43 protein-coding genes, 1 tRNA gene and 2 pseudogenes are annotated in these 50559 nt (G+C 47.5%); 34 read left to right on the forward strand and 12 right to left on the reverse strand.

The window, feature by feature from the left end; all coding sequences use genetic code 11:
• The 22 genes and pseudogenes from QVO99_RS00210 to QVO99_RS00315 all read left to right on the forward strand — a co-directional run.
• A pseudogene (locus QVO99_RS00210) lies at positions 1–408 on the forward strand (hypothetical protein); the annotation flags it as partial.
• A complete protein-coding gene (locus QVO99_RS00215; RefSeq protein WP_022315565.1) occupies positions 405–1511 on the forward strand; it encodes a polysaccharide pyruvyl transferase family protein in 1107 nt (368 codons plus the stop codon). The pseudogene QVO99_RS00210 and the gene QVO99_RS00215, both read left to right, overlap by 4 nt.
• Positions 1511–2443: a glycosyltransferase family 8 protein gene (locus QVO99_RS00220; protein ID WP_288176826.1), complete on the forward strand. Its 933-nt coding sequence runs from the start codon at positions 1511–1513 to the stop codon at positions 2441–2443. The genes QVO99_RS00215 and QVO99_RS00220 overlap by 1 nt, the downstream gene beginning before the upstream one ends.
• Before the next feature lie 4 nt (positions 2444–2447).
• Positions 2448–4280: an asparagine synthase (glutamine-hydrolyzing) gene (gene asnB, locus QVO99_RS00225; RefSeq protein WP_022315567.1), complete on the forward strand. Its 1833-nt coding sequence runs from the start codon at positions 2448–2450 to the stop codon at positions 4278–4280.
• An 11-nt stretch (positions 4281–4291) separates the two neighbouring features.
• Positions 4292–5275 carry a hypothetical protein gene (locus QVO99_RS00230; protein WP_022315568.1) on the forward strand — a complete coding sequence of 328 codons (984 nt, stop codon included), beginning with the start codon at positions 4292–4294 and terminating at the stop codon, positions 5273–5275.
• Complete coding sequence (locus QVO99_RS00235) at positions 5272–6321, forward strand: glycosyltransferase family 2 protein (protein ID WP_022315569.1); 1050 nt, start codon at positions 5272–5274, stop codon at positions 6319–6321. Before QVO99_RS00230 ends, QVO99_RS00235 begins: the two co-directional genes overlap by 4 nt.
• Before the next feature lie 30 nt (positions 6322–6351).
• Positions 6352–7167 carry a glycosyltransferase family 2 protein gene (locus QVO99_RS00240; RefSeq protein WP_022315570.1) on the forward strand — a complete coding sequence of 272 codons (816 nt, stop codon included), beginning with the start codon at positions 6352–6354 and terminating at the stop codon, positions 7165–7167.
• 1 nt (position 7168) lies between these two features.
• A complete protein-coding gene (locus tag QVO99_RS00245; RefSeq protein WP_022315571.1) occupies positions 7169–7885 on the forward strand; it encodes a CatB-related O-acetyltransferase in 717 nt (238 codons plus the stop codon).
• A gap of 93 nt (positions 7886–7978) precedes the next feature.
• Positions 7979–8191: an acyltransferase family protein gene (locus tag QVO99_RS00250; RefSeq protein WP_288176829.1), complete on the forward strand. Its 213-nt coding sequence runs from the start codon at positions 7979–7981 to the stop codon at positions 8189–8191.
• A gap of 89 nt (positions 8192–8280) precedes the next feature.
• Positions 8281–9270 (forward strand): glycosyltransferase family 2 protein, encoded by a 990-nt coding sequence (locus QVO99_RS00255; protein ID WP_288176827.1) that lies wholly within the window; start codon positions 8281–8283, stop codon positions 9268–9270.
• Positions 9271–9320: 50 nt separating this feature from the next.
• A complete protein-coding gene (locus QVO99_RS00260; RefSeq protein ID WP_022315573.1) occupies positions 9321–10253 on the forward strand; it encodes a hypothetical protein in 933 nt (310 codons plus the stop codon).
• Between the two features lie 12 nt (positions 10254–10265).
• A complete protein-coding gene (locus QVO99_RS00265) occupies positions 10266–11246 on the forward strand; it encodes an acyltransferase family protein (protein WP_022315574.1) in 981 nt (326 codons plus the stop codon).
• A complete protein-coding gene (locus tag QVO99_RS00270; RefSeq protein ID WP_022315575.1) occupies positions 11239–12150 on the forward strand; it encodes a glycosyltransferase family 2 protein in 912 nt (303 codons plus the stop codon). Before QVO99_RS00265 ends, QVO99_RS00270 begins: the two co-directional genes overlap by 8 nt.
• A gap of 25 nt (positions 12151–12175) precedes the next feature.
• On the forward strand, positions 12176–13297 hold the full coding sequence (gene glf, locus QVO99_RS00275; RefSeq protein WP_022315576.1) for a UDP-galactopyranose mutase: 1122 nt from the start codon (positions 12176–12178) through the stop codon (positions 13295–13297).
• A 19-nt stretch (positions 13298–13316) separates the two neighbouring features.
• Positions 13317–14069: a glycosyltransferase family 32 protein gene (locus tag QVO99_RS00280; protein WP_022315577.1), complete on the forward strand. Its 753-nt coding sequence runs from the start codon at positions 13317–13319 to the stop codon at positions 14067–14069.
• Positions 14070–14071: 2 nt separating this feature from the next.
• Positions 14072–15277 (forward strand): hypothetical protein, encoded by a 1206-nt coding sequence (locus QVO99_RS00285; RefSeq protein WP_022315578.1) that lies wholly within the window; start codon positions 14072–14074, stop codon positions 15275–15277.
• A complete protein-coding gene (locus QVO99_RS00290; protein ID WP_022315579.1) occupies positions 15274–16317 on the forward strand; it encodes a glycosyltransferase family 4 protein in 1044 nt (347 codons plus the stop codon). The genes QVO99_RS00285 and QVO99_RS00290 overlap by 4 nt, the downstream gene beginning before the upstream one ends.
• Positions 16318–16335: 18 nt before the next feature.
• Positions 16336–16899, forward strand: coding sequence for an acyltransferase (locus QVO99_RS00295; RefSeq protein WP_022315580.1), 564 nt, complete (start codon positions 16336–16338; stop codon positions 16897–16899).
• Positions 16883–17785 carry a glycosyltransferase gene (locus tag QVO99_RS00300; protein WP_022315581.1) on the forward strand — a complete coding sequence of 301 codons (903 nt, stop codon included), beginning with the start codon at positions 16883–16885 and terminating at the stop codon, positions 17783–17785. The genes QVO99_RS00295 and QVO99_RS00300 overlap by 17 nt, the downstream gene beginning before the upstream one ends.
• Positions 17786–17805: 20 nt before the next feature.
• Positions 17806–18258 (forward strand): acyltransferase family protein, encoded by a 453-nt coding sequence (locus tag QVO99_RS00305; RefSeq protein WP_288176828.1) that lies wholly within the window; start codon positions 17806–17808, stop codon positions 18256–18258.
• A 579-nt stretch (positions 18259–18837) separates the two neighbouring features.
• Complete coding sequence (locus QVO99_RS00310) at positions 18838–20070, forward strand: glycosyltransferase family 4 protein (protein WP_022315584.1); 1233 nt, start codon at positions 18838–18840, stop codon at positions 20068–20070.
• A gap of 4 nt (positions 20071–20074) precedes the next feature.
• On the forward strand, positions 20075–20854 hold the full coding sequence (locus QVO99_RS00315) for a WecB/TagA/CpsF family glycosyltransferase (protein ID WP_022315585.1): 780 nt from the start codon (positions 20075–20077) through the stop codon (positions 20852–20854).
• Positions 20855–20984: 130 nt separating this feature from the next.
• Here QVO99_RS00315 and QVO99_RS00320 read toward each other — a convergent pair.
• Both QVO99_RS00320 and QVO99_RS00325 read right to left on the reverse strand, forming a co-directional pair.
• A pseudogene (locus tag QVO99_RS00320) lies at positions 20985–22918 on the reverse strand (polysaccharide biosynthesis protein).
• Between the two features lie 340 nt (positions 22919–23258).
• A tRNA-Met gene (locus QVO99_RS00325) sits at positions 23259–23331 on the reverse strand.
• Between the two features lie 738 nt (positions 23332–24069).
• Here QVO99_RS00325 and QVO99_RS00330 point away from each other — a divergent pair.
• The 6 genes from QVO99_RS00330 to QVO99_RS00355 all read left to right on the forward strand — a co-directional run bounded on the left by QVO99_RS00330 (position 24070) and on the right by QVO99_RS00355 (position 31069).
• Positions 24070–24687, forward strand: a complete 618-nt coding sequence (locus tag QVO99_RS00330; RefSeq protein WP_042518781.1) for a TetR/AcrR family transcriptional regulator — start codon at positions 24070–24072, stop codon at positions 24685–24687.
• A gap of 103 nt (positions 24688–24790) precedes the next feature.
• Entirely contained in the window at positions 24791–25549 is a 759-nt protein-coding gene (gene fabG, locus QVO99_RS00335) for a 3-oxoacyl-[acyl-carrier-protein] reductase (RefSeq protein ID WP_022315590.1), read from the forward strand.
• Positions 25550–25653: 104 nt separating this feature from the next.
• Positions 25654–26322, forward strand: a complete 669-nt coding sequence (locus QVO99_RS00340) for an RluA family pseudouridine synthase (RefSeq protein WP_022315591.1) — start codon at positions 25654–25656, stop codon at positions 26320–26322.
• 165 nt (positions 26323–26487) lie between these two features.
• Positions 26488–29808, forward strand: a complete 3321-nt coding sequence (locus QVO99_RS00345; RefSeq protein ID WP_022315592.1) for a glycosyltransferase family 117 protein — start codon at positions 26488–26490, stop codon at positions 29806–29808.
• Positions 29809–29935: 127 nt separating this feature from the next.
• A complete protein-coding gene (locus QVO99_RS00350; RefSeq protein ID WP_022315593.1) occupies positions 29936–30547 on the forward strand; it encodes a polysaccharide deacetylase family protein in 612 nt (203 codons plus the stop codon).
• A 6-nt stretch (positions 30548–30553) separates the two neighbouring features.
• Positions 30554–31069: a hypothetical protein gene (locus QVO99_RS00355; RefSeq protein ID WP_022315594.1), complete on the forward strand. Its 516-nt coding sequence runs from the start codon at positions 30554–30556 to the stop codon at positions 31067–31069.
• A gap of 628 nt (positions 31070–31697) precedes the next feature.
• Here QVO99_RS00355 and glmM read toward each other — a convergent pair.
• The 10 genes from glmM to QVO99_RS00405 form a co-directional block, all read right to left on the reverse strand.
• Entirely contained in the window at positions 31698–33095 is a 1398-nt protein-coding gene (glmM, locus tag QVO99_RS00360; RefSeq protein ID WP_022315596.1) for a phosphoglucosamine mutase, read from the reverse strand.
• Between the two features lie 101 nt (positions 33096–33196).
• Positions 33197–33838: a DUF4827 domain-containing protein gene (locus QVO99_RS00365; RefSeq protein WP_022315597.1), complete on the reverse strand. Its 642-nt coding sequence runs from the start codon at positions 33836–33838 to the stop codon at positions 33197–33199.
• Positions 33839–33961: 123 nt separating this feature from the next.
• Positions 33962–34990 carry a DHH family phosphoesterase gene (locus QVO99_RS00370; RefSeq protein ID WP_022315598.1) on the reverse strand — a complete coding sequence of 343 codons (1029 nt, stop codon included), beginning with the start codon at positions 34988–34990 and terminating at the stop codon, positions 33962–33964.
• A 130-nt stretch (positions 34991–35120) separates the two neighbouring features.
• The gene (locus tag QVO99_RS00375) at positions 35121–36032 is read right to left on the reverse strand and encodes a nucleotidyltransferase (protein ID WP_022315599.1); all 912 of its coding nucleotides are present in this window, start codon (positions 36030–36032) and stop codon (positions 35121–35123) included.
• Positions 36033–36125: 93 nt separating this feature from the next.
• Positions 36126–36569, reverse strand: coding sequence for a YqaA family protein (locus tag QVO99_RS00380; protein WP_022315600.1), 444 nt, complete (start codon positions 36567–36569; stop codon positions 36126–36128).
• Entirely contained in the window at positions 36566–37489 is a 924-nt protein-coding gene (locus QVO99_RS00385; RefSeq protein ID WP_022315601.1) for a hypothetical protein, read from the reverse strand. Before QVO99_RS00385 ends, QVO99_RS00380 begins: the two co-directional genes overlap by 4 nt.
• Before the next feature lie 17 nt (positions 37490–37506).
• Entirely contained in the window at positions 37507–38775 is a 1269-nt protein-coding gene (purD, locus tag QVO99_RS00390; protein WP_022315602.1) for a phosphoribosylamine--glycine ligase, read from the reverse strand.
• A gap of 130 nt (positions 38776–38905) precedes the next feature.
• Entirely contained in the window at positions 38906–39595 is a 690-nt protein-coding gene (locus tag QVO99_RS00395; protein WP_022315603.1) for a hypothetical protein, read from the reverse strand.
• Positions 39596–39883: 288 nt separating this feature from the next.
• Complete coding sequence (locus tag QVO99_RS00400; RefSeq protein WP_022315604.1) at positions 39884–42103, reverse strand: S9 family peptidase; 2220 nt, start codon at positions 42101–42103, stop codon at positions 39884–39886.
• Positions 42104–42111: 8 nt separating this feature from the next.
• A complete protein-coding gene (locus QVO99_RS00405) occupies positions 42112–43608 on the reverse strand; it encodes a THUMP domain-containing class I SAM-dependent RNA methyltransferase (protein WP_022315605.1) in 1497 nt (498 codons plus the stop codon).
• Between the two features lie 655 nt (positions 43609–44263).
• Here QVO99_RS00405 and QVO99_RS00410 point away from each other — a divergent pair.
• From QVO99_RS00410 to nqrF, 6 genes are read left to right on the forward strand one after another with little or no spacing between them, the layout of a single operon-like run.
• Entirely contained in the window at positions 44264–45628 is a 1365-nt protein-coding gene (locus QVO99_RS00410; RefSeq protein ID WP_022315606.1) for a Na(+)-translocating NADH-quinone reductase subunit A, read from the forward strand.
• 18 nt (positions 45629–45646) lie between these two features.
• A complete protein-coding gene (locus QVO99_RS00415) occupies positions 45647–46798 on the forward strand; it encodes an NADH:ubiquinone reductase (Na(+)-transporting) subunit B (protein ID WP_022315607.1) in 1152 nt (383 codons plus the stop codon).
• A 23-nt stretch (positions 46799–46821) separates the two neighbouring features.
• A complete protein-coding gene (gene nqrC, locus QVO99_RS00420) occupies positions 46822–47568 on the forward strand; it encodes an NADH:ubiquinone reductase (Na(+)-transporting) subunit C (protein ID WP_022315608.1) in 747 nt (248 codons plus the stop codon).
• A 23-nt stretch (positions 47569–47591) separates the two neighbouring features.
• On the forward strand, positions 47592–48209 hold the full coding sequence (locus QVO99_RS00425) for an NADH:ubiquinone reductase (Na(+)-transporting) subunit D (protein ID WP_022315609.1): 618 nt from the start codon (positions 47592–47594) through the stop codon (positions 48207–48209).
• Entirely contained in the window at positions 48210–48836 is a 627-nt protein-coding gene (gene nqrE / locus QVO99_RS00430) for an NADH:ubiquinone reductase (Na(+)-transporting) subunit E (protein WP_022315610.1), read from the forward strand.
• 44 nt (positions 48837–48880) lie between these two features.
• Complete coding sequence (nqrF, locus tag QVO99_RS00435; RefSeq protein ID WP_022315611.1) at positions 48881–50155, forward strand: NADH:ubiquinone reductase (Na(+)-transporting) subunit F; 1275 nt, start codon at positions 48881–48883, stop codon at positions 50153–50155.
• The last annotated feature ends 404 nt before the right edge of the window (positions 50156–50559 follow it).

Genomic DNA, 50559 nt, shown 5'->3' on the forward strand with positions numbered 1-50559 from the left:
CCCTTAAATGGGCTCAGGTGGAGTCGCAATAGCGGCTCTGCCAACTGTGATATGCCTCAAAGTGTCGTTTTCGGACGGCCTGGGGGGTGGGAAAAAACTGATTGCCATTTCAATGAAGATGACAAGGGGTGCTCTTTGGTTTTGCTAAATACTGAGAAGGGGAAAAATATATTCGAAGATGTGAAAGACCAACTAAACACAATATCCGTTAGAATAGAGAATTGTTTACAGCCCAATTTACAGCGCCCCACTGTAATAAACGAGAAGCGTGATGCGTTTGAGCGCGATTACGAAGAACGGGGATTCAAATATGTATTCTTCAAATATGGCAAAGATGGTATGCGGTATAAGTTGAAACAAATGAAGGCAGACGTTAAGCAAAAACTCAAGAGACTACTGAAAAGATGAAAATAGGAATCATAACATTTCATTATGCACACAATTATGGTGCGGTACTGCAGGCTTATGCCCTTAGTACCAGATTGTGTCTGGAGGGGTATGATGCCAAAATAATTGACCTAAGGCGTTCCTTCATATATAACCAATACCTACCATTGGAATTTTCTTATTTTTATAACAATTATAGGGAGAATAACTCGATAGTATTGTCGTTGCTAAAGTCTTGTAAATGTTATTGGAATAATCGGAAAAGGAATGTACAATGGAAGCGTTTCGACAAATTCATAAACAAACAATTGCCTACCACGAAACGAGTCTATAAAATTGAAGACATAGACAAACTGAAATTGGATGTTTATATTTCTGGTAGTGACCAAATTTGGAATAAAAAATTGACAAATGGATTTGATCCATTATATTTTTGCAATGGATTTGGTGTAGATAAGCAAAAATTAGCTTATGCCGCCAGTAATGGTTCAGAACTTGTAGAGAAATCTAAATTGGAAGAATTCAATTCTCTTATATCTAATTTTGATGCAATTAGTGTTAGAGAAAAAGGATTGTCGGATTTCTTAAATGCAAATGGTATTAAAAGTGTTAATGTTCTTGACCCAATATTCCTTTTGGATAAAAATGATTGGGCAAAGATCTGTTCGCCGATAAGTTATTCTGACTATCTGTTGACGTATTCATTCAGCGAAGAGCCAAGTTTCTTCTCTGATGTATTAGACTTTGCGAAATTAAAAGGACTGAAAGTCGTTAGCATTTTGTTTCATCATCGTGATGATATCGATACAGACATAATACAGATAACAGATGCAGGACCTATGGAATTCTTGGCATATTTCAGAAATGCGTCATTTGTCATTACTAATTCTTTTCATGGAACGGCATTTTCAATACTTAATGAGAAACAATTTATATGTGTGCCGCCTAGAAAAGGTCGTGGAAGAATAGATTCATTGCTTAAAAGCCTTGGACTTACAAGTAGAATACAAAATGGGGCTTTTCATATGGATGATTCTATTGACTATAAATATGTCTTGTCAGAACTGAATGTATTAAGAGCTTCGTCTATGTCGTTTTTGAAATCTAATTTGAAGATAAAGTGATGAATATATCTTTATGCACAGATGAAAACTTTGTCATGCCTGCATTGGTATGTATAACATCCATATTTGAAAACAATAAGGGTGAGCATTTCTCTGTCTATATTCTGACGGATGGCATTTCAGAAAAGGCAGAATTGAAATTCTTACGTTTGGCTGATATATATAAGCAGGAGATATTTATCAAGACTATTGACAAGAGATGCTTTGATGGTTTGACTGTCAATGAGCGTTTTCCTGTCTCTATGTACTATCGCTTTTTGTTGCCTGATATGCTTCAAAAAGAAGAAAAGGTGCTTTACCTTGATTGTGACATCATCGTGAGACATTCATTGAAACCTCTTTATGATATAGACCTATATGGCAAAGCTATTGCTGCGGTTGTTGCTGAGAGTTGTGACGATATTGTTTTTGAGAACACGCTTTTACTTGAAGGAAAATATTTCAATTCTGGAGTATTGCTGCTAAACCTTGAATATTGGCGCAAAAATGATATTGCAAAGAAACTTATCGGATGGGTTGCCGATAATCCGGACAAATGTTCTTTGCCTGATCAGAACGCACTAAACAAAATATTGGACGGCAGTGTTGTTTATGCAGATTACACATACAATTATCAAGAATGGTGGTTTAGAGATTCCTTAGTCCATTATATGCACTATAGCAAGTGGAATGAAATTAGAGAACGTGGTAAGGATCCTGTAGTTGTGCATTTTTGCGAGGCTGAGAAGCCTTGGTTTACAGAATGTAAAAACCCTTACCGGAATGAATTTCTGTATTATGCAAATTTGCATGACTTTATTGGCTTCAAACTTCAAAAGCGATATGGCTTTACATACCAATGCGCTAATTTCGTAGATCGTATCGGTTTGAAATTCAGATATTGGGCAGAGAAATGGCAGAAGAATATTGTCAAGAATATAAAGATAAGCTAATTGTATGTGTGGAATTTTCGGAACTACACGACGTTACGAACGTAGTATCGTAGAACATAAACTGGAGTTGATGAACTTCCGTGGTCCCGACCATACGGGCATGGAAGTAATCCGAACACCAGATGGCGAGACTCTGACATTGGGACATGTACGTCTGTCTATCATCGACCTTGATTCCCGCAGCAACCAGCCGTTCGTTTATACCGACGATATCAGCATCGTCTTCAACGGTGAGGTGTACAACTTCCTTGAACTGAAGAAACAGTATCTGGGCGACGTCACATTGAGAACAGAGAGCGACACAGAGGTTATCTGTGCTATGTATGAGAAATATGGACTCGACTCTGTGAAACTTTTCAATGGCATGTTTGCTTTCGTTATTTATGATCGTCGAAAGAATATTATGGTAGGTGCTCGCGACCGCTTGGGCAAGAAACCATTCTATTTTTGGCATGAAGGCAGGAACTTCGAATTCGCATCACAGCCTAAGGTCATAAAATATGCCAATGATTTCCATATTGATGCAACAGCCCGCCAGTTCTATCTGCTGCAAGGTGTCATTCCAGATCCTTATAGCCCATTTGAGGAGGTGAAGAAATTGAGAGCAGGTGAATGTTTTACCTTCAATCTCGCTTCAGGCAAACTCGATATACAGACTTATTGGGATGTAGACTCTAATTCATGTGGTTTTTCTGCTCCAAAATCATATGATGAAGCAAAGCAGATGGTCAAAGATCTGCTCTTTGATGCCGTTCGCCTGCGACTCAATGCGAATGTGCCGGTAGGTACATTCCTGTCTGGAGGTATCGACTCTTCATTGATTTGCGCCATCGTTTCAAAGTTCAACAAAGACTTATGTGCATATACTGCAGGCTTCGACAACCAGCAGTTTGACGAGAGTCATTTTGCTGTTGACGTAGCGCGCTCCTTGGGTGTACCTATTAAGGTTTGTCCGTGTACCGGTGACGACCTCATGAATGTTTTCAACGATTATATCACCTATTTTGACGAGCCGTTTGCCGACGACAGTCTGATACCGAGTAGTCTTGTTGCAGAAAAGGCACGCCAGGACGTTACAGTGATTCTTGGTGGCGATGGTGGTGACGAACTCTTCTATGGCTATCCCAAATACGAATGGACAAAGGCACGTCTGCATCAATACAAGAAACCGTATTGGCTTCGTAAGCTATTCACACCATACTTCAAGCATAAGGGTGGAGAGGGAGAGGTTATGCAGTCTACCCAGCACGACTATGCCGACGTGTATCGTAGCCTTGGTATGTTCTGTTATGATATGGGAGGCGCGGAGAAGTTCGACCGTATCACTCTTGGCAGGCAACAGCCCGACATGAAATACCTGCAGAACAAGCAGCGTGGCATCCTTGCATATAGCGATTACGACATGAAGACATTCATGAACGCCGTAAACCAGAAGGTTGACCGTGCCACAATGCGCTGCAGCATGGAGCTTCGTAGCCCAATCATGGATTATCGTGTGGTAGAATACTCTCGTCTTTTGCCTTATGAGTATATGATTAATGGTGAACTTGGCTTGAAACGAATATTGAAGGATATCCTCTATGAAATGGTACCAAGAGAGTTGCTCGACCGCCCGAAACGCGGCTTTGTTCCGCCAACCAAAGACTGGTTCAGAGGCGAAATGAAACAAAATTTGTTTGATACCGTATCACAAGATAACCTCACGAATTTATTGCCGGAATTGAATGCAGACAAATTCATCGCTTTAAGAGATGCGTTTGTGAACGGCAGGGAATTTAGCTCACGTATGTTCTTCACGGCATATACATATATAAAGTGGTTTAACAAATACATGTAAACTTTGTAATTATGAAAACAAAAATTGTATATGCCTTAATCGCTTCTGAAAATGATTTGTTTTTGGAAGAGTGTTGGACGTCGATATATTCTCTAAGAACATTCCACGATGATGCTCATGTGGTGTTATTAGTTGATCAAAATACTAAACAATACATAGAACAATTTGAAGATTTCTGTAAATTGATAACAGAAATAACAGTTGTTCCAGTACCGGAAGAGTATACTGCAAAACAAAAGTCAAGAGAATTAAAGACCAAAACGAGACTCTATGTAGATGGTTCTATGCTTTTTCTTGACAACGACACTGTGATATGCAAACGATTGGATGAGATCGACAACCTAACGTGTGACATCGCTGCTGTGCCTGAAAATCATTTGCCTCTTGCCAATATGCCATTTAAACCATTAGGTTCTGTAAAGTCTGTGTTTGGTATAGACGCATCAGACAGTAAGTTCTATTTTAATTCGGGTGTCATATATGCTGCTGATAACGAGCTTATACGTTCTTTCTTTAAGAAGTGGAATGAAAACTGGAAATTCTCTTGTTTTGAAAAGGAAAATTCTCAAGACGAACCTTCGTTCTTAATGGCGAACCGAGAATTTGGTAACATTATTGAAGAATTGCCAGGAATTTATAATGCTCAAGTGCAAATGAGCTTAAAGTATTTTGCAGATGCTGCGATTGTTCACTGGTGGCACATGAACTTCATAGAGAATCAAGACTATTCCCCATACTTTTCTCAATCAATATATAAAACCATCAAGCGAGAAAGGAGAATTAGTGAAGAAACAGATTGGCTGATACGTAATTGTAAACAATCATTTGTTTCTCCAAGTATGCCGGTCGGCATTGACCAGATGTACTTTTTGTTCTCTCCAGCAGGCAAAATCTTTAATAAAATTTACAAGGAGGGCGGAGTAGCATCAGCACTTATGCTTAAAGTGTCAACGCTGCTTGAGAAAATCCATAACATAACAAATCGAAAGAAATGATTTCTGTTATAATACCTGCTTATAACGCAGCCGGAACCATTCGTCGATGTATACAGTCTGTTCTTGAACAGACATACGCGGAATGGGAGATGATAATAGTTGACGATGGTAGCAAAGATGATACTTTAGGCATTTGTCAGTCTTATGACGATAGTCGGATACGAGTCTTACATAAAGAGAATGGAGGTGTGAGTTCTGCCCGTAACATGGGATTGAATTTAGCTCAAGGTGATTATATCGCTTTTATTGATTCCGATGACTTCATAGAGACCGATTATCTACAACACTTGTTACATGGCTTGGGTTATGATATTGTTATTACTGGCTTTTACTATGGTGCAGTTCCCGAAGCCTCTTGCTTTAAATTCCAACTGTCAGACAAGCAAAAGGTTAGTCAAGAACTTTCAAAACTGATAAATGCAGATCAGCTCTGTTTCCCTTGGGGACGTTTGTTCAAGCGTTCTATTTTAGAGCAATATCAGATACGCTTTGATGAACAAATGCGTTTCGCCGAAGACAATGTTTTCAATTGGGAGTTTCTTTGTCATGCCGAGTCCATTTATATAGATTCTACACAGAAAGACTACCATAAGTCTGCTGATGAAGGCGAAAGCGGCTATAATCTATCCTTTGAAGAAATGGAATATGTAGATAGCCAATTGTTTAAGTTAGCTAATAGATTGGAACTCTACTATAATGTTCCACTAAATTTGGGAACTAAGCAATTAATGCATGTCTTGTTCCTTAAAGATATGCTGCAGTTGACAGCAAGTCAATGGTATGAATACTATAAGAAATACCACACCAAAGGAACAAAAAGTGAGGGTTATAGCTTTATCATGCAGACAATTTATTACATGACATTGGCAAAAATCTCTCAAACAAAAGATAAAAGCATAAAAAAGCAAATGCTGAAGCAATTGGATTGTTTTATCGATAAACCTCTAACAATGTTGACTTCATCATCAATAAAAACACGATTCCTTATACCATTTGTCAAAATGAAAATGAATGGAATTGTATTGAAGCTTATTAACAAAATGTAGACATCAAAAACTGATAAAATCTATTTTAAAATGATTACTGTAGTAATACCTTTATATAACAAGGAGACGTCAATTGCACAGTCTTTGAAGAGCGTGCTCTCTCAAGAGTATGATGACTTTGAAGTGGTGATAGTTGATGATGGTTCTACAGACGGATCGGTTGGCGTTGTTGAGGCTATAAACGATTCTCGCATCCGACTGATAAAGCAGGAGAACGGCGGACCGAGCAAGGCTCGAAATACAGGAGTGAAGAATGCGAAAGGCGAGTGGATTCTATTCCTTGATGCTGATGACGAGATGTTGCCAGGGGCATTTGAGCTCTTTAGTGAAAAGATACAAAAACATACTGATGTAGATATGTTTCTTGGTGAGGTGATTGTCAACAATGGCAAGAAAGAGTGTTTAGCTGTTGAATACAAGGAAGGTGTTGTTGGCAATCCGTTCAAAGCTCATGCTTTTGGTCGTTTGTTTCAATGCTCAGGCACTACAGTATACAGAAAAACGATAGTAGAAGAAAATCCATTTGACGAGCGAGTGCGTCGATATGAGGATCTGCAGCGAATTTTCAAACTGTATCGCAAATACAGACTTTATCTCTGTCACAAACCGGTAGCAAAGTTCAACTTGGAGTTCTCCGCAGCCTCTCGTGCCCGTAAGGACATAAAAGAAGACTTCTTAGGTTATCTCGATTTCAAAGGCAAATCGTTTTGGGAGAAGATGGCGTTGTATGCGTTTTATCTCGGTGAGCGCAACTACTATCCAGAGCAATGCAGAAAGCTGTATCCTGGGCTGCATCGCAGATACGATTGGTTGTTGCTGTATAAGTTAATTCACTTCTTAAAATAGAATGACAAAATTATTAGCAATAATAAAGAAGCTGCCGGTTTTAAGTAATCTGCTCCTCTATTTATGGCAGAAATGGCATAATGGCAAAAAAGTTAAGTTCTGGTACTCTACACATATATCCTATCGTTGTGGCTTTGAGGGAATGAACATGGTTGGTCCACATACCGATTTCTTTGGTTCCTTAGGATATGGCTCGTATATCGGTGGAGGTGGAATGGTTAGTGCTGAGGTAGGGCGCTTTACGTCCATCGGTCCAAACTGCCGATACATCAATGCTACCCATGCTTATAAGGCGCCGTTCGCTACAACATGTCCTTTGTTCTTTTCTAAAAGCAACGGAAACAATCCGCAAGGCAAGACGTTTGCTACAGAGCAGATGATAGAGGAGTTCAAGTTCTATGATAAAGCCAGAGAACTTGTAAACAAAATCGGTAACGACTGCTGGCTTGGTTCCAACGTCACTTTAATTGGTGGGGTAGAGATACACGATGGAGCGGTAGTCCTTGCCAATGCTGTGGTTACAAAAGATGTTCCGCCGTATGCAATTGTAGGTGGTGTACCTGCCAAAGTCATTGGCTATCGTTATGATGACGAAACAATTCAGTTCCTACAGAAAACCAAATGGTGGAATAATAAACAGGAATGGTTTGAAAAGAACTGGAGACTGCTGAATGATATAGAAGCATTGAAAGAATATTTTAATTTGAATTATAAATAATAAATTAGATGTTGTTCTGCCAATTGCGTGGCAGCTGGTAACCCGTGCAGGGTGATAAAGAATTTAAAATAATGAAACAACGATATTGATTATATCGACCGAATGAAGGGCATGGCAATCTTCTTGGTTGTCATGGGACATGTTTACGTAATGGTTTTCAATCAGGGTGAGGATATCACGTACAAATGGATAAGTAGCTTTCACATGCCTTTGTTCATGTTCCTGAGTGGTCTTGTGGCTTGCTCAGGTGTTGTGGTTCCGTATTGGGGCTTTGGAAAGTTGTTCCGGTTGTACACACAGTTTTGAAAAACGCTAAATAGAAGAGCAAATTATATATGCATTAGCGCAGATATGTTTGGATAATAACGCCATTATAACCCCATAGAAACATAAAAATGAAACAAGATGAAATGACAAGTAAAAAGGTTAGCATTATAGTGCCGATATACAACGTTGAGCAATATCTACGGCGTTGTATAGACAGTCTGCTTGCCCAGACATACACCAACATAGAGATTGTGCTCGTTGACGATGGAAGCCCAGACAACTGTGGTGACATCTGCGACGAGTATGCACAGACGGATGCACGCATAAAAGTTATACACAAGAAGAATTGCGGACTTTCGGCTGCACGCAACTCTGGAATGGAAGCAGTGAGCGGCGAATGTGTTGCGTTCATCGACTCGGACGATTGGCTTGAGACGGACGCTGTAGAGTACCTTATGGGGCTTACGGATGGAGAGCGGATAGAGATGGTGATGGCTGGGTATAACATGGTGAACGACAACAGCTCGTGGTGCCCATGCGTAAACACGCAGAAGCGAGAGGTGCTTTCTCGCGATGCTGCTCTTAATGAGATGTTCAGACCGAAGGATTATCCATATTTGGGGTATGTAGCTGGCAAATTATGCCGAACCGATTTGCTGAAGAATGGGAACAAGCGCTTTGACGAGAGTCTGTTCTACCACGAAGACCGTCTCTTCTGTGTGTCGTACCTCTGTGCTGTACGCAACGAAGTGGCTTATATGACACGCCCCGTTTTCAACTACTATCAGCGCAAGGGTAGCCTCATGGGGGCATTATCGAACGGTTACAATCCGAAGTATGTTACCGACTTCTATTCGTATCTGAAGATTCTGGATGAGGTGAAGCGGATAAAGACAAAGCTGCCGGTAAGGCAAATGGTGAAGACCGGCATGTGCTTGTCTTATAAGACTATCATCGGCATGATGATAAACGGCAAGCAGTATGACAAGCAGGCGCATCATGGCATGTTGCGCAAGCTGATAAGCACAGGTGCTGTTTTCCAGTACGTAAAGATGACACTGGTTGCGGTAGCTAAAGATCTGCTGCTCTTTGTGTACCCTAAGGCGCTTATAAAGTAAAGAGTATCGTTTTTGTCCGTTCGTCGGACTGTTTAAATAAGAGTTTAGAAATGAAGAAAATAAAGGCAGTGGCTCCATACGCATTCGGCGGTAAGCCGGGTTTCAAGCATCAGCCGTACGAGGCTTGGGTGAACATCGGCGGACGCACAGCAAAGCCACATTACCCGCCAAAAGTGTTGCACTCGTTGGCATACAATGTAGATTTCCCTTCTTTATGCAAATGCGGAAAGGAGGCACGACTCCGCTTGGTAGAACCCGTAGCATTGACATACGATGCGTTCCCCGATTATATATTCTACGAGATAGTACCGCTCATTTGGGACTGTTGGCCACATTATTTCGGCAAGGTAGCAAAATGGTTGAAAAGACACGATGTGAGAACCGCCATATTCACCTCGTCGCAAACAGCAGATCTCATGCGTAAGGAGTTCCCGAACATGAACATACTCTCCATTCCTGAAGGTATAAACGTTGCTACATACCATGCCGGTAAGAATCTTGCGGAAAGAAATATAGACCTGCTCGAATATGGCAGCATTAAAAGGAACTTCTTCCAGCATTACGTGGCAGGCATCAAACACATGAACAGTCAGAATGCAAACGGCTGTATGCGCACATTCAGCCAACTGCTCGACACTATGGCAGATGCAAAAATAACCATATCGCTTCCGCGATGCGATACGGCGCCCGAAGAAGCCGGCGGTATCGAGACGTTGACTCAGCGTTTTTGGGAAGTGATGCTCTCGCGCAGTGTGCTTCTCGGACGTGCTCCTAAGGAGCTTATCGACTTGGTTGGATACAACCCCGTTGTCACTATTGATAAGGAACACGCCGACGAGCAAGTGATGGATATAGTGGAGCACATCTCAGAGTATCAGGACTTGGTGGACAAGAACCGTGAAACGGCTTTGAGAATGGCTCCTTGGGAAATCAGAATGAAACAAATAATGGAATGGCTGGAAGGTCTGGGGTATGAAAAGTAAACATATAATTATATGAACAAAGCGATAACAGATAGCATAAAATTTATTTGTTGTATAGGAATATTTATACATCATTTTTATCTTCATTCACCATATGTTGGATTCTTAGGACCAACCGCGTGTGTAATATTCTTCTTTCTGAGTGCATACGGAATTAGTGTGTCCTTAGAAAAGAAACCGATGGCATTACTTCCTTTTATAAAGAAAAGGCTATTTAAGATTTATCTTCCTTTGTTGATGATAAATACATTATTTATTTTAGGAACAGGACTGCTATGCAAAGGTTACTTTAGTATCCCAATTTTCAATGTTTTTGGAGATAATATAGATTTTGTGCAAAATGTTTCTACATTGGATCTATTTCTTTACATTGTAGGTATCTATAAAATTGATGGGGTAACCTGGTTCTTGAACGTATTATTTGCCATGTACTTATTTTTATGGTTTATTCATAAAATGGCGAATAAGGCACAAAGGATAATTGTAACAACTATTGCTTATAGCATTTTTGTAATTGGTTGCATAAACATTACCCCCCCCGTTATGTTTGGACTCATTTTTGATCCTTTGGGAATCGTAATAGGTGTTCTTTTTGCAGAGAAAAAGCAACTGATTGAATATATACAATCAAGAATTACCACAAAGTTAATTATCCTAATAGGGATCATAGTTTTTACACTTGGTTTTTTGATGGGAACAATGCAGAATATAGAAGGAAGTTACACAAAGCTAATATTATTAATTGTTGCTGTTTCGTCAATAATTTTTACTACAGCTTTAGCTACGGGCAAACCAACAAAAAAGTTTAGTAGCATTAGTACGTTTTTGGGTGGAATATCATTTTTTGTATATCTAACCCATGAAAAGATTGCCAACATAGTATTTTACTTTCGAGGCAGTAGTTCATTGGTCCTGACATCAATCGGAATCTGTATAATTTCTGTTGTTCTCTATTTGTTTTATCAAAAGATAATAAAAAAGATATATGGTTAAAGTTATAGCAGTCGTAGTCACTTACAACCGACTGAATCTCTTGCAGCGAGTTGTAGGATCTTTAAAAGGTCAGAGTAAAAGACTCGACAAGATATACATTATTAATAATGGTTCGACGGATGGCACGAAGGAGTGGCTTGACGGTCAAACCGGCTTGAACGTAATCCATCAGGAGAACGTTGGCGGTTCTGGTGGCTTCTACAGGGGCATCAAGGAAGCCTCGAAGGAAGAGTGCGACTGGATATGGTGTATGGACGACGACGTGTTCCCCCGAGAGGACTGCCTGGAAACATTGCTCAATGTAGCAGAACGAAATGAGAAGTTGGGAATAGTTTGTCCGCACCGCTTGATGAGCGGCAAGACATTTGTAGGCGAGGCAAAGACGCTCAATCTGACTAATCCTTTCTCTGATATGCACAACGACATGCTTACGGCTCAGGAGGTGGAAAGCAACGAGACGATTGGCATTGTAGGAATGGCTTTCGAGGGTCCGCTCATCCGCAAGGAAGTTGTCGAAAAGATTGGACTTCCGAACAAGGAACTGTTCATCCTTTACGACGATACCGATTATAGCTATCGCGCTGTGTTGGCAGGCTATAAGGTTGTGGTGGCAAGAGACGCCCTGATGGATAAGTACGACTTCCAGTCGAACTCCAGCTACAGAGAAGACAAGATGAAAAACAAATGGAAACTGGCTTATCATATCCGCAATACTGCCTACTTCGGTCATAGATATGGCAAGAACATTTGGGTGAGACATTTTGCAGCAATGCCATTCCTGCTTCACATGTATGCAGCCATTACGTTCAACTTCGTAAAAGGACACAAGTATTCGTTCTCTGACTATGGGTTGTTCTGGAAGATGATGAGAAGAGGAGTCAGAGAAGATTTAGGTAAAATGTAATTGTAGAATCTTTAAATCTTTTTCAATGAAATATGATTATCTGATAGTTGGCTCAGGATTGTTCGGAGCAACTTTTGCTTATTTTGCCAAGAAAGCAGGTAAGAAATGCTTGGTGATTGACAAGCGTCCGCAGTTGGGCGGTAACGTATATTGCGAAGAGGTTGAGGGCATCAATGTGCATAAATATGGCGCACATATCTTCCATACCTCTAACAAGGAGGTGTGGAATTTTGTGAACTCCATCGTTGAGTTCAATCGCTATACTAATTGCCCCGTTGCCAACTATAAAGGCAAACTGTACAACCTGCCTTTCAACATGAACACCTTCTGTCAGATGTGGGGTGTGACAACACCGGAAGAGGCAAAGGCAAAGATAGACGAACAGAAGTCGGAAGCTGTGGCTGCATTGAATGGACGCGAACCGCAGAATCTGGAAGAGCAGGCTCTGTGTCTGGTAGGTAGGGATATATTCTATACGCTTATCAAGGAATATACAGAAAAGCAGTGGGGACGCAAATGTACCGAATTGCCGGCGTTCATCATTAAGCGTCTGCCAGTGAGAATGGTCTTCGACAACAACTACTTCAACGACAAGTATCAGGGCATACCAGTAGGAGGCTATAACAAGCTGATAGACGGATTACTGGAAGGTATCGACTGCAAGACCGATGTCGATTTCTTCAACTCAGAATATAAGGACTGGAATAGGTTTGCCGACAAGTTGGTTTACACAGGAGCCATCGACGAGTATTTCAACTACTCGTTGGGCAAACTCGACTGGCGTACCGTAAGTTTCAAGACCCGCATAGAGGACACTGCGAACTTCCAGGGCAATGCTGTCGTTAATTATACCAGTCATGAGAAGCCATACACACGTGTGATAGAGCACAAGCACTTTGAGATGTTCGGTCAAGAGGTTTACGACTGTCCGAAGTCGGTTGTGTCGGAGGAATATTCTACAGAGTATAAAGACGGCATGGAGCCATACTACCCGGTGAACGACGAACGCAACAACCAGCTTGCAGACCAATATCGCAAATTGGCTGCAAACGAGGAAAATGTAGTGTTTGGCGGTAGATTGGCGCAATATAAATATTATGATATGGCGCCTGTGATAGAGCAGGTGATGGAATATTTCAAGAAATAAACTATTATATAGTAAACGTATGATACCTAAGATAATACATTACTGTTGGTTTGGCCGAAACCCATTGCCTGAACTGGCACAGAAGTGCATCGCTTCGTGGAAGAAGTATTTGCCTGATTATGAGATAAAAGAGTGGAATGAGGATAACTTCGATGTTAACATCATTCCGTATACGGCAGAGGCGTACGCTCAGAAGAAGTATGCTTTCGTGAGCGACTATGCCCGTTTCTGGATTCTGCATAAGTATGGCGGCATCTACTTCGATACGGACGTCGAGGTGATACGACCTATTGACGACATCATAGCTCGTGGCAACTTTATGGGTTTTGAGACCGATCCGAATTCAGAAAAGGGCGACGCAAGCAACGCGAGCGTCAACCCCGGCCTCGGCCTGGGGGTAGCCCCCGGCCTCGGGCTGATGAAAAAAATGCTTGATTATTATGATGGTAAGCATTTTGTGCTTGAAACAAATGCAAGTAAACAAATAACTGTAGTTGATATTTGTACCGAAGTACTTAAGGAGAATGGGTTACAGCTAATAGCAGGAATACAGAAAGTTGCTGACGATTGTTACATATATCCAGCGGAATATTTCTGCCCGACAAACTTGACGACAGGACGTATTCATGTAAAACCGAACACTCGTACAATACATCATTATGCAGGTTCTTGGGTGGACAATAAATATCAGTTTAAGAATTTCATAAAGAAACTATTACCAGAGAAACTGATCATGGTATTTAGCGAATGGAAATCAAAGAAAAATAAATAGTAATGAAAGGAATATCGATATTTTTTACCCTTTATTGGATAATATATTTCCCTACATGTATAGCATACAATGATTTGCCTGGCTTCTCCAGTGTAGATGAGATGATGACAATAGTCTTGTTCTTGTTTACATTGCTGATGTGTCGGAAACGCTATATCAACAGGAAACCAAGGAAAGAGTTTATTGTATGTTTGGGTGTTATAGCTTTTTATTTCGTTTATTCATTGATTTGGGGCGTCAATGTCTTGGGAGGCATTCTGCTTGACTTGATGCAGGAGGTCCGCCCGTATACCATTATTTTTTGTACTTGGATTCTGAATCCTCAATTCTCGAGGAAACAGAAAAAATGGATGCTGGCGACGATGGTCTTGACATTGGTGTCATGGATAATCTATCATCCGGACTCTTTTGAAAATAGAAATGCAGAGTTCCCGGTTCTTGGCCAGTTGGCTATTTGTACGGGTATGTCGTGGTATCTGTTGACAAAGCAGACAAAGCGCAACCGCAATATTGCGTTATTGCTGGTCTTGATAGGAATGATAGCTCCTAAGTTCAAGTTTATGGGTGAGGTGGTCTGCTTTATCGCTTTTATCTACTTCTTGAAAAAGCGTCTTAATTTCAGGTCTCCCAAAACAATCCTTTATTGCACTGTAATAGCAACAATTGTCTTGACTGTGACATGGACACGTTTTGATGCTTATTATGTATCAGGATTGAACAATGAATATTTGGCACGTCCTATGACATACAAAACGTCGCTGAAGATTTTGTGTGATTATTTACCCTTCGGACCGGGATTTGGAACATTTGCATGTAATGGAGCATGGAAATTTTATTCGCCTTTATACTATAAATACAATTTGAATGACATTTGGGGACTTGACGAAGGGGGAGGCTTTATTTGTGATTCATATTATCCTACTTTGGCTCAGTTTGGAATTGTCGGAGTTTTCTTTTTCTTGTGGTTCTGGAAACGAAGGTTCAAGGAGATAAATGTTATTCAGGATATGCGCTATTATCGAGTGGCGATGATCACTGTTTGTTGTCTCGCCATCGAGCAGACAGCTGACTCGTCATGGCTCTCTGGTAAGGGTATGGGATATTGTATGCTCCTTGCTCTCTGTCTGAATGCCAACAGGAATATGATGATTGAAAGGCAACGCCAGATGGCTGCAACAGTAAGTGAACAAGCGGAGAACACCAAATGACTAAAGTCTTGATGGTTGGCTCTGCTGAGCAGAGTGGGGGAGGCGTGGCGAGTGTCGTCAGACTGATGAAGGGAATGCCCTTCTGGAAGAAATACCATTGCGGATGGCTCGGCACGCAGATACAGCGCAACTATGGCGTGAAGCTGTGGTATGCGCTGAGGGCGTACGCTAAGGCGCTGTTCACGATATGGGGGTATGACATCGTGCACTTCCATACCGTGCCCGACAAGATTTGCCTGATTATCCAGCTGCCGGTGCTCTTGCTGGCGCTGGCGGGCAGAAAGAAGATTGTGATGCACATACACATGGGCAATCAGCTGGAGGATCATACGCAGAACGGGTTGTTCATCTGGTGTCTGAACAGGGCGGATTGTGTGGTGCTCTTGGCGAAGAAATGGCAGAACCTCTTCGAGACGCTCTACCCAATGGTGAAGGCGAAGACGGCGGTGATATACAATGCTTGCGCTCCGACGCCTGCCGTGGATTATTCTATCAAGGAGAAAAGTATCATCATGGCAGCTTTCCTAAATGACAACAAGCATCCTGATTTGCTTCTGAAAGCATGGAAGAATCTGAAAGCGGATTTCCCAGATTGGCATCTTACCATCATGGGTAATGGTGAAGTGGAACGCTTTCAGGCTATGGCTCATAATATGGGGTTGGATGACAGCGTCACCTTTACAGGTTATATCACTGGCAAGCAAAAGGAGGATGTCTGGAATAAAGCAAGTATCTATTGTATGTGTTCTCGTCATGAGGGTTTCCCTATGGTGGTGTTAGAAGCCTGGGCAAGAGGTGTTGCTGTAGTAACTACTCCTGTAGGTGGTCTTCCTGATGTGATAGAAGAGGGTAAAAACTGCCTCACTTTCCCATTTGATGATGCTGATGCCCTTACCATGCAGCTTCGCAAACTGATGGAATCTCCTGAACTTTGCAGAAATATGGCTGAATATTCCAAGAGCTTCGGAGAGAGGGTGTTTGCTCCTGTTAAGGTGAATGAGAGTATTGAGAAGTTGTATGAGGAGATATTAAATGGTTAATAGTGACGTTTTGACGTTATGAATATTTTTCATCTATTGCAAAAGATAAGTCTTGTTCCTTCGTATCTGTGGGACAAGATGTGGGCTCCTGTATGGAAGCGGTGTATGAAGCACTGTGGCAAAGGGGTATATATCCGTCCGATGTCTTCGGATATCAAGGGCTTATGGAACTTGTCTGTAGGGGATGGAACTTCTATTCCAAAAGGTAGTACTATCTTTTGTACGGATGCACCATGTATTATTGGCAAGAAGGTGCTCTTCGGTCCTAGGCCTACGATAATCAACGGTGACCATCGCATTGACATCTTGGGTAAGTATATTACGGATGTTACTGTTGAGGAGAAGTTTGTGGATGGGGTGAATGTGTATGACCAGCCTGTCGTTATCGAAGATGGCGTTTGGTGTGGTGCAAATGTTACCATCCTCAAAGGTGTGACTATCGGTCGTGGCTCTGTAGTTGCTGCTGGTGCTGTTGTCACTAAATCTTTTCCTCCTTACAGTATTATCGGTGGCATTCCTGCCAAACTGATCAAAATGCGATTTACTGAAGAGGAAATCAAAAAAAATGAAGAGGCATTATAATAGTATGATGCACCACTATTTGCTTACACGCTTCAACTTGGCTCTCTGGCAGGAGGACAAGAACGGGAAGACGATAGATAGGGGAGAATGGCTCAGAAAGCGATTGAAGCTGTTTGAGACTTATTGCCTGCCGTCTGTTGCGGGGCAGACCTGCCAGGAGTTCCGCTGGATATTGCTTGTGGACGCTGACACGCCGGCGGATCTCAGAGAGAGGATAAAGGCGTATCGTAACGTTTGTGCTCAGATGAAGTTCGTGGCGGTGAGGGCGGAGTATGCTTGCCGCTTTGCTGACATCTTCAGACAAGTAGTGATGGCGGATGTGAAGCAAAAAGGATGGAAAGAGGGCGACCTCTGCCTAACCACCTATCTCGACAACGACGACTGCATAGCCAGGACATTTGTGGAGCAGGTGCAGAAAGAATGTGTCGGGTTCAGGTTGAGCCATAACGAGAAGCGGTTCCTTTCGTTCGACTATGGCTTGCAGACCTTCACGCAGTTGCGCCATTTCTCGACTCGCATCCATTACCCAAACAACCATTTCCTCACATTGGCGGAGTGCTTGTCTGCTACAGAATCATCTCTCTCTGCTGTACGCACCTGCTATGGCTTTGGCAGTCACTTTCTGCTGGAGAGGCGCTGCTTGGCAAGGGTGGCGCACATCAACAATCGTGAGCAGCCGATGTGGATAGAGATAATACACGAGGAGAACGTGGACAATGACGTGAAGATGACGTTCGACACGCATGTCGTGAAGGACAATGGCTTGCTAAAACGCGACTTCTCGCTAAACGTAGATATTGACACAAACCACCGACTTGCTTTCTGCTTCAGGGCATTGAAGCAGGTGTGGCGAAGAACGAAGAATAAATTTAAGAAGGAATATTAGACTTTAGTATATATCGAAAAATGAAAGAAAACTTGAATAAACATCATTTATATTCGCTTGACTTCTTGAAGTTTATGGCAGCTCTGATGATAACGAACTCTCATTTTCAGCCTGTATACGAAGATGTGTCAACCTCATTGGCGACATTTGGAGTGCATGGCAATGCCTTGTTCTTCTTTGTGGCAGGCTATCTGCTAATGATGGGATTTGACAAGCATCAGGGACAGAATGTTGTGGATTGGTATAAAGCAAGAATCAGAAGACTCTGGCCCTCTGTATTCCTGTGGGCGATTGTTGCGGCTGCAATATGGAACGTAGCTCTTACCATTCCTCGTTTGGTGCTGATGGATGGTTATTGGTTTTTGCAAGCAATAGCCGTTGCGTATCTGTTCTTTTACATATTGGCAAAACCGATAAAACGAATTGGGGGGGTAACAAGCAGCAATTGCAATACGTATTTGTGTTGTCGTTAGTTGGTTCTGTAGCTTTTTTCTTCTTGATGCCAATCGCAGAAGGTTCACCGTTCCATACTAACTTCCATTATGTGTGTCATTTCAGTATAATGGTTATGGGCGGACTCTGTTATCTGCAACGAGACAAACTTGTATGCAATGGGTTATGGAAAGACGCCCTTGCGATGGTTGTTTCTTTTGTGGCATACTTCGTTATATTGAAGATAGGTAAGGGGCAATGCGGCATCAGATATTACTCGCAGGTATTGGCACTTGTGCCTTTACATCTATTTGTGTACTATTTCTATAAGATGTGCTCTTATTCATGGTGTCAGCGTGCTTTCCAAACATCAGTCTTTGGCAGGATAATCGCCATTATAGCAGCCCTGACATTGGAGATTTACGTGGTGCAGTTCTCTATAATAACCAATCAGTTTAATCAATTATTTCCACTCAATATATTAATTGTCTTTGTTCTTATAGCTTTTGCTGCTTACCTACTTAAAGTTTTGACTTCATTGTTTCTCGCAATATTGTCTAAAGAACATCTGGTATGGAAAGAGATTGTAAAAGTGTAAGAATGAGAAGTGAAATGTCTATATGATAAAAATCTTAATTAATGCATACGCTTGCTCGCCAGGAATGGGCAGCGAGCCGGGAATGGCGTGGAACTGGGTGAGCAATCTTGCCAGGTTCTGTGAACTGTATATTATTACCGAAGGGGAGTTCCGGGACAAAATAGAGGAGGTGGTGCCAACCCTGGAGCAGGGTGGGAACATGCATTTCTATTATAACCCCGTGTCGGAGGAAATCCGCAAGATGTGCTGGAATCAGGGCGACTGGCGCTTTTACAAATATTATCGTGAGTGGCAGTGGAAGACGTATCTCTTGGCTAAGGATATCTGCCAGAAAGAACATATAGACATACTGCATCAGCTGAATATGATAGGATTCCGTGAGCCGGGATATCTCTGGCAACTGTCGAAGGAGAATGGTGTGCCGTTTGTATGGGGACCTGTGGATGCCAAGGATAAGTTTCCTGTTGCTTATTTGGATGGTGCTGGATTGAAAACCAAGTTGTTTATGCGCCTGAAAAATTTCTTGACTGGTATCCAATTGAGATATTCCGGTAGGGTGAAGAAGGCTGCACGGCAATCATCTGTCGTCTTCTCTGCTTCTTCCAACTCGCAGCGTTCTTTCAAAAAATACTTTGGCATAGACTCTCCGTTGCTCAATGAAACAGGATGCTATATCCAGAATCACACTTTGGAAGATAAGACGGGAAAGGATACTTTCGATGTGCTTTGGGTCGGCAAGATGGACTTCAGAAAACAGTTGGGGCTGGCTCTGGTGAGTATTGGAAAGACCGGCAACGACAAGATTATCCTTCATATAGTGGGGGGAGGTGAGGCTGAACAATACAAATCACAGGTCGCAGCACTCGGTATTGCCGAAAGATGCGTATGGCATGGGGCAGTAACTCATGATGAGGTGCAGTCCATTATGCAGCAGTCTGACGTGTTCCTCTTTACAAGTGTGGCTGAAGGTACACCGCATGTTGTGTTAGAGGCCATCGGCAACAATCTTCCCGTAGTATGTTTCGACACTTGCGGCCAGGGCGATGCAATAAACCACAATGTCGGCAGAAAGATTCCTCTATCCAATCCTGCACAATCCGCCAGCGACTTCGCCCGCATCCTCAATGAACTGGAGCGTGACAGGGGCTTGCTTAAACAACTGTCAGCAAACTGCAGGCAGAGACAAATCGAACTGTCTTGGGAAGAGAAGGCTAAGACAATGATGGAGTGGTATGAGAAAATTTTAAGGAAATAATAAGATGTTCAAACTTAAAAACCTGGATATCCTCTGCAGCAAGGCGCAACTCGAAACGCTGCCTGAGGGGAAACTGCTTATCAATACCATCAATGCCCATTCGTATAACACGGCGCGAAAGGATTCCCTCTTTGCCGAGGCACTTACGCGCGGCGATGTGCTCATTCCCGACGGAGTGAGCGTGGTGAAGGCTTGCCGATGGATAAAGGCGAAGTCGCAGCCCAGGGAGCGTATCGCCGGATGGGACCTCTTCGAGTTTGAGATGAACCGCTTGGAGGAGCTCAGTGCCATGTGTCATGGGGCAGGAGAGGGATTGGCTGACGATGCCTGCGCTGCCACGGAGGCGAAGAAGACCGTGATGTTTATGGGCAGTTCGCAGCGTGTGCTTGATCTGATAGTGGAACGTGCCGCCGAGGTCTATCCTCATCTTAGGGTGGTGACGTATTCACCGCCATACAAACCGGAGTTCTCTGCCGACGACAACCGTGCCATCGTTGAGGCTGTCAATGCCGCCGACCCCGACCTGCTGTGGATTGGAATGACGGCACCCAAGCAGGAGAAATGGACCTACTCTCATTGGCAGCAACTGGATATCCACTGTCATGTGGGCACTATCGGAGCCGTCTTCGACTTCTTCGCCGGCACAGTGGAGCGTGCACCGATGTGGTGGCAGCGTCACGGACTGGAATGGCTCTACCGTCTGCTCAAGGAGCCTAAGCGCATGTGGCGCCGCTATATCATCGGCAATGCCCTGTTTCTCTGGAATATCTTTTTCAGAGAGTGACCGCCAGTCTGCCACACCGCAAATAAACCTAAAACGGGCAAGTGCTGCCTCTTACACGATTAACATATCGTCAGAGGTAGCACTTGCCCGTTATTCTTTTCAGAACATAGTGCTCGGCTTCTGCCGTGCATTAGGCTATTGGGGGGAATTTTTTGTCCAACACCTCGTATTTGCTTACTTGCGACTTGTATTCCGGCACAATCTCCTTCATCTTCTTCACTATCGCCATGTCGTCGTGGGTGTATGAAATCCTGAGCAGCTCGTCCTCGTTTTTCTTCGCCTCCTCATAGTCATACTCGCGCACCTTTGCCACCATGATCTTGGGGTTGTTCGTCGGTATGGTGTTCTCCTTGGTGGAAAGCAGCTCCTCATACAGCTTTTCGCCCTCACGCAGTCCGGAGAACTTTATCTCTATGTTCTTGGCTCCCGACAGCGATATCATACGCTTCGCCAGGTCTACTATCTTCACCGGTTTGCCCATGTCGAAGACGAACAACAGCCGCCCTTGCCCATCGTTCCCGCTTCGAGCACCAGTTTGCATGCCTCTGGGATGAGCATGAAATAGCGGATGATGTCGGGATGCGTGACAGTCAGCGGACCGCCCTTGCGTATCAGTTTCTTGAAGATAGGAATCACCGAACCGTTGGAACCGAGCACGTTGCCGAAGCGTGTGGTCACAAACTGCGTCACGCCCTTCACCCTGCCGTCCACGATAGCCTGGTTCAGCGACTGGCAGTATATCTCGCATATTCGCTTCGAGCAACCCATCACGTTCGTTGGGTTCACCGCCTTGTCTGTTGATATCATTACAAACTTCTTCGTGCCGTATTTCACGGCAAGGTCGGCTATGATGCGGGTGCCGTTCACGTTGTTGCGCACCGCCATGGCAGGATTGTCCTCCATCATCGGCACATGCTTGTAGGCTGCGGCATGGAACACGTATTCCGGACGGTGCACCTCGAATATCTTCTCCATGAAAGGCTTGTCCGTGATGCTGCCCACGATGGTCTGGTTCTTCACGTCGGCAAACTGGTCCTTCATAATCAGTCTCACGTCGTGCATCGGCGTCTCCGCCTGGTCGATGAGTGTCATCTCCGCAGGCTTGTATATAGCCACCTGTTTCACCATCTCCGAACCGATGGATCCCGCAGCACCGGTGATGAGCACCCTCTTGCCCTTTAGCATCTCTCCGATGGCGTTCATGTCCACCTCTATCTTTTCTCGCGGAAGCAGGTCTTCAATCTCAATCTCGCGCAGCTGGTTGTAGGTCAGTTTCGATTTGGCGTCCCATTCCTCGGCGGCAGGCATCATCATTATCTTTATGCCAGCCTGCACAAACTCGTCCACCATCGCCTGGTTGTCGCGGAACTTCTCAGTCTTCAGCGGCGACACGAGCAGCACCTTCACGTGCAGGTGTCTCATCTGCTGGGCGATGCCCTTCTTGTTCAGAAACACCCTCTTGCCCATGATATACGCATTGCGCATATCCGGTCCGTCGCTGATGAAAGCCTGTAGCATGTATTTCTTCTCCCTCGTGGCAAGGATACTGTTGGCAAGGCTCACTCCGCCGCTCTTCGTGCCGTATATCGCCACCGGCTGAGCCTTGTCCGCCATGAATCCGTCGAACATGGCACGCACTATCATCCTCTCCACCCACATCAGCATGGCGGAGCAAATAAACATCATGAGATTTCCGCGCAGCGACTGATGCATTATCACGCCGTCAGTCCCGGCCTCGTTCATCACGATGCTCACCAGATACGACAGACAGGAACCGACAAACGCCGCCTTGCCCACCCGCTCAAGGTCGATGAGCGACGAATAGCGCAATATTCCGGTGTAGGTGTGGAACAGGCGGAAGCACACGCCGAATATCAGCACGCAAATAAGGTTGCCTGCCGTGAGCTGCCAGAAATTCTGTGCAAAACCGTCTCCTCCAAATTCCAGATAGCTGCCCACGTAGCTCGAGAAGAACACTGTGAGGCAGTCTATAAACAGTATACACCAATAGGGTAGCGCCCTACTTGAGAAATACCAGTCGGATAATCTGTAAAATACCTTCATAATCCTTTTTGTCCCTTAATAATAAAAAGTGGTTTGATACTTACTTCGTTGATATGCAATAATGTCGTTCCTTAGAGGTGTTGGAACTCGTAGTCAACAAACAATAATCGCCATTACTATATACCATCTTTTGCAAAGGTACTCATCTTTTTCGTTTCGTAACAACTTTTTCTGACATTTTTAGTTAAAAGCCTCATGATTTGTTGATTTTTGATAGACTTCAATGAAATTTCTGGTATCCCTAACAACAGCCGCCCTATCTTGTCGCGGTTTTGTCGCACCCTAAAACCAAAAAAACGACATAACTCGTTGTTCTTACAACTTGTTATGTCGTTATTAGTTGCGGAGGCAGGACTCGAACATGCGACCTCCAGGTTATGAGCCTGGCGAGCTACCAACTGCTCCACTCCGCGATGTTAATTATTTGTGCATTTCTTGATTGCGTGTGCAAAGGTATGAAGTTTTCGGGAAACTGCAAAACTTTTCTGCGGAAATCTTTAGTATTTGGTGTAATATTGACTTGCATCAATGAAATAATGCGTATTTGTTGATTCGAATCGGTATTTGGGACGTTTTGATGTGTGCGGTGAAGGGATTGCCGAAATATGATAGCGTTCCCATTCAGAATGTTTGGTACGAACGTGATGGATGCGGAGGAGAGATTGCGGCGGAATGGCTTATATGGGTCCGTAATATATGGACATTTGGGTTTGGCAGATTGTTGTCTATAGGTCGGTAGCGGATATTCCGGATTCGTGTCGGAAGGGCATTATATAATAAGGTGTGCAGGGTGTCTGTGGCAGGATGAGAAGAGGACATTCATATTTATAACACTCAAAAACAGTCATTAGCACGTTTAATTTGTCAGGGGTGAATGCTCGTGGTGAATGCTTTGTGGATATCCAGTTTCCGTCCGGAGGTTTATGTGGCTAATAAAGGTGGCGACAGGTCGTAAACAGACTGTTGGGGTTAAAAAAGATGTAAAAACAGAACATAAATGGTTATTTATTTTGCAATTTCCATAGAAATAAATACTTTTGCACATGTTAATGGCCGTGTGCAAGAAGACGGGATGTGCATCGAGGGTACAATCGGTGTGTGTCTGAGCGCCATGGCCGGTGGAACATACACGGAACACTTATCATATTATCATGTCAATATCAAAGACCCGACAGAAGTTGGTTGATGTGGCAAGACAGTTGTTTGCCCGCAACGGACTCGAAAACACCACTATGAACGATATCGCCCAGGCTTCAGGCAAGGGGCGCCGCACGCTGTATACCTATTTCAGCAGCAAGGAAGACATCTATTATGCCGTGATAGAGGGAGAGCTGGAGCGCTTGTCGGACAAGCTTGACGAGGTGGCGGCGAGGAATGTCAGGCCTCAGGATAAGATCATCGAACTGATATACACCCATCTGAGCATGATAAAGGAAACCGTGGTGAGAAACGGTAATCTGAGAGCCGCCTTCTTTCGCAACATCTGGATGGTGGAGAAGGTGAGGAAGCATTTCGACGAGGATGAGATAGAACTCTTCCGCAAGGTGTATACCGACGGCAAGCGCGAAGGAGAGTTCGACATCGACAACGTGGAACTCGTAGCCGACATCACCCACTATTGCATCAAGGGACTGGAAGTGCCCTATATCTGTGGCCGCCTGGGTCATGGCATCACTCCTGAGGCGAGCAAACCGCTTGTCGCCAAGGTGGTATACGGTGCGCTGGGCAAGATCACGAACAAGAATTCAGACAGTGCGCGTCAGGATTGAAGCGTCAGGCAGTTTCATCCTTCTCCGCGATCAGAATCCGAAGGGCGGTGACGGGTAGATAGAAATACAGTATATACATATTATAAATATAAATACAACGAAAATGGGATTATTAACAGGTAAGACAGCACTCATAACGGGTGCGGCACGCGGCATCGGTAAGGCTGTCGCAATGAAATTCGCCCAGGAGGGTGCAAACATCGCATTCACAGACCTCGTGCTCAACGACGATATGGCAGCAGGCCTTGAGGCCACACGCAAGGAAATCGAGGCACTTGGAGTGACCTGCCGCGCTTATGCCGGCAACGCTGCCGACTTTGCCGAGACAGAGAAGACCGTGAAGCAGATCCATGCCGACTTCGGTTCTATCGACATCCTCGTGAACAACGCCGGAATTACAAAAGACGGACTTATGCTGCGCATGACAGAGGCTCAGTGGGACGCTGTGCTGAACGTCAACCTGAAGTCAGCCTTCAATTTCATCCACGCTTGCTCTCCAATCATGTTGCGCCAGCGCGGTGGTTCTATCATCAACATGGCTTCTGTAGTGGGTGTCCACGGCAATGCAGGCCAGTGCAACTATGCCGCTTCAAAGGCAGGTATGATTGCTCTCGCCAAGAGTATCGCCCAGGAGCTCGGACCTAAGGGCATCCGTGCCAACGCCGTTGCTCCAGGCTTCATCGAGACAGCCATGACAGCCCAGCTTCCAGAGGATATCCGCAAGGACTGGATGAAGAAGATTCCATTGCGCCGTGGCGGTCAGACAGAAGACATCGCCAACGTATGCCTCTTCCTGGCTTCAGACATGTCAAGCTATGTCAGCGGTCAGGTTATCCAGATCGACGGCGGAATGAACATGTAATTCAGATACATATCTAAGGTTTAGAGAAGCTCGTCCACTGTGCCTTCATTCCGGAGGGGTAGGGGTGAGCTTCTTTTTTTTGAAGTTTTTTTTATCCATCAGGCATGAACGTAGTTTACGAAGACAACCATATCATCATCGTCAACAAGCGCAGCGGAGAGATTGTGCAGGGCGACAAGACCGGCGACAAACCGCTCTCCGACACCGTGAAAGAGTATATCAAGGAGGCGTATGCCAAGCCCGGCAACGTGTTCCTCGGCGTGGTACACCGCTTAGACCGTCCGGTGAGCGGACTCGTAGTCTTTGCGCGCACGTCGAAAGCCCTGTCGCGACTCAACGACATGTTCCGTACGGGCGACGTGCACAAGACATATTGGGCGCTCACCAAGAACCGTCCGCCCCTCGAGGCAGGAACGATAGAGAGCTGGCTCGTGAGAAACGAGAAGCAGAACAAGAGCTATAGCTACGACCGCGAGAAGCCCGGTGCCAAGAAGGCGATACTGAAATACAAGGTGATCGGTGCGACAGACAACTACACCCTCATCGAAGTGAAGCTCCTCACCGGCCGTCACCATCAGATACGCTGCCAGCTCGCCAGCATCGGCTGTCCTATCAAGGGCGACCTGAAGTATGGTGCCAAGCGCAGCAATCCCGACGGCAGCATCTCGCTGCTCGCCCGCAGGGTGGAGTTTGTGCATCCTGTCTCCAAGCAGCCGATATGCGTTGAGGCTCCCGTTCCGGAATTGCCGGAGTGGAAGACGTTCGGGAATTGATGATTCCAGAACGGGGGGGCTTTGTTGGTGCCTTATTTATGGCTTTATCAGTTAAAATATAAAAAATGTGAGTCTGCTCGCTTTAAATTTAGTATTTTTGCAAATCATTTGTGGAACATTTGCAAATCTATTATTGGCATAAAACATTAACAACAATATAACTTGATGAAACAATTTAGATTAGTTGACAATATACTCGGATGGCTCGCCTTCCTTATTGCGGCCTTTGTATATTGCAGCACTATCGAGCCGACAGCCAGTTTCTGGGACTGTCCGGAGTTTATTACAACAGGTTACAAACTTGAGGTCGGTCACCCGCCTGGCGCACCGTTCTTCATGCTCACCGCCAACCTCTTCTCCCATTTTGCCAGCGACCCGTCGCAGGTGGCGAGGATGGTCAACACCATGAGCGCCCTGCTCAGTGCCACGTGTATCCTGTTCCTCTTCTGGACCATCACGCATCTGACGCGTAAGTTGCTCCTCAACGGATGGGAAGACCTCACCAAGTCAAAGCTCATCGCCATCGAGGCGAGCGGAATGGTGGGTGCGCTGATATACACGTTCAGCGACACCTTCTGGTTCAGCGCCGTAGAGGGCGAGGTATACGCCTATTCATCAGCCTTCACCGCAGTGGTGTTCTGGCTCATACTGAAGTGGGAAGACCATGCCGACGAGCCCCATAGCGACCGCTGGCTCGTGCTCATCATGTATATGACGGGATTGAGCATCGGTGTCCACCTGCTCAACCTGCTCTGTGTGCCGGCAATCGTGCTCGTATATTACTATCGCAAATTCCCGAATGCCAACGGCAAGGGCTCTCTCGTGGCGCTCTTCATCTCGTTCATCATCGTTGCGGCGATACTTTATGGAGTAGTGCCAGGCATCATCAAGGTGGGCGGATGGTTCGAGCTCTTCTTCGTCAACACCCTCGGCTTCAGCTTCAACACAGGAGTGATAATATACATCATGCTGCTCGTTGCCACCGTGGTGTGGGCTATCTACGAGAGTTTCAACGGCAACAACGGCTTGAGGGGCAACCTCTCGTTCGTGCTCTCCGTTGGCCTGCTCGGTATTCCGTTCTACGGATTCGGATGGTCGGCAGTGGTAATCGGAGTCGTGGTGCTGACAATATTGTATCTCGCCCTGAAATACAAGAAAGACGGAAAATACCTCATCACCGCCCGCATCAAGAACACCATGCTGCTCTCCATGCTGATGCTGATGATAGGATATTCCACATACGCCGTAATCGTGATCCGTTCTACCGCCAATCCGCCGATGGACCAGAACTCTCCGGAGGATATCTTCACTCTGGGCAGCTATCTCAGCCGCGACCAGTATGGCGACCGTCCGCTGTTCTACGGACAGGCATACACCTCACAGGTGAAATTCGACGAAGACGGACAGTATTGCATTCCTTCGAAGACCATCGGAGAACCGGTGTACCAGCGTAAGGAGAAAGCAAGCAAGGACGAGAAAGACTCATACTTCATAGTGAACACCAAAGACAAGTATAACTATGCCCAGAACATGGTGTTCCCACGTATGTACGACTCATCCCATGCCGATGCCTACGAGAGCTGGATGGGCGGAGTAGACGGATATAACGTGGACTACGACAGATGCGGAGAGCCTATCCAGGTGAAGATGCCTACACAGCTCGAAAACATCCGCTTCTTCCTTTCATATCAGTGCAACTTCATGTACTGGCGCTACTTCATGTGGAACTTTGCCGGTCGTCAGAACGACCTGCAGGGCAATGGAGAGCTGGAGCACGGAAACTGGATTTCAGGAATACCGTTCCTTGACAACTTGCGTCTCGGCGACCAGAGCAAGCTCCCTGACGACCTCAAGGAGAACAAGGGACACAACGTGTTCTATTGCTTGCCGCTGCTTCTCGGTCTTATCGGACTCTTCTGGCAGGCACTCGCCAAGGGCGACAAGGGAACAAAGCAGTTCTGGGTGGTGTTCTTCCTCTTCTTCATGACCGGACTCGCCATCGTGATTTACCTCAACCAGACACCTATGCAGCCTCGTGAGCGCGACTATGCCTACGCAGGATCATTCTATGCCTTCGCGATATGGTGCGGAATGGGTGTGGCAGCAATTATCGACCTGATAAGAGAGAAGTTCAAGAAAGACAATGTAGCATTGGCAGCAGCCATCTCGGTTGCCTGTCTGCTCGTGCCGATACAGATGGCAAGCCAGACATGGGACGACCACGACCGCAGTGGAAGATATACCTGCCGCGATTTCGGACAGAACTATCTCATGTCATTGCAAGACAAGGGCAATCCGATCATCTTCACCAACGGCGACAACGACACCTTCCCTCTCTGGTATGACCAGGATACTGAGGGAATCCGTACCGACGCCCGCGTCTGCAACCTGTCGTATCTGCAGACCGACTGGTATATCGACCAGATGGTGCGCCCGGCATACGACTCGCCGTCGCTGCCTATCACATGGCCGAGACTCGACTACTGCTCAGGCACCAACGAATACATCGAGGTGCATCCAGACGCCAAGCAGGAGGTGCTCAACTTCTATAAGGAGTATCCGGAGCAGGCAAAGGCACAGTGGGGCGACAGTCCGTTCGAACTCAAGAACGTGTTGAAATACTGGGTGCGCAGCCGCGACAAGGACAGCCACTTCATCCCTACCGACACACTCTATGTGACGATAGACAAGGACGCCGTGCGCAAGAGCGGCATGATGATGGCGAGCGACACCATTCCAGACCGCATGGTAATCTCGCTGAAGGGCAAGAACGCCCTCTACAAGAGCGACCTCATGATGCTCGAGCTCATCGCACAGAGCAACTGGGTGCGTCCTATCTATGTGGCGATGACCGTGGGACAGGAGAACTACATGAACCTCGGCGACAACTTCATTCAGGAGGGACTCGCCAACCGCATCACGCCGTTTACCACAAACAAGGGCAACGCTAAGAACTTCGACACGGAGAAGACATACTACAACGTGATGAAGCGATTCAAGTTCGGCGGTCTCGACAAACCGGGACTCTATCTCGACGAGACCGTGATGCGCATGTGTAACACCCACCGCAAGCTGATGTCGACCCTCGCCCTGCATCTCATCATAGAGGGCAAGAAAGACAAGGCTGCCAAGGTGCTCGCCTATGCCGACAAGATGATGCCGGCATACAACGTGCCGGTGAACTTCATGAGCGGAGGTCTCGACTATGCCGCCGCCTACGCCGAGATCGGCAACAAGGCGAAGGCAAAGCAGATGCTCGGATATGTGGTGAAGAACGCGGAGCAGTATGCCAACTGGTATCTCTCGCTCAGCCAAGACCGCTTCCTCATGTCGCAGCGCGACTGCATGCTTCAGCTTTATGTCTTGAACCAGGCACTTGAGGTGGCAAACAGTTTCGACCCGGCTGAGGCACGCCGCATCAACGGTATCCTGAACCGTGTGGCACAGCAGTATTCTGCAAGAGGCGGACAGATGCCGCAGGAATAAGATGAACTTTCAGACAGTCTATCGCATGACAGCCTACAACCCCATGATGACAGTGGAGTAGGGCAGAAACAGGCGATAGACTGTCTTCTCATATCATATCTCTAACGAGAAAACAACAAGACAAAATATGTTTATAGAGCAACCGGCAATATGGTTGCGCTGGCTATATCCCAGAGCGACATGGAGGATGGACAAGAATGAGCGTGCGGTATACCTCACGTTTGACGATGGTCCTATCCCCGAGGCAACACCATTCATTCTGAAGACTCTCGCTGAGTTCGGTGTTCATGCCACTTTCTTTATGGTGGGCGACAATGTGCGCAAGCATCCTGAGCTGTACGACCAAATCGTGGCGGCAGGTCATCAAGTGGGCAACCACACCTTCAACCACTGGGGAGGATTCAAGCATACCACGCGTTCCTACAGTGAGAATGTGCAGAAAGCCAACGATCTCATACATAGCCACCTCTTCCGTCCGCCACACGGATGGATGCGCTGGGAACAGTATTTCTGGGTAGGTCGCAAGTATCGCATCGTGATGTGGGATCTCGTGACCCGCGACTACAGTAAGTGGATGACAGCCGATGATATCGTTGCCAACGTGAAGCGCTATGCCCGCAACGGATCGATAATCACCTTCCACGATTCGCTCAAGAGCATCGACAAACTGCATTACGCTTTGCCAGAGTCGCTGCGTTGGCTCAAGGAACAAGGATATGAGTTCAAGACTTTTGAATAACAGATTATGGAGAATATAGGAAAAGACAAAGTGCTCGCCGCTGTGGTGCGCACTTTTTTTAAGTATTTCACTCTCGGAGTGATAGAAGGCAAGTCTGCCGACAGTGCCGACATGACCGTGTATGAGCCGAAGAACGTGAAGAAGGTGATGTCGGAGCATATCGAGGATGTGTCGAGGATTTTCAATCAGGAAGTGTTCTTCGCCATCTCCCGTATCAATTACGTGGAAGAAGAACTGGAGCGCGAGCTGCAGGCTTTCGTAGCTGCCGGCAACAAGACCACGCCGATGGATCTGATGCGCTTCGCCTGCCGTTCAGATGAGTTCTATGATGTGATGGTGAGCGAATACAAGCGCAATTTCGAGTCGCTGCTCTGTGGTTCCTTTGCCACACTCTCCAAGGCGTGTGAGGGCTTCACGGAGTGTGCGGCACTCGGTAGCATCGCCGTAGACATGGCTGAGAATATCATAAACAGAATTGCCCACCAGGCGTATGGCGAGGGAAAGAAGCTGGTGGCAGAGTGATTGCATAGCAGTCTGTCAATATAAACTGCTTTTGTAAGATTTGCTATTCGTCCCTCCCCTACGGAGGAGGTTAGGTGGTGGCTAGTGTAATTATGCGATGGTTATCATCTGTATTGTATTCTTTTCCACTGACTTCAGCCCCCTCTCGTTCTCCCCCGTAGGGGAGATGCAGATTACTTTTCTTGCATAAGTAGCTTTTAGTATATGGCAGCTGCAGTTTACTTTTCTTGCATCAGAAGCTGTTAGTCTATGACGGCTCCAGATTGCCTTCTTAAACATAGGGGAAATGGTTCGAATTTGGGCACGGGGCTTGCCCATATTGGGCAAGCTGCTTTCTCACATGGGGCAAGCTGCTTTCTCACATGGGGCACGTTTCTTGCTTCGGGTGTTGCCCCTCTTGGGCACGTTTTTTTGTCCATTATCAGTATAAAATAAAACGACGCGGTTCAAGGTGTTGTCCTTCGAACTGCGTCGTTTGTTTATCTTGATTGTCTTACATGTAGTGCATCATTTCCTTTGATGTTGTGCATCATTATCTTTGATGTTTCCCATCGCTGATTTTTGATGTCACATATCGATGTGCTTCACCTCCTTTATCTTTGATGCTTCACACCAATTGGAATCAGCCTTACTGCATGTCATATACCACCTGCATCAGCTTCTTTCCGATGGCGTCAGCTTCTTCTATTGTCTGCGCCTCGCTGTAGACACGGATGATTGGTTCGGTGTTGCTCTTGCGCAGATGAACCCACTTGTCGGGGAAGTCAATCTTCACACCGTCGATGTCTGTAACCTTCACGTCCTTCTCGCCGGCAAACATCTCCTTCACCTTCACGAGGATAGCGTCGACGTCGGTTGACGGAGTGAGGTCGATGCGGTTTTTGGCGATGAAATAGTTAGGGAAGGACTTGCGCAGTTCGCTCACCTTCATACCCTTCTTAGCCAGTGAAGAGAGGAAGAGGGCGATGCCCACGAGAGCGTCTCTACCGTAGTGGCTCTCAGGATAGATCACTCCGCCGTTGCCTTCACCACCGATGAGAGCTCCCACCTCCTTCATCTTTGTCGTCACGTTCACTTCACCCACGGCAGCAGCAGTGTAGGTGCCGCCGTAGCGCTCTGTTACGTCTCTTAAGGCTCTTGTACTGCTCAGGTTAGAAACGGTGTTACCGCCACCCTTGGTGTTAGCCAGGATATAGTCGGCAACAGACACGAGAGTGTATTCCTCGCCGAACATCTTTCCGTCTTCGCAGATGAAAGCCAGACGGTCAACATCTGGGTCCACCACGATACCCAGGTCGTAGCTGCCATTTGCCATCTCGCCCATGATGCCACCGAGATTCTTCTCCAGCGGTTCAGGATTGTGGTTGAAATCTCCGTCAGGGATGCCGTTCAGAATCTTGTATTCCACTCCGAGAGCTTCGAAAAGATTCGGCAGTATGATGCCGCCCACAGAGTTGATGGTGTCTACGCATACTTTGAAATGTGCGTTCCTGATTGCCTCTCTGTCTACGAGAGCGAGGTTGAGCACAGAGTCGATATGCTTCTTGTTGAACGTGTCGTCCTTCTTGTAGTGGCCCAGATGGTCAACGTCGCAATAGTTGAAGTCTTCCTTCTCGGCAATCTCAAGCACTTCGTTGCCGTCAGCCTTTGTGAGGAACTCGCCTTCGTTGTTCAGCAGTTTCAGTGCGTTCCACTGGCGAGGGTTGTGGCTGGCTGTGATGATGATACCACCGGCAGCCTTCGACATTATAACGGCAAGCTCCGTAGTAGGAGTGGTGGCAAAACCGATGTCGAGCACGTCGTAGCCCATGCCAATCAATGTACCGCACACCACGCTGCGAACCATCTCGCCGCTGATGCGTGCGTCTCTGCCCACAACGATGGTGTTGCTGTCAGATTTTCCGCTCTTGCGGATGAATGTGGCGTATGCCGTCACGAATTTCACTATGTCCAGCGGATTCAGCGTGTCGCCTGTCTGTCCGCCTATCGTTCCGCGGATACCGGAAATAGACTTTATCAGTGTCATATCTTTGAATTCCTTTTTATTGGGAGTGAATATTTTGTTAATTATAATGATCTGTGATGAAAAAAGGCAAGCTTTCGCCCGCCTTATTGTTTTGTATAGGTTTATCTTCCCCTTTCGTAAGTGATGTTGTACAGGCATGGATAAACACCGCTCGTAGCGTATTGGTGTCCCTGTGTGTGAGGCACGATGAGTCTTACCTTGGCAATCTCGTCGCCTTCCTTCTCCGGTCTGCCCACGTTGATGTAGGTAAACGGCACGAGCCATCCGCTTGGTACCGAGGTGCTGCCATAGAGCGAATACATCAGACTCTCGCCGGCTTCGAAAGAGGCGGTGAATGTGCCGCTCGTGTTCTGCACGTTCATCTTGTCTACTACAGAGATGTAATAACCGATCATGTTGGTGGACTGCAGGGAGTCGGTCAGCAAATTGTATTCCTCGTAGCGACAGAGCACAGTGGCTGTCTCGCCCTTTTCAATCTTCTTGCCGCATCCCTTGCGTATTATCTGCATGTATACGTTGGAGTCGTCGAGATAAACGAATTCGTTTTTTGCAGTGTCGGTGACGCAGCCATTGGCTTCAAACTCACTTTCTTTCAACACCTTGATGCCTTTTTCGCTGATATAGCGGTTGATGGCATTTCTCTCTCGCTTCTTCTGGTCGGCGTATGTCTCGTCGTCGCTGCAGCTTGAGAATACCGTTACTGCTGCCACGAGCGTCATCAGGAAGTATGCTATTTTCTTCATTGTCATTTTTATTCGTTGGAATTTATCCTTGCAAAAATACGAATATTTGTTCAAATACCTATTATTCTCACTGGCTTATTACGTTACTTTAACGTGGCGTCATTGTCATGAATGCATTGTGGCTTACCAGCGGAATTCTCTGATAGCCTTGTTCACAAGCATCTCAGCTTCGTCCATCGTGCAGTTCAGATGACCGCCGGAGGCATTGAGATGTCCGCCGCCGTTGAAGTATTTTTCTGCCATCTTGTTGCAGGGGAAATCGTCTACCGACCTCAGGCTCACCCAAATGGTGTCAGGCTTCTCTGTGTCTTCGCGCAGTGAGATGCTCAGTTTCATGCCCTTTATCTGCAGCGGCATGTTGACGAGTCCCTCGGCATCGCCCTTCATGAAATGGAAATGCTTCAGGTCGCGCCTTGTCAGAGTGAAATAAGCGGCATGGTATTCTGCGAATACGTTAAGTTTGGTATACATCACGTAGCCCATCAGTCTCAGTCGCCAGAGACTGTAGTTGTTGAACACGTTGCGGTATATCTTGTCTTTGTTGATTCCCTTTGTGAGCAGTTGGCTGATGATGAAGAATATCTCCGGACGGTTGGAGTTGTATGTGAAACCTCCCGTGTCGGTCATCATTCCGCAATATATCGGCACTGCCACATCCTTGTCCATCTCCTCGAATCCGCCAAGCTGCCATATCAGTCGGAACACCAGTTCGCATGTGCTGCACGCCTCGGGGTGAGACACGCTGATGTCGGCATCTACCGTCGGGTTCAGATGATGGTCGATAAGCACCTTGTGGGCCGTAGATTCCGTGATGAGCGGTTCCAGTTCAGCCGTCCTGCTTGCATCGTTGAAATCGAGACACAGCAGCAGGTCAGCATTGCGGGTAGCCGCTTCTGCCTCCTCCTTTTTCTTGTCGTGTCTCAGAATGTCCATCGTGCCCGGCAGCCACTGCAGGAAGTTCGGGAACATGTCGGGCACAATGACCTTCACGTCTTCCTTTCCTCTCTGTTTCAGATAGTTTGCCATACCGAGTGTCGAACCGATGGCATCGCCGTCGGGACTGCGGTGTGTGTATATTGCAATATGATTTGCTTCATCGATAAGACGGTTGAGGCTCTCTACCTCAACCTCAGTAAGTAGGTTTATGTTCATCGGGGATTTATATTTAGTTTACGAGTAGATGAGCCGGCTTGTTTGCTTGTTAACTTGCTTGTCCGCTCGTCTACTCGTATACTTGTCTACTTGTCAACTCGTCAACTTGTTAACTCGTCAACTTGAAATCTTAGAACAACTTCTCTGGATAAACGCCGTCGTTGACGAGCTTCTGTATGCGCTCCACGGTGCCAGGTCTGTCTTCTGGATAAGTCACTCCGAACCAGTTGCTTGTGGTGTCGAGCACCTTCACTGTCGCTGTGCCTTCGTTGATAAGCTTGTTTACCATCAGCGGGATGAAGAACTCCGACTTCAGGTTTGTCATGTTCTCTGGTTTTGAGAGGAACTCCTTGAAGAATTCGTCGCTGTATTCGAAATAGTCAGGAGTGAATCCCCATACGTTCATGGAAACAGGAGTGTTGTCGTCTACTGTTACCCACTTGTCCTCTTCATCCATATAGCTCACCTTGCCGTCGATGCGCATTATCTTTGTGCGCTCCACAACTGTGGTGAGGTTGTCGTCAGCGTCTTTAGAGCAGATACCGCGAGAAACGGTGCCGTTCTCCGACAGGGTGTTGCCAACGCGGAATCCCACCATGGCATATCTGTTCTTGCTTCCCTCCGGCAGTTCGCTCAGGAATTTGCCAATCACCATGAAGCAGTCGCGGTTGTAGAAGTCGTCGCAGTTGATGACGCAGAAAGGTTCCTTCACCACATCCTTTGCCATCATCACCGCATGGTTAGTACCCCATGGTTTCACTCTGTCCTTAGGGCAAGAGAAACCCTCTGGCAGTGCGTCGAGGCTCTGGAAGCAGAGTTCTGCAGGGATGTGTCCCTCATACTTCTTGAGGATCTTCTCTCTGAAGTCCTCCTCGAAGTCCTTGCGGATAATGAATACAATCTTACCGAATCCAGCCTGTATGGCATCATATATAGAGTAGTCCATGATGGTCTCTCCGTTAGGTCCCAGTCCGTCAAGTTGTTTCAGTCCTCCATACCTGCTGCCCATACCGGCAGCGAGCAAAACTAATGTAGGTTTCATAATCTTAATTTTAAATGTTATATTTATGTTGTTAGTCAGAAAATCATTTTCTGTTTGCTGTCAGAATCTTCTTTAGACAGTCGTGTTATCAGTTTATTGGAACAGTTGTATTCCGAATACTATCAGTGCGTATCTTATGAACTTGCCCACCGTCATGCTCAATGTCGTCACGGGCAGGTTGGCACGCATCAGTCCGAGTGCCACAGTTATGGCGCTGCCGATTATGGGCACGAAGGCGAAGAACGCCATCAGAGCTCCGCGTCCCGCCATGAAACGCTGTGCCCTCTCTATCTTCTCCTCTTTGATGTGGAGATATTTCTCTATCCAGTCCATGCGTCCGAAGGTGCCTATCCAGTAGTTGAACAGTCCGCCGAGCACGTTGCCCACCGTTCCGGCTATGAGCAGTATCCATGGGTCGAGTCCCATCACCTTCAGTGCTCCTATCACCACTTCGCTGTTGAAAGGCAGCACGCTGCCGGCGAGCAGTGCTGATATGAACATGCCGAGGTATCCGAATTGTGCAAGAAATTCCGTCATGGCATCAAGTTGAAAATTGTTAAACCTAATGTCGCGAGACACATCACTATGAAAGTCACGTTTGTGAGCCAGGTCCTTGTCAGCGCCACATAGTGGGCGAACAGGCAACTGGTGTTGACTATTATTATCGGCAGCAGATTGTCGAAATGCTGTGGCTGCAATATGATGAACACAAATGAGAGGATGTCCACCGTGATGAACATCTCGAATATCATCCTCGTGCGAATCTTGTCCTGGTAACTGTTGCGCATGTAGTGTATTATTCCTATCACCGCCAGCAGCACCACCAGTCCGAATGTCGCTATGCGGTGTATGTCGAGTGCCTCATATTGCAGGAGCGGTTCAAACTGAGCCAGTTCTGCGAAGTGGTCTATGAATGCGTCGAACTGGTTGGTCACCACATAGTAGCCCACAGCAAACCAGTATGGCATCACCAGTCCGAGCACTGTAGCCCAGAACATCCTGTGTGTCAGCGCCATCATGTTTGATGCCATCAGAATCCACAGGAACGGCACGAAATACAGAATCTGCACGAAGAAGAGGCTTGCTATTCCCAGGCATGCGAATGAATAGAACGCTATTCCCGGTGCCCTCTTGTCTTGGTAAGAACGCAGCAGCGAGAGATAGAACAGTATGAAACACGTACCCGTGGCGCAGCTCTCCAGCGAGCTGAACAGGAATGTGGCAGCACACGTCATTGCCACGAACGAGCATGACACCATGCGGCTGTATATCCTTATCAGCGAGTTGGTGTTGTTGAGCATCATCATCAGCAGCGTGGAAGCCACGAAGAACGCCAGCTGAAGGTATGCCCCTTCAGCCACGGTGCCCGCCCCCAGCCATACCGCTAAGCCATAAATAATCATCACCGGAAAGGCGAAGCGGCTCTCTGCCAGTCTGTTCTGTATTCTCTTTTTCATTCAGCAGCAGTTGTTTCCTACAAGTCCTGTCCGATGTCTCTTCTGAAGTATTTGTCAGTGAAGCAGATCTTGTTTGCCTCAGTGAACGATTTCTGCAGAGCCTCCTCCTTGTCCTTTCCGTAGGAGCTCACAGCGATTACGCGTCCGCCGTTGGTCACCACTTCGCCGTCTTTCATTGCCGTGCCGGAGTGGAACACGATGCTTCCCTCCACCTGGTCAACTCCGCTGATAGGGTAGCCTTTGGCATATTTCTCTGGGTATCCGCCACTCACGAGCATTACGCATACGGCAGCCCTCTCGTCGAATTCAATCTCCTTTTCTGCGATATTTCCTTCGGCAACACCTTCGAGCAGGTCAACGAGGTCGCTCTTTATCCTCAGCATCACGCTCTCCGTCTCCGGGTCACCCATGCGGCAGTTGTATTCTATCACCATAGGGTTGCCCTCCACGTTGATGAGTCCGAAGAATATGAATCCCTTGTAGTCGATGTTCTCCTCTGCAAGTCCCTCCACGGTAGGTCTGATGATGCGGTCTTCCACCTTCTTCATCCATTCCTCCGTTGCAAATGGCACCGGTGTCACGCTTCCCATTCCACCGGTGTTCAGGCCCGTGTCATGCTCTCCGATGCGCTTGTAGTCCTTAGCCTCAGGCAGGATTTTGTAGTCCTTGCCGTCGGTGAGCACGAACACCGAGCATTCTATACCGCTCAGGAATTCCTCTATCACCACCTGTGCCGATGCGTTTCCGAACATGCCGCCGAGCATCTCGCGCAGTTCCTTCTTTGCCTCTTCCAGGGTAGGGAGGATGAGCACACCCTTTCCGGCACACAGTCCGTCAGCCTTCAGCACGTATGGTGCCTTCAGCGTTTCCAGGAATTTCAGTCCCTCTTCGAGCGATGTTCCGTCGAAAGTCCTGTATTTCGCTGTCGGAATGCCGTGGCGCTCCATGAATCCCTTTGCAAAGTCTTTAGAGCCCTCGAGCACGGCGCCCTTCTTCGACGGACCGATTACCGGGATGTCCTTCGTGCGTTCGTCGTTCTTGAAGTCATCATAGATACCCTTCACCAATGGGTCCTCAGGTCCTACCACCACCATGTTGACGCCGTTGTCCACGCAGAAGTTTTTCAGAGCCTCAAAGTCGTCGGCTTTGATATTCACGTTTTCGCCCACGAGAGCTGTTCCGGCATTGCCCGGAGCGATGAAGAGTTTTTCCACTTTCTTGCTCTGTGCTATTTTCCAAGCCAGTGCATGCTCGCGACCGCCGCTGCCTAAAAGGAGTATTTTCATAATCTAAATAGAGTTTCTTTTGTTTATAATTGGTGCAAAATTACAATATAAAGTGTTTATCGCCAAATAGTGACGGTGAAAAAATAACTTGGTATGTATTTTACTGTCACACAATAGTGCGTAATTATAGTTAATCATTCTTTTGTTCTTTCATGACTTCGAACATCACCTCGTCGAATGCCCTGTGTGAGAATATCGTTTGGTCAAGTGTTTCGGTGAAAAATATCTCCACGTCTGGTATCTCCGGAATCATCAGCATGAATACGCTTGTATGTAGCCACATGGAGTCTTCGTTGAAGGAGTATAGTAGCTTGAACCCGTTGTAGTTCAGGTTTGCCATGTTTATCGCCTTTCTCACCGTCGATACCATTTCAAGGTTTTCCGCCGGGTATTTTCTCCAGAACGTGTCGAAGATGGTGATGAACGGTCTTTCGTTGCTCATTCTCAGGTACATCCGCTCGCCTTTGTATTCAATCCAGTATTCATCTTTGTTCTCTTTGTCCTGTTCATACTCTATGCCCTGCTTGTCGAGCAGTTGCAGACACAGGTCTTTCGTTCCCGTCCTGCTGCCTTCCGTGTTGTTGTCTGTTTGTTTCATTGTCTTGTCTGTTGAAGATGCGGTTGTTGTTGAAGATTCTGTTGCTGCATCGGCCTCGATTTCCTGTTCCCTTTTATGGCTTTTGTATACCAAGCGAGCTATTCCTGCTATCACTCCAATGCCCATGCTTTTCATGAAAGTTTCCGGGTCGTCCATGCCGAATCCGTATCTCAGTATCAGATATGCGACAATCGATGTGGTTACTATTATAATGTATGTCATATTGAAGAATCTTTTTGAGTGGTTCGGATTATCATGGCGGAGCCATTGCCAGTGGTGCTCTAACATATTCCCCAAACGGTAATTATGCCGTTTGTTTTTTGTATTTTACAAAGGTAGTGATAATTATCCGCAAACAAGCATACTGACGATGATTTTTATTCATCTGCTCCACCTTTTCTTTATATCCCTTATGTCAACGAGGGCCTCTGCAAATCGCAGAAGCCCTCGTTGTGATAGCAGTCTTGACTGATGTAGAGTCAAGAAAATGTGATTATCCCAAATTGGGGTTTATTTCAGATAATCCTCGAAATACTGTGTGATGCGCTCATGCAGGTGAACGCTCTTGTGGCCCATCATGTTGTGACCCTCGCCAGGATAAGCGAAGAAGTCAGGCTGAGTGCCGGCTTCGCTGCAGGCATTGAGGAACATGAGGCAGTTTTGTGGAACCACGGTAGGGTCGTTCATACCAGTGATGATCTGCAGTTTGCCCTTCAGATCCTTGGCCTTGTTCAGGAGCGAAGCCTTTGCATATCCCTCCGGGTTGCTCTCCGGAGTGTCCATATAGCGCTCACCATACATCACCTCATACCATTTCCAGTCGATTACCGGTCCGCCGGCAACTCCCACCTTGAACACGTCAGGATAGTTTGTCATCAGCGAGATTGTCATGAATCCGCCGAAGCTCCATCCATGAACGCCCATGCGGTCCTGATCAACGTAAGGCAGCGACTTGAGATATTCCACTCCCTTCATCTGGTCCTTCATCTCCTCCTGTCCGAGCTGACGGAATGTAGCCTGCTCGAAGTCCTTTCCGCGATGCTCGCTTCCGCGGTTGTCGAGGATGAAGAGCAGATAGCCTTTCTGCGCCATGTATGTCTCCCATGAGCGAGAGCTGTAGTGCCAGCGTGCGTCCACGTTGTGGGCGTGAGGGCCACCGTATACATAAACCACAGTAGGATATTTCTTGTTAGGATCGAAATCCACCGGCTTCACCATTCTCCAGTAGAGGTCGGTAGTGCCGTCTGCAGCCTTCAGCTTGCCGCAAGAGTATTCCGGAATGTTGTATCCCTTCTCCTTCCATGGGTCCTTGGCGTTGAGGATGCAGTGGCTCTTGCCTGTCTGAGTGTCGATAGCCACGATGCGACGGGGCACCGTAGGCTCCTGGTAGTTGTCGAGCAGGTATCTGCCGCTGGCGCTAATTGTCGAACCCTCGTGCCATCCCTTGCCGCCTTCATCGATGCGTGTGCGCTTCTTGTTGGCCACGCTCACCGAGTATACGTTCTGCTGGATAGGGCTTGCCTCGTTAGACTTGTATATGATGCTCTTTGTCTTGCTGTTGAAACCGAGCACGCTGAGCACTTCCCATTTTCCTTCTGTCAGCTGCTCTACTTCGAGCGACTCCGTGTTGCTTGCCATTCTGCTGCCGTGCATGCCGAGGGTACAGAGATACAGGTGGTTGTAGCCATCCTGACGGCTCTGCATGATGAACTGTGACTTGTCCCAAGGCAGGAACACGATAGGGTTGAGAGGCTCCACGTATTTCTCGTCCACCTCGCGATACAGTTCACCGGTCTTCTCTCCTGTCTCTGCGTCGTATGCGGTGAGGCGGCAGTCGTTCTGGTCGCGGTTCAGTTCAAACATATACACCTTCTTGCCGTCCGGTGCCCATGCCAGGTTGGTGAAATAGCGGTCAGTAGGGTCGCCGGCTTTCAGATACACCGTCTTTCCCGTCTTCATGTCATACACGCCGATTGTCACCTTGTGGCTCGTCATTCCGCACATAGGATATTTGTCAGGCTCATAGGTGGCCTCACGCTCGAAGGTGTTCACCTGAGGATAGTCAGCCACCATCGACTGGTCCATGCGGTTGAAGGCGAGCTTCGTTCCGTCCGGGCTCCAGAATGTGCCCTTCATCGAGGCGAACTCGTTGCGGTGTACAGCCTGTCCGTATACAATCTCGCGGCTGCCGTCGGTAGAGAGCTGTGTCGTCTTTCCTTCAGCGTCCATAACGTAGAGGTTGTGGTCGCTAACGTATGCCACAGCCTTCGATGCGTTGTTCCAGTCGGCAAACTCCTGTCCCTTTGAAGCCTGGCGCCATACCACCGTCTTCTTCTTGAAGTCGATGAGCATGCGCTCCTGCTTGTTGGCGATGAGCACGAGACTCTTGCCGGCGTATGGGAACTGTGCCCAGCCGAGGTTCAGTATCTTGGAATCCTCGTTGGTCTTCGCCCATGCGTTGAGCTGTGCTTCGGTGAAGAGAGTAGTCTCTTTGCCGTTGGATTTGTTCACGAGCTTACACTCCTCAGCGTTGCGGAGCACGAGCTCGTCGCCCCACCATGTGATGTTGCGATACTCTGGAATCATGTTGTGGTAGTTCGTTCCACCGAAGTTCAGGTCTTCGAGTGAGAACTGCTTCAACTGTGCTGCTGCGTTCATAGTGATCAGAATGCAGGCGGCAGCAGCGGCAACTCGTCGTGCCACCGTCTTGATAAGGTTTTTATTCATCATTATATCAGTTAAAACTTTTTTGTTTTTCTGTCATATCCCCTGTCGAAGTTCTTTCCGCCACGTCGGTCGCCACGGTCATACTTCTTTCCGCCCTTGTCGTAGTTCTTGCGTCCGCGGCGGTTGTCGTCGTCGTCGAAATCACGGCGGGTCTTCGTTCTCGGCTTCTTGTCAGCCTTCTTGCCGAAGTTCAGTGCGTCGGCATACGGGCTCTTGCGGAATTTGAACGAACGGATGTCTTCCTCCTCGTCCAGATGCTCCGGTTCGTCGAGACGCTTCTTGAATTCGCGGTGCTCCTTGAAGCGGTGCTTTTCAGCCATCTGCTTCTTCTCCTCTTCAGTCTTCAGGATATTTCCCTCGCTGCGGAACTCGCGGAAACCGCCTTCGAACATCAGGTATTTGCGGAACTCGCATTCCAGCGAACCGTTATAGAGAGGAATCTTCTGCGACGGTTTCAGTCCGATCTCGTCGAAACACTCCTTGCGGTAGCTCAACACCCAGGCCTCGCCGTTCTTGAAGTTGCGCTTCAGCGTCTCTCCAATCATCTTGTATGTTCCGAGCAGGTTCGGTGTAGAGATACGCTCGCCGTATGGCGGGTTGGTTATCATGAAAGCCTTGCCCTCTGGCTGCTTGAAGTCCTTGAAGTCGGCACATGTGATTGTCACGTCCTTGCTCAGTCCGGCAGCCTTAACATTCATGATGGCAGTGTTCACAGCCTTCATGTCCACGTCAGAACCGTAGATGTGATGTGTGAACTCACGCTCCTGCGAGTCGTCGTCGTATATGCTGCTGAAGAGGTCAGCATCGAAATCCTTCCATTTCTCGAATGCGAACTCCTTGCGGAAGAGTCCAGGTGCCATGTTGCGTGCTATGAGGGCAGCCTCCACAACGATAGTTCCCGAACCACACATCGGGTCGTAGAAGTCGGTGTCGCCCTTCCATCCCGACATGAGGATCATTCCGGCAGCAAGCACCTCGTTCAGAGGAGCTTCCACCGATTCCTGTCTGTATCCGCGACGGTGCAGGCTCTCACCGCTCGAGTCGAGCGACAGCGTGCAGCGGTCTTCGGCGATGTGCATGTTGAGGCGTATGTCGGGGTTCGACACCGAGATGTTCGGACGGCTGCCGGTCTTCTCTCTGAACTGGTCAACGATGGCGTCTTTCACTTTGTATGCCACGAACTTAGAGTGGCGGAACTCGTCGGAGAATACCACGGAGTCAACGGCGAAGCTATCTTTCAGGTCGAGATACTTGCTCCAGTCAATCTTCTTCACCTCGTTATAAACATCATCGGCGCTCTGGGCCTTGAAATGCTTTATCGGTTTTAGGATACGAATCGCCGTGTGCAGTTGGAAGTTAGCGCGATACATCATCTCCTTGTCGCCAGTGAACGACACCATGCGGCGACCAATCTCTACGTTGTTAGCTCCGAGTTGCGTTAGCTCCTGTGCCAATACGGGCTCAAGACCCATGAAGGTTTTGGCGATGAGCTCAAATTCCTGTTCCATTATTGAATTAAAAATCTATGATACTTATTTGCTTATTGTCTTGAGAGTGTGTTTGTATTGACACGGTAACACCGCCGGATGTACTGATATAAAATAAGGTGGGAAACGCTTCAAAATTTCCTCAATGCCATTGTCCGAAAGCAATCCTTTGCCATCGCAATGCAGTCGTAGACGGCCTCCCGTGGAGCATTCCGGAGATAATAGACTCTCCGCCGCCTGTTTCAGAATGTCTGTAGTTTTGTCGATTCCCATCATGTGATAAAATTGTCAATTTTCCATCTGCGATAAAAAATGTCAATGCGTGTGCAAATTTACGTCATTTCTCTTTAAGTGCCAAATCTTTTTTATGGAAAGACTATAATTGTGGTGAAAGGTACGGGCTGTAGATTCGGAAATCCGAAAACCCAGAGAGAAACCAAATATATGTCAGCGGCGCGTTGTTCGCTTTGGTCTCCTAATTCACAAATTGCTTGCCACAGTGCATGTGATTTGTAATATACGCTTGACAAAGGGTAGGGTAAACCTCATTTTATTAAATAGTTAATAGACTTTTAAAATCCAAATTATATGATAATATAAATACTTTTTATATCTTTGCCGAGAATTTGTTTCCAATGGTATAAGTGTCTTAGCAAAATAATTAAACAAGTATTTTATGACAAAATTTGTTAGATTAAGTCGTGGACTTGACATCAACCTTGCCGGCAAGGCAGAAAAGACAAAGCGCGTCTTGAAGCCCGGTGAGGTGTATGCCCTCACGCCATCCTCTTTTGAGGGAGTTAAACCAAAGGTGATGGTGAAAGAAGGCGACAGAGTCAAGGCCGGCGATGTATTGTTCATCAACAAAGACTATCCCGAAGTGGGATTCTCTTCACCGGTCAGCGGAGAAGTTTGTCTTGTAGAACGCGGCGACCGTCGAAAGCTCCTCAGCGTGAGGGTGAAAGCCGACGCAAATCAGGAGTTTGTTGACTTCGGAGTGAAAAACGTGAAAGAGATGACCGGCGACGATGTGGAGAAGTCACTTCTCGAAGCGGGCCTCTTCGGTTATATCAACCAGTTGCCCTATGCCGTGTCAACCAATCCGCAGACAAAGCCTAAAGCTATTTTCGTTTCCGCTCTCAGGGATATGCCGCTGGCAGGCGATTTCGAATTCGAACTTGAGGGACAGGAGAAAGATTTCCAGACAGGACTCACGGCGCTCAGCAAGATGGCGAAGACCTATCTCGGCGTCGGCGACAAGCAGAACATCAGCGCTGCCGATGTGGAGGTGGTGACCTTCAAGGGCAAGTGCCCGGCAGGCAACGTGGGAGTGCAGGTCAATCACATCGACCCCGTGAACAAGGGCGAAGTGGTATGGACCGTAGACCCTACGGCGGTGATATTCTTCGGCAGACTCTTCAATAGCGGCCGCGTGGACCTCCGTCGCACGGTAGCCCTCGCCGGTTCTGAGGTTACAGCCCCATGCTACGCCGACATGCTCGTGGGACAGGACATCGAAACCCTCGTGGCAGGAGCCTACCGTGGCGACAACGTGCGCATCATCATGGGCAACCCTCTGACAGGCAAACCGGTGGAGAAAACTGCCGACACAGGTGCTGCATCATACAGCCGTTTCCTCGGCGCACACACCAGCGAGGTGACGATAATCCCCGAAGGCAACGACGCCGACGAGCTGGCAGGCTGGATAATGCCACGCCTGAAGCAGTTCAGCGTGTCGAGAAGCTATTTCTCATGGCTCTTCGGCAAGAACAGGGAGTATCGCCTCGATGCCAGAGTGAAAGGCGGCGAGCGCCACATGATAATGAGCGGCGAATACGACAAGGTGTTCCCTATGGACATCTATGCCGAATATCTCATCAAGGCAATCATCGCCGGCGACATCGACAAGCAGGAACAGCTCGGCATATATGAGGTGAGTCCTGAAGACTTCGCCCTGGCAGAGTTCGTTGACTCCTCCAAGCTCGAGCTGCAGCACATCGTGCGTCAGGGACTCGACATATTGAGAAAGGAAAACAGCTAACTATAAATACAACAGACCATGTCATTTTTAAGAAACTATCTGAACAAAATAAAGCCGAACTTCGAAGAAGGCGGCAAGCTGCATTCGCTGCGCAGCGTCTTCGATGGCTTCGAGACATTCCTATATGTCCCGAACACCACATCGAAGAGCGGCACCAATATCCACGATGCCATCGACTCAAAGCGTATAATGAGTATGGTGGTAATCGCACTGCTGCCGGCACTCCTATTCGGAATGTATAACATCGGCTACCAGAACTATGCCGCAGCACACCAGACAGGCACCCTCCTGGAGATGTTCGCCTACGGATTCCTTGTGATGCTGCCCAAGCTGCTCGTCAGCTATGTGGTAGGTCTGGGAATAGAATTTGCCTGGGCACAGTGGAAAGGTGAGGAGATACAGGAAGGCTACCTCGTCAGCGGTATCATCATCCCGATGATTCTCCCCGTTGGCTGCCCGTTGTGGTGTATCGCCATCGCAGTGGCATTCGCCGTAATCTTCGGTAAGGAAATCTTCGGCGGCACCGGTATGAATATCTTCAACGTGGCACTTCTCGCCCGTGCGTTCCTCTTCTTCTCTTATCCTACGAAGATGAGCGGCGACTCGGTGTGGGTTGCCACCGACAGCATCTTCGGACTCGGCAACACGCTGCCCGACGCCTTCACCTGCGCCACTCCTCTCGGACAGATGGCACAGGGCTCTGCACCGTCGGCATCGCTTTTCGACAGCATCGTGGGACTCATTCCCGGCAGTATCGGCGAGACCAGTGTCATAGCGATAGCCATCGGAGCCGTGATACTCCTCTGGACAGGCATCGCCTCATGGAAGACTATGCTCAGCGTGTTCCTCGGCGGAGGCGTGATGGCAGCGATTTTCCAGGCCACAGGACAGACCCCTGTGGAGTGGTATGAGCATATTGTGCTGGGCGGATTCTGCTTCGGTGCGGTGTTCATGGCTACAGACCCTGTGACATCGGCACGCACCGAGACCGGCAAATGGATATACGGCATACTCATCGGCGCACTCGCCGTAATCATCAGAGTGATGAACCCCGGATATCCAGAGGGAATGATGCTCGCCATCCTCTTCGGCAACATGATGGCTCCGGCAATCGACTTCTATGTTGTTGAGGCAAACATCAGCAAGAGAATGAAACGAGCCAAGAAATAACAATAAGGTATAAAATACTGATTATGAACAAGAATAGCAATACATACATCATAGCATACAGCTGCATAATGGTTGTAGTGGTGGCTTTCCTGCTCGCCTTTGTGAGCAGTTCGCTGAAGCCGGCGCAAGACGTCAACGTGGCGCTCGACAAGAAGAAGCAGATACTTGCCGCCCTCAACATCCGCAACCTCTCCGACCAGGAGAGTGCCGAACAGTATGCAAAAGTGGTAGACCGCGACGCTGTCATCAATGCCGACGGCAAAGAGATAGCCAAGGGCGGAAAAGGTGGCGAGACTGCAGGATTCCTTCTCAACAGCGCCGACTACAAGGCAGGCAAACTCGCAGTTTATTACTGCACCGTAGACGGCAAGCACAAATTCGTGGTGCCTGTTTACGGTATGGGACTCTGGGGACCGATCTGGGGATACATCGCCGTTAACGAAGACTGCAACACCATTTATGGCGCATACTTCAACCATGAGGGCGAGACTGCCGGACTGGGAGCTGAAATCAAGGACTCAAAGGCATGGCAAGACCTCTTCCGCGGAAAGACCATCTATGGCGCCGACGGCAAACCGGTGATAAAGGTGAAGAAGGCGAGCGAAGTAAAAGACAAGAGCTGCGAGGTCGACGCCGTTACGGGAGCTACCCTCACCTCGGTGGGAGTGAGCGACATGTTGCAGGAGGGCTTCGCAAAATACAGGAAACTCTTCGCCGGACAGACCTCACAGACTGAAGCCAACGACGCTGGCGACGGTGAGAAACAGTAATCATTTAAAGAAGCAATGATAATATGGAAAATAAGATAAAAAGCGTTTTCACAGCGCCTCTCAATTTCATGAACCCGGTGCTCGTTCAGGTGCTCGGTATCTGTTCGGCACTCGCCGTCACGTCGCAGCTCAAGCCTGCCCTTGTGATGGGACTTGCCGTGACCGTGATCACGGCATTCAGCAACCTCATCATCTCGCTCATCCGCAACACCGTGCCAACGCGCATCCGTATCGTGGTGCAGCTCGTTGTGGTGGCAGCCCTCGTTACCATCGTGAGCCAGGTGCTCAAGGCATACGTCTATGATGTCAGCGTGGAACTCTCTGTCTACGTAGGACTCATCATCACCAACTGTATCCTTATGGGTCGTCTTGAGGCTTTCGCCATGCAGAACAAGCCTTGGCCGTCGTTTGTCGACGGTTTCGCCAACGGACTCGGCTACGGCATCATCCTCGTGGTGGTGGGAGCGGTGAGAGAGCTGCTCGGCAGAGGAACGCTGCTCGGATTTGAAATTCTGCCAAAGAGTGTTTACGAAATGGGATATTTGAACAACGGAACGATGACCATGCCTGCCATGGCGCTCATCCTCATCGGAGTGGTGATATGGATTCATCGTGCTTATTTTTACAAGGAGGAGAAGTAAATGGAACACTTGATAAACCTTTTCTTTAGGTCCATCTTCGTGGACAACATGATTTTCGCATTCTTCCTCGGCATGTGCTCGTTCCTTGCCGTATCCAAGAACGTGAAGACATCGCTCGGTCTCGGCGTCGCTGTGACGTTCGTGCTCGTGGTCACCGTGCCTGCCAACTACCTGTTGCAGACCAAGGTGCTCGGCCCCGACTGTATCATCAAGGGGGTAGACCTGAGCTATCTCTCGTTTATCCTCTTCATCGCGGTAATCGCCGGCATCGTGCAGCTGGTGGAGATGGTGGTTGAACGTTTCTCGCCGACTCTCTATGGAGCGCTCGGTATCTTCCTGCCCCTCATCGCCGTTAACTGTGCCATCATGGGAGCGTCGCTCTTCATGCAGCAGCGAATCAACCTCGACCCTTCAAACACCCAGTATCTGGGCAGTGTGGGCGATGCCTTCGTATATGCCCTCGGTTCTGGTCTGGGATGGATTCTCGCCATCGTGAGCATGGGAGCCATAAGGGAGAAGATGCAGTATAGCGATGTGCCGAAGCCATTACAGGGACTCGGGATCTCGTTTATAGTCGTAGGACTCATGGCGATAGCGATGATGTGTTTCTCGGGATTGAAAATATAGACGAGTAGATAAGTTGACAGAATAACTTAAACAGATTTCAAACAATGAACATCAGTTATATATTGGCCAGCATCGGAGTATTCCTTGCAGTGATACTCGTGCTCGTGATAGTGCTGCTGGTCGCAAAGAAATATCTTAGTCCGAGCGGCAAGGTGACAATCACCGTCAATGGCTCCAACGTGATAGAAGTGGAGCAGGGCGACACCGTGATGAACTCCCTCAACGACAACGGCATCCATCTGCCGTCGGCTTGCGGCGGAAAGGCAAGCTGCGGACAGTGCAAACTCCAGGTGCTGCGTGGAGGCGGCGAGATTCTCGATTCCGAGAAACCGCATTTCTCGCGCAAGGAGATTAAAGACAACTGGCGTCTGGGCTGCCAGGTGAAGGTGAAGGGCGACATGGAAGTGAAGGTGCCCGAAGAGGTGATGGGAGTGAAGGAATGGGAATGCACGGTGATAGAAAACCGCAACGTTGCCACCTTCATCAAGGAGTTCACCGTGGCTCTGCCAAAGGGAGAGCACATGCACTTCGAACCGGGATCCTACGCTCAGATCCGTATTCCAGCCTTCGATATGGATTTCGACAAGGATATCGACAAGTCGCTCATCGGCGATACATATATGCAGGCATGGAAAGACTTCGGACTGTTCTCGTTGAAATGCAAGAACACCGAGCCTACCATCCGTGCTTATTCTATGGCAAACTATCCCGATGAGGGCGACATCATCATGCTCAACGTTCGTATCGCCACGCCGCCTTTCAAGCCGAAAGACCAGGGCAAGGGATTCCTTGATGTCAGTCCGGGTATCGCCTCGTCATACATCTTCTCGCTGAAGCCGGGCGACAAGGTCGTCATGTCGGGACCTTATGGTGAGTTCCGTCCGCAATACGACACCAAGCGCGAGATGATATGGGTGGGCGGAGGCGCCGGAATGGCTCCGCTGCGTGCTCAGATCATGCATATGCTGAGAACGAGAAACTGCCGTGACCGTGAGATGCACTATTTCTATGGAGCGCGTGCACTGGAGGAGATACCGTTCCTCGACGACTTTCTGCAGCTGGAGAAGGAATATCCTAACTTCCATTTCCACCTCGCCCTCGACCGTCCGGACCCGAAGGCAGATGCAGCGGGAGTGAAGTATACGCCGGGCTTCGTGGCTCCTGTGATGGGCGACACCTATCTCAAGCAGCATGAGGACCCTGAGGATTGTGAGTATTATCTCTGCGGACCGCCAATGATGGCGAAGACCGTGCTCGACCTTCTGCATTCACTCGGAGTGGAAGACGATATGATTCGTTTCGATAATTTCGGAGGATAATAAGAACAGACCTCCGACAACAATAAAGAGGGTGTGTCATATGTCTGTGACGCACCCTTTTTGTTTGACTAGCATGTGTGTTGTCTAATGGGTGCAAGTCCCTAACGAGCCCTAGTAGTGGGAATCGTCTAGCCAGAGAGACAAGGGTGTCCGTGGTGACGCGGAATCTGAAAGAAGTCAGCGGCAAATATCTGACCCAACGCACAGAAACTTGATATAAGGCTACTTACAGGGATAAGGCTGCAAAAAGAGTCAAAGTCCAATAACTACTCGGAACTGCATGTAGTAAATCAAGTGGGTATAAGATGGAAAGACAATATGCTTAACTAGTGAGGTCTCACGGACGCATGGGTGAAGATGAGTTATTCGATGCACCATGACGGAGTAAAGCTTGCCGTGAGAAG

Source organism: Prevotella sp. CAG:592 (assembly GCF_000436015.1).
Classification (GTDB): Bacteria; Bacteroidota; Bacteroidia; order Bacteroidales; family Bacteroidaceae; genus Prevotella; species Prevotella pectinovora.

Coding starts and splice junctions, on each gene's coding strand:
- QVO99_RS00215 (WP_022315565.1), top strand. CDS start 405: ATGAAAATAGGAATCATAACATTTCATTATGCACACAATTATGGTGCG.
- QVO99_RS00220 (WP_288176826.1), top strand. CDS start 1,511: ATGAATATATCTTTATGCACAGATGAAAACTTTGTCATGCCTGCATTG.
- asnB (WP_022315567.1), top strand. CDS start 2,448: ATGTGTGGAATTTTCGGAACTACACGACGTTACGAACGTAGTATCGTA.
- QVO99_RS00230 (WP_022315568.1), top strand. CDS start 4,292: ATGAAAACAAAAATTGTATATGCCTTAATCGCTTCTGAAAATGATTTG.
- QVO99_RS00235 (WP_022315569.1), top strand. CDS start 5,272: ATGATTTCTGTTATAATACCTGCTTATAACGCAGCCGGAACCATTCGT.
- QVO99_RS00240 (WP_022315570.1), top strand. CDS start 6,352: ATGATTACTGTAGTAATACCTTTATATAACAAGGAGACGTCAATTGCA.
- QVO99_RS00245 (WP_022315571.1), top strand. CDS start 7,169: ATGACAAAATTATTAGCAATAATAAAGAAGCTGCCGGTTTTAAGTAAT.
- QVO99_RS00255 (WP_288176827.1), top strand. CDS start 8,281: ATGAAACAAGATGAAATGACAAGTAAAAAGGTTAGCATTATAGTGCCG.
- QVO99_RS00260 (WP_022315573.1), top strand. CDS start 9,321: ATGAAGAAAATAAAGGCAGTGGCTCCATACGCATTCGGCGGTAAGCCG.
- QVO99_RS00265 (WP_022315574.1), top strand. CDS start 10,266: ATGAACAAAGCGATAACAGATAGCATAAAATTTATTTGTTGTATAGGA.
- QVO99_RS00270 (WP_022315575.1), top strand. CDS start 11,239: ATGGTTAAAGTTATAGCAGTCGTAGTCACTTACAACCGACTGAATCTC.
- glf (WP_022315576.1), top strand. CDS start 12,176: ATGAAATATGATTATCTGATAGTTGGCTCAGGATTGTTCGGAGCAACT.
- QVO99_RS00280 (WP_022315577.1), top strand. CDS start 13,317: ATGATACCTAAGATAATACATTACTGTTGGTTTGGCCGAAACCCATTG.
- QVO99_RS00285 (WP_022315578.1), top strand. CDS start 14,072: ATGAAAGGAATATCGATATTTTTTACCCTTTATTGGATAATATATTTC.
- QVO99_RS00290 (WP_022315579.1), top strand. CDS start 15,274: ATGACTAAAGTCTTGATGGTTGGCTCTGCTGAGCAGAGTGGGGGAGGC.
- QVO99_RS00295 (WP_022315580.1), top strand. CDS start 16,336: ATGAATATTTTTCATCTATTGCAAAAGATAAGTCTTGTTCCTTCGTAT.
- QVO99_RS00300 (WP_022315581.1), top strand. CDS start 16,883: ATGAAGAGGCATTATAATAGTATGATGCACCACTATTTGCTTACACGC.
- QVO99_RS00305 (WP_288176828.1), top strand. CDS start 17,806: ATGAAAGAAAACTTGAATAAACATCATTTATATTCGCTTGACTTCTTG.
- QVO99_RS00310 (WP_022315584.1), top strand. CDS start 18,838: ATGATAAAAATCTTAATTAATGCATACGCTTGCTCGCCAGGAATGGGC.
- QVO99_RS00315 (WP_022315585.1), top strand. CDS start 20,075: ATGTTCAAACTTAAAAACCTGGATATCCTCTGCAGCAAGGCGCAACTC.
- QVO99_RS00330 (WP_042518781.1), top strand. CDS start 24,070: ATGTCAATATCAAAGACCCGACAGAAGTTGGTTGATGTGGCAAGACAG.
- fabG (WP_022315590.1), top strand. CDS start 24,791: ATGGGATTATTAACAGGTAAGACAGCACTCATAACGGGTGCGGCACGC.
- QVO99_RS00340 (WP_022315591.1), top strand. CDS start 25,654: ATGAACGTAGTTTACGAAGACAACCATATCATCATCGTCAACAAGCGC.
- QVO99_RS00345 (WP_022315592.1), top strand. CDS start 26,488: ATGAAACAATTTAGATTAGTTGACAATATACTCGGATGGCTCGCCTTC.
- QVO99_RS00350 (WP_022315593.1), top strand. CDS start 29,936: ATGTTTATAGAGCAACCGGCAATATGGTTGCGCTGGCTATATCCCAGA.
- QVO99_RS00355 (WP_022315594.1), top strand. CDS start 30,554: ATGGAGAATATAGGAAAAGACAAAGTGCTCGCCGCTGTGGTGCGCACT.
- glmM (WP_022315596.1), bottom strand. CDS start 33,095: ATGACACTGATAAAGTCTATTTCCGGTATCCGCGGAACGATAGGCGGA.
- QVO99_RS00365 (WP_022315597.1), bottom strand. CDS start 33,838: ATGAAGAAAATAGCATACTTCCTGATGACGCTCGTGGCAGCAGTAACG.
- QVO99_RS00370 (WP_022315598.1), bottom strand. CDS start 34,990: ATGAACATAAACCTACTTACTGAGGTTGAGGTAGAGAGCCTCAACCGT.
- QVO99_RS00375 (WP_022315599.1), bottom strand. CDS start 36,032: ATGAAACCTACATTAGTTTTGCTCGCTGCCGGTATGGGCAGCAGGTAT.
- QVO99_RS00380 (WP_022315600.1), bottom strand. CDS start 36,569: ATGACGGAATTTCTTGCACAATTCGGATACCTCGGCATGTTCATATCA.
- QVO99_RS00385 (WP_022315601.1), bottom strand. CDS start 37,489: ATGAAAAAGAGAATACAGAACAGACTGGCAGAGAGCCGCTTCGCCTTT.
- purD (WP_022315602.1), bottom strand. CDS start 38,775: ATGAAAATACTCCTTTTAGGCAGCGGCGGTCGCGAGCATGCACTGGCT.
- QVO99_RS00395 (WP_022315603.1), bottom strand. CDS start 39,595: ATGACATACATTATAATAGTAACCACATCGATTGTCGCATATCTGATA.
- QVO99_RS00400 (WP_022315604.1), bottom strand. CDS start 42,103: ATGATGAATAAAAACCTTATCAAGACGGTGGCACGACGAGTTGCCGCT.
- QVO99_RS00405 (WP_022315605.1), bottom strand. CDS start 43,608: ATGGAACAGGAATTTGAGCTCATCGCCAAAACCTTCATGGGTCTTGAG.
- QVO99_RS00410 (WP_022315606.1), top strand. CDS start 44,264: ATGACAAAATTTGTTAGATTAAGTCGTGGACTTGACATCAACCTTGCC.
- QVO99_RS00415 (WP_022315607.1), top strand. CDS start 45,647: ATGTCATTTTTAAGAAACTATCTGAACAAAATAAAGCCGAACTTCGAA.
- nqrC (WP_022315608.1), top strand. CDS start 46,822: ATGAACAAGAATAGCAATACATACATCATAGCATACAGCTGCATAATG.
- QVO99_RS00425 (WP_022315609.1), top strand. CDS start 47,592: ATGGAAAATAAGATAAAAAGCGTTTTCACAGCGCCTCTCAATTTCATG.
- nqrE (WP_022315610.1), top strand. CDS start 48,210: ATGGAACACTTGATAAACCTTTTCTTTAGGTCCATCTTCGTGGACAAC.
- nqrF (WP_022315611.1), top strand. CDS start 48,881: ATGAACATCAGTTATATATTGGCCAGCATCGGAGTATTCCTTGCAGTG.